This window comes from Bradyrhizobium sp. SZCCHNRI1009, assembly GCF_032487575.1.
In the GTDB taxonomy this organism is placed as follows: domain Bacteria; phylum Pseudomonadota; class Alphaproteobacteria; order Rhizobiales; family Xanthobacteraceae; genus Bradyrhizobium.
Genome location: NZ_JAUEUL010000001.1, coordinates 56,666 through 113,083, shown reverse-complemented (window position 1 = coordinate 113,083; position 56,418 = coordinate 56,666). Strand labels below are relative to the sequence as shown.

The window sequence follows — 56,418 nt, the reverse complement described above, 5'->3', positions numbered from 1 at the left end:
GGTCGCGATGGAGATCTTCGGCCTGCATCAGTACATCAAGGACGTGACGCGCCGTCTCGCCAAGCTCGGCGCGCTCGCCGTGGCGCCGGACTACTACTTCCGCAGCGGGACCGACCTCACCAAGATCACCGAGATCAAGGACCTGCTGCCGATCGTGAATGCCAAGCCCGACGCGGAACTGCTGTCGGACCTCGACGCTACCGTGGCCTGGGCCAAGTCGCAGGGCGGCGACACTTCGCGTCTCGGCATCGTCGGCTTCTGCCGCGGCGGCCGCAGCGTGTGGGAATATGCGGCGCATAGTTCGGCGCTGAAGGCGGGCGTTGCGTTCTACGGCCCGCTGATCGACCCGCCCAATCCCGCCTGGCCGAAGAGCCCGACGCAGCTTGCGCCGGAGATGAAGGCGCCCGTGCTTGGCCTCTACGGCGAAGCCGACACCGGCATTTCCGTCGCCAGCGTCGAGGCCATGAAGGCCGCGCTCGCCGCCAACAAGAAGACCGCCGAGTTCAAGATCTATCCCGGCGCGCCGCATGGCTTCCACGCCGACTATCGCCCCAGCTATCGCAAGGACGCCGCGGAGGACGGCTGGGCGCAGATGCAGGCGTGGTTCAAGAAATATGGCGTGCTGAGCTGACAGCCGCGGCCCGGGGCGAGCGAACACGGAAGACTGCCCCGCGAGACTTCCCGCAAGTCGCTGGCCGGCTGTCGCTTGCGCTCGGGCGCCGGACCGGCGGCTGTTAGCGCGGCCGACGATCGTCGCGACGAATCTTCGCCAGCTGCCTGCCGCCCTGCTCGAGCTCCCAGGCCATCCAGACCAGCGCGGCGCCCAGGCTGACGACGACGCCCATGAAGACAAACGTGAGTTCAGGGGATGTGAGTGTGTTCATCATGCCTGGATCCCATGCAAGCGTTGCGCCAGCTACTTCTCCGTCGCCGCTCCGCCGATCGGAGCGGCAACAAATGGTCACGAGATGTCGTTAAGGCGAAGTGACCGGATCGGCCGGCCGCCTCGCCCAAGCTTCATTCACACACCTCGACGTTGCGATAGCGCCAGCCGTGCGCTGTCCGCACACGCTTGCGCGCGACGTAGCAGCCGCCGAGATCCTCGTAGGTGTACGGGTAGTAGTAGGGATAGCCTCCGTATCCGTAGTAGCCGGGATAGCCAAAACCGAAGCCGAACCCGAGTCCGAAACCCGGGCCAAAGCCATGATGGCCGAAGCCATGATGGAAACCGCCCGGCCCGTGCGCCGACGCCATGCCCGGCATCATTGCCGCCGCAATCACGGCACCCGCCAACAATCCCATCACTCTCTTGCGCATCGATCCGTCTCCAAATTCAACCGGCATGAGAGCGTCAGTGTACTCCGGTGCTCCCAGCCGGAAGTCTCTAAGCCGGATTTGGAACGGCGCGCGGGCAAACCCGCTCACATCTGCGCGATCTCGATGTCGTTGCGTGACGTCTGGAGCGGCGGGCAACATTCAGCAACCGCGACAGATGCTCTTCACCTTCCGGTCGAACGCGTTGTTCTCCTGCTGAATCTGCACATCGGTCGCATCACCGGTACGGTTCGGGCCTGTTGCAGCGGTCCCTCCGTCTCCTCCATGACCCATGCCGATCGTGACAGCGGAATTGCTCGCCCCCGCCCCGCTCGCGCCGGAGCCGGACGATTGCGCCGTGCCCAGGCTGTTAGTCCCGTTGGTACCTGCCGCGCCCGGTTGCGATGACTGTGAGGGATTGCTGCCGCTTCCGGCGGTACCGGTCGTGCCGGCGCCGGCGGCTCCCGCGCTCGGCGCGCCGCCGCCGCTCGCTCCACCGCCAGCGCCGCCCGCACCGCCGCCTTGCGCGAACACCGCAGTGGCCGTGCCGAGGCCTGCAATCACGATCAAAGTGCTCAATGAAAACCTGGCCATGGGACCGTCTCCCTTTACACTTCAACCCGACCGGACGGACCGCGTTCCGGAACGAATGTTGATCGGAGAGGATTGATGGGGCGAGGAGAGCAAGGAGCCGTGCGCAAGCTGATCGCCTTTGACGAGGAAACGTTCGACAAGCTCAAGCAGCTGGGCCGCGATCAGATGCTGAGTCTGCAGGACCTCGCCGACGAGGCGTTCATGGACCTGTTGGAAAAGCACGGCGTGCCGGCGGATCTGAAGGACGCGCTGCGCAAGAGCGCTGCGGAGGATGGCGATGGCGCAGGCAAGCCTGCGCGCAAACGGAAGAACGAGCCGGACGACAAGTCCAGAAACCAGTCGAAGCCCAAACCGAAACAGAGGAGCAGGACATCAGCATGAGCACCGACCCCGATCCGTTTGAACAGGGCGAGCGCGCCGCGCGCGAGAACATTCCGGCCGAGGCCAATCCCTATCAGGACGGCAGCGAACAGCACGCGCTGTGGGCGAGCGGCCACGAACGTGTCGCCAGCGCAGCGGAGGCAGGCGAATCCGAAGGGACGTGAGGAATCTCCGACAGCTCCATCGGCCGTGATGTCAGCCGATCTTCTTCAGACCCTTGGTGTAGCGCGGTCCCTTGGCGACATAGGCCTTGGCCGCGATGCCCATGCGCTCGACCTGCGCCGGCTCCAGCGTGCGAACGACACGCGCGGGCGCACCGATGATCAGCGCGTATTCCGGAAAATCCTTGCCCTCGGTGATGATGGCGCCGGCGCCGACGACGCTGCCGCGGCGGATGTGCGCGCCGTTCATGATGATCGAGCCCATGCCGATCAGGGCGTCATCCTCGACCGTGCAGCCGTGCAGAATGACGTTGTGGCCGACGGTGACGTTGCGGCCGACGCGCAGCGGAAAGCCGGGATCGACGTGACAGGTGGCATTGTCCTGGATGTTGGAGCTCTCGCCAATCTCGATCCAGTCATTGTCGCCGCGGATCACCGCGCCGAACCAGACCGTGACCTCCTTGGCGAGCTTCACCCGGCCGATCACGGTGGCATTGTCGGCAATGTAGTAGTTGCCGTCCGCCGGCAGCTCGGGCGCCTGCCCGTCGAGTTCGTAGATGGCCATCGAGGTCTCCCGTTCGCAGGCGACCTTGGCACAGGCTCCGGAGCGATTTCAAGCAAACGCCGCGGCGGCGCCCGGCACGGGAACTAGGCCAGCACGCCCGCGGCGCGCAGCGTCATCACCACGAAGGTGCCGCACATCATGCTCCAGAAGCCGGCGATCACGGTCGCCAGCATCACGAACTCGAAGCGACGGCGCTCGATGCGGGCACCGCGCAGCGTGTTGCGCATGATGATGAAAGGCGCGGCGAACACCAGGAATGGCACCGCGGCGAACCGCCGGGGCGTGACGCCCTCCTGCAGCAGCTCGAAGCCCGGCGGACGTTCGGCATAGGCCTGGTAGCCGCTCGCCAAGGCGCCGGCCAAGGCGAAACCGATGAGGAGCGAGAACAGGGAATTGAACGCCTCTGCCGACATCGTACGCACTCACACACTTGCAAAACTGCCCGATGCTGGTTTGGCAAAAAGCGACCGCACCCGCCACATTATCCTTAAGGAAGGGTTAATGGCGGCCGCGGCCGGTGCGCGGCTCCCTGCAGGTAAGTTTCTGCAGAATGCCGCATCGCCGTGGCATAGTCGGCGCTGATTCGGTCCTTGAGATCCCCTGCCCGCCATGACGATGTTTTCGGTCCGCAGTGCCCGCCCTTCGAACGGACATGGCCACACCGTGCCGATCATCCTGGGCTGCGTGCTGACGGCGGCCGCAGTCGCCCTCGTCGCCTACCTGCTCTGGCCCACCTGGCGCGCCAGCACCTTCAAGGGGCCCGAACGCCTGCCGGTCAGCATCGGCGGCACCGTGTTCAACGTGCCGGCGGCCGCCATCCGGGTGAAGATCCAGCGCCATACGGGGCCGCAGGAGCGCGTCGATCTCGGCTTCGAATATCCCTCGCTCACCCCGCCCGAGGCGCTGCATCACGTCAGCGCCGACCAGATCGACCAGGCGCCGCACCCGATCGATCGCATCTTCGTCTCGATATCGGCACATCACGACGCGATGTCGCCGGAGACGCGACTGAAGACGATCTATCCGCGCTATCTCAATCCGGCTGCCGTGCCGGTGCAGGACGGATTGAGCATGCGAAGCTTCCGCGCGGGCACAGCGTACGACATGGAGGATCTGTTCACGGCCGAGCAGCCTGTGCTGGTCGCCCGCTGCACGCGTGATGCCGCCACGCCGGGCATGTGCCTCAGCGAACGCCGCGTCGAAGGCGCGGATCTGACCTTCAGGTTTCCGCGCGGCTGGCTGTCACAGTGGCAGGACGTCGCCGCGGCCATGGAGCGGCTGACGGCGCAGATGCATGCGGTGAAGTAGTTGGTCGTAGCCCGGATGAGCGCAGCGACATCCGGGTTCTCCGGCACAACGTGTGACCCCGCATGTCGCTTACGCTCATGCGGGCTACGCGATGCGCGCCGTTCTACTTACTCACACGCTCCCCCCAGGGAGTTGACGGTCGGCGGATGAGCGTCGACACCTTGGCGAGGTTCTCGTGAATGCGCCCTCTCCCCTTGTGGGAGACGGCATGGAGGACCGAGCGGCAAACGCACTTGGGTGAGGGGTATCTCGCGACGAGCTCCGCTGGCGGAGAGAGACCCCTCACCCAAGCGGCCCGTTGATAGGCCGGCGTCGCCCTCTCCCACAAGGGGAGAGGGCGCATTCACTGGCACCGCGCCTGATCGTGCATTCTCAAGCGTGGCGAAAGGATCTACTCTACCAGATCGTCTTCCAGGATCGCCATCTGGAACTGGAACGAGCGGTCGTCGTCCTCGTCGTCGACGAACAGAACGCCGATGAACTCTTCGCCGATATAGACTTCGGCGGAGTCTTCCTTCTTCGGCCGCGGCACCACACGGATCTTGGGATTGCCGAACACGCGCTTCAGATACGCGTCGAGCTTCCTGACTTCCTGAACGTCCACGGTGATCTCCAATCGACAGCGAGGTTTGCAGATGATGCGGACGCTACAGCGCGAACGTCCGTGTCCTTATGACTTCGACATTCCGGCCCAAGGATCGAGGCAAGACGAGCGGCGATGTCGAACGCACTGAAAGGGACGCCGTGGATCTCACATTCATTCCGCCAAGACAAACTCAATACAAACGGCGGATCGTCAAATCCACAGACGCCGATGTGTTGGCACGAATTTCCCTGGATGAGAAGGTCTTGACTTCACTGTCGACGGAGGCGGTCGCGGCTCAGATCCCGATCGCGTTGATCATCTGATCCATGGTGCGCGACGGCTCCGCACAACCGGCCTCGCCGACGATCTTCGCCGGCACGCCTGCGACGGTGACGTTGTTCGGCACCGGCTTCACGACGACCGAGCCGGCAGCAATGCGCGCGCAATGACCGACCTCGATGTTGCCGAGCACCTTGGCGCCGGCGCCGATCAGCACGCCATGACGAATCTTGGGGTGCCGATCCTCGTTCTCCTTGCCGGTGCCACCGAGCGTCACGCCATGCAGAATCGAGACGTTGTCCTCGATGATGGCCGTCTCGCCGCAGACGAAGCCGGTGGCGTGATCGAGGAAGATGCCGCGGCCGATGCGCGCCGCCGGATTGATGTCGGTCTGGAACACGGCCGAGGAGCGGCTCTGCAGATAGAACGCGAAATCCTTGCGGCTGTTGCGATACAGCCAATGCGCCAGCCGGTGCGTCTGCAGGGCGTGGAAGCCCTTGAAGTAGAGCAGCGGATCGATGAAGCGCGAGGTGGCGGGATCGCGATCGTAGACGGCGACGAGATCGGCGCGGAACGCATGGCCGAGGTCCGGCTCGTCGCGCAGCGCGTCATTGAAGGTCTGGCGGATCAGGTCGCCCGACAGCGCGGAATGATCGAGACGGTCGGCGACGCGGTGCACGACCGAATCCTCGAGCCGGCCGTGGTGCAGGACGGTTGAATAGATGAAGGTCGCGAGTTCGGGCTCGCGGCGCACGATCTCTTCTGCCTCGTGGCGGATCCGATCCCAGATCGGATCAAGCGTCGCCAGCTTGCTGCCCTGCTGCGGATTGGTCTGATGCATAGCCATGGCTGCTTCTCGCAGTTTCAGTGGGCGGGACTTATAGCACGGCGCATGGAACGATGTCCTCTGCAGGAGGCGCGAGGCCGGCGATCCATTCCAGCCAGCCTGCCTCCCAGAAAACACGGGATTGAGACATTTTACGTCCCGCCGATGACGTCCCGGTTGCGCCGCCATGCCATTCGGCACCGCGTCGGTTCAAAGTGGGCAGCAGGAACCCGAAATCAAGGTGGGCATCGGGGAAGCAATCGGTTCCGGCACCTGGGCACTCTGCGGGAGGGCGGAAGGGACGGATACCGGCGGCTGCGGCAAAAAGGAACCACCCGGGGACAGAAGGCCGGCCATTCCCCCGTTCGATCACGGGAGCGGCTTTACCATCCATCGCTCTGCGTCTACTAGTGAATATCGCCCTGACCATATTTCGGCCACGGTGCTCCTGATCGGGGGACACGGGTATCAGTAACACTCAGATCCTGGACGAACGCGCAACCGAGGCCGGATTGGCCTGGCTCCCCGTCATCGTCATCCCGCTCTTCCTCGTCGCGCCGGCGCTATGGAACGGCTACCCGCTGCTGCAGTGGGACACCGGCGGCTATCTCGCGCGCTGGTACGAAGGCTATCTGGTGCCGAGCCGCTCGACCGTGTTCGGGCTCTATCTGCATTTTGGCGAAGGCTCGAGCTTCTGGCTCAATCTCGGCCTGCAGGCCCTGGCGACGCTCTGGATCCTGCAGCTCACCTTGCGCGTGCTGGGGCTGGCCCAGCCGCTGCGCCTGCTCTGGATCGGCCTGCTGCTGATCCTGACCACCGCCCTGCCCTGGCTCGCCAGCATGCTGCTGACCGACATCTTCGCCGGCCTGTCGGTGCTGGCGCTCTACATCATGGTCGCGCACACACGCCGGATCTCCATGCTGGAAAGATGCGCGCTGTTTGGCTTCGTGGCCTTCGCCTCCGCCACCCACAGCGCCACGCTCGGCGTGCTGTTCGGCCTGTGCTGCGCCGGCTGGATCGGCTATCCCTGGCTGCGCCGGCAGATCGCGCTCTCCGGCCTGGTCCAGGCCAGCATGACGATCGTCGCGGGTGCGGCGATGCTGCTCGCAGCCAACTTTGCCCTGTCCGGCCAGTTCGCGTGGACGCCGGGCGGCACCGGGGTCGCCTTCGGCCGCATGCTCCAGGACGGCATCGTGGCGCAATATCTGAAGGACCATTGCGCTCGCGAGAAGCTGAAGCTCTGCCCCTATCGCAACGAGCTGCCGCCCACCGCCGACGACTTCCTCTGGGGCAACAGCATGTTCAACAAGCTCGGCCGCTTCGAGGGCATGAACGACGAGATGGGCTTCATCGTGAAGCGGTCGCTCGCGGCCTACCCGCTGTGGCAGGCCAGGGCCGCCGCGGTCGCCACCGCCGAGCAGTTGATGCATGTGGCGACCGGCGAAGGCACCAATGGCTGGCTGCCGCATACCTATGGCATCATCGAGCGCTACGTCCCCTCGCAGCTCAAGAAGATGCGCGCCGCACACCAGCAGCATTGGGACATCAATTTTGCCGACGTCAACTGGCTGCACGTGCCGGTCGCGCTGGCCTCGATGCTGGCGGCGGCGGCGATCGCGGCGCACGCGATCTGGCGCCGGCGGCGCGACGATGTGGCTTTGCTCGCCAGCACCGTGACCCTGGCGCTGCTGGGCAATGCCCTGATCTGCGGTGTCATCTCCGGCCCGCATGACCGCTACGGCGCGCGGATGGTGTGGATCGCCACCTTCACCGCGCTGATCGCCGCGGCAAGGTGGTTCAGCGGCGAGCGCGTGGAATGCTCGGCGGAACGCCTCCCGTAGCCCGCTTGAGCGGCAGCCGAGCCCAGAGGGCGAAGGCGGGAGCGACATGCGGGTTCACACGCGCCGCTCGGACAACCCGGGGTCGCTGCGCTCGCCCGGGCGACGGCTTCAGCGCCGTGACAGAAAGTCGATCACCCCGGCCTTGTAGACCTTGTCGCCGACAGCGCGCATGTGATCGCGATTGGGGATGTCGAGCACTTCGGCACCGGGGATGAGCGCGCCGAGCGCCGGACCCGAGCCCGACACCTCGTCGGTGGTGCCGACCGCCACCAGCACCGGCACCGCGATGCGGCCGGCGTCCTCGCGCGAGATCAGGCCGCGCGAGCCGCGCATGCAGGCGGCCAGCGCCAGGCGGTCGGAGCGGGTCTGGTCGGCGAAGGCGCGGAAGGTGCGGCCCACGGGATCGGTCACGTCGTCGATCGACGGCGCCTCGAGCGCGACGGCGACGTTCTCGCCGGGACCGCCGCCTTCGATCATCGCCATGCCGATGCCACCGAAGATCGCCGAACGCAGCCGCTCGGGCGCGGTCAGCGCGATATGTGCGGTGATGCGGCCGCCGAGCGAGTAGCCCATCACGTCGGCGCTGGCGAGGCCGAGATGATCCATCAGCGCCGTGACGTCGCTCGCCATCGCCGCGATCGAATACAGCGCGGGGTCGTACAGCTTGCCCGAATCGCCATGGCCGCGATTGTCGAGCGCGATCACTCGGCGGCCGTCCTTGCGCAGCTCGGAGGTCCAGGCCGGGTAGACCCAGTTGACGTTCTTGCTCGACGCAAAGCCATGGACGAGCACGATCGGATCGCCCTCCCCCTCATCGATGAAGGCAATTTCAACGGCGCCGTTGTGAAAGCTCGGCATCGGTCGCGAATCCCGGAACGCTGGAGTGAAGCTGGTCGGACGAAGTCTAGATCATGATGCGATTCCACGGAATCGCATCATGATCTTATCCCTTTGTTTGAGCATGATCTTTTCGGGAAACCGGCTTCCACTTTTCCGGATCATGCTCTAGCCGCAGGACGCGGTTGCGGCCAGTTCGGGAGCGGCGGACGCGGCCTGCATCCGGCGCAGGCGGCGCCGCCGGCTCCGGTCGAGCCAGGCCTGGGTGGCCCGCTCGGTCATCGCCTTCAGCGATGCGACGAAGCTGAGCAGCGTCATCAGCGCGCCGAACAGCCAGAGCGCGAGATTGAATGCCCCCGCGGTCAGCAGCAGCGCGCCGCGGCCGAGCAGCTTCAGGATCGCGCGCGTCTGGCCGCCCTTGGCCTCGGCGAGCCGGGCCGCGCGGGCGATGTCCTTCGGCCCTTCGGCGAGCTTGAGCGAATCCAGTGCGCCGCGCGTGCCGGCCTTCTCAGTGATGCGGCCGACATCCTTGGCGAGCCGCACCAGCGCGCCGGCCTTCTCGGCGCGGAACGCCGCCCGGATCGCGGTCGCGGTCTGGCCGGGACGAAGCACCGAGCCCGAGGCCACCGCCTGCTGCAACAGCGGCGCATCGACCACCTCGCGCGCCGAGCGTCCGGCCCAGGCGGCGAGCCCCTCGCCGAGCCGCCCGACCTTTCGCGCATCCTTGACCAGCGTCAGCCCGGCCCGCACCGGCGCAGCGGTGCCGGCCGAGGCATAGGTCGCGGCGGTGACGGCAAGGCCGGCCGTGGCCAGGCCCAGCACCAGGCGGTCGGTCTCCTCGCCCATCACCAGATGCTTGCCTTCGCGCACCGCGTCGCGGATGTCGCCGAACACGAAGAGGTCGCCAGCCACGGTCCCGGACAGGCTCGCGACGTCGTCGGCCTGGCCGGTGACGAGCCCGGTCGCGAACCGCTTGGCGACGCTGGCCGGTGCCTTCTCGGCGGCCGCCGCATCGCTCACGCGCTGCACCAGCGCGTCATCGAGTGCCACCTGATGATCCCGCGCGAGCGCAACGAAGCTCTCGGCGAGATCGGGATCGCCGGCTTCGAGCGCATCCTTGATGCCGCCGGTGATGCGCGCCGGATCGGTCTGCAGCACGGAGGCGACCTGAAGCTCCGACAGCCGCGCCGGATCATCCTGCGCCGCCATGATGGCTCCGGCCCCATAGGCGTGCGGCCACACCGCAGCGCCGACCGCGGCGCTGACGGCAAGCCCGGCCAGCGCCAGACTGAGTCCCAGCTTGATTCGCTTCGAGATCACGCCGCCTTCACGTTTTCGCGGGAACGATGCGAAGAGACATAGTAATTTCCGTGCCTGACACAACGGCCTCGACGAAAGAAGGGCTTCTCGGCGGCCCTGAGTTTGTGTCGAATCCACAGGCCACAACATAACGGCGTGCGTTGCATCAAACGCGGGTTCCCAGCACTAGGAATTGGCATCAAGGCTCAGTATGGTCGCGCCGTTTTCGACGCGTGCGGCCGTGCGACCTCAGTCCCGTCCTGTTCCGTCGTGCTGACCGCATACGCTCCCGTTGCCACGCGAGGTAATACCGATGGCCGATAACATCGTCCCGCATTTCAACAACGATGCCGGTGTCCCCGTCATCGAGATCGGCTCGCATGAGTTCATGTGCGTGGGCGCCAATCCGCCGTTCGATCATCCGCACGTGTTCCTCGATCTCGGCAACGACAAAGAGATCATCTGCCCGTATTGCTCGACGCTCTACCGCTATGCGCCGGACCTCGCCGCCGGCGAGGCGCGGCCGCCGGAATGCGTGCTGAAGGACGTCGCCTGATCGGCGTGTCGTGGCATCGCGTACCGTCTATGTGGCGGGAGCCGGGATCGGCGGCCTGACGGCCGCGCTCGCGCTCGCCACCAAGGGCTTCCGAGTCGTCGTGCTGGAGAAGGCCGAACGGCTCGAGGAAGTCGGCGCCGGCCTGCAGCTCTCACCCAATGCCAGCCGGATCCTGCTCGACCTCGGCCTCGGGCCGCGGCTGACCGCGCGCGCGGTGGTGCCGGACGCCGTCAGCATCATGAGCGCGCGGGCCGGCGGCGAGATCGCCCGCCTGCCGCTCGGCGAGGCCGCGAGCCGGGCAGCGGGCGCACCCTATTGGGTGATCCACCGCGCCGACCTGCAGGCGGCGCTGGCCGCGGAGGTGATGGCGCATCCGGACGTCGAGCTGCGGCTCGGCTGCCAGTTCGAGGACGTCGCCGCCCACGCCAAGGGCCTCACCGTGGTGCATCGCCGCGGCAATGAGCGCCGCCAGGACGTGGCGCTGGCGCTGATCGGCGCCGACGGCGTGTGGTCGACGGTCCGGCACCATCTGTTTCCGCAGGTCCGCGCCGAGTTCTCCGGCCTGATCGCCTGGCGCGGCACGCTCGACGCCCGGCAATTGCCGCGCGAACTGACCGCCGCGCGGGTGCAGCTCTGGATGGGTCCCGCGGCCCATCTCGTCGCCTATCCGATTTCGGCTGGCCGGCAGGTCAATGTGGTTGCGGTGGTACCGGGCACCTGGAACCGGCCGGGCTGGAGCACGGAGGGCGATCCGGGCGAGCTGAAGGCGGCGTTCGCGCCGCCGCGCTGGCCGGCGACGGCGCGGCTGCTGCTCAATGCGGTCGACGGCTGGCGCAAATGGGCGCTGTTCGGCGTCCCCGAAGGCATCGAATGGACCGAGGGCAGCGTCGCGCTGCTCGGCGACGCCGCGCACGCCATGCTGCCGTTTGCGGCGCAAGGCGCGGGAATGGCGATCGAGGATGCGGTGGTGCTGGCCAAGAGCCTGAGCGAGGCGCGCCCGGACGGTCCCGGCGCGATCCCGGCTGCGCTGAAACGCTACGCCAAGCTGCGCCGCCCGCGCGTCGGCCAGGTGCAGCGCACCGCGCGCAACCAGGGCCGGCTCTATCACATGACCGGACCGCTGGCGCTGGCCCGCGATCTCAGCATCAAGGCGCTCGGCCCGCAGCGCCTGTCGGCGCGGCAGAGCTGGATCTACGACTGGCGGCCGTAGGCGGAGAGCGCCGTCTCAGTAGACCGAGCCATCCCGCGGCAGGGTCGACGGCGTGCCCGCACCGGAGGCCATCGGCCGCGCGGGGCGCGCCGCCGGCTTGACCGGCCTCCCAGGCTTGGCGGCCGCCGGCTGCGGCGCCGGAGTTTCCTGGCACTTGTTGCGGCGCCAGGCCTCTTCGGCGAACTGGGTCTGGCCTCGGATCGCGATATAGTCGTTGCGATAGGCGACCTCGGCCACCACCGCGCCGCCGGCTCCGGTCTCCGCCTTGGCCATCAGGCCCTGCAGCTCGGCCGCGCGCCCGGCGAGCGCCTTGCGCTCGGCCTCGAGCTGCTTGCAGTCATAGAGCTCGTACTTGGCCGGATCCGCGAAGGCGGTCGACACACTGTCGCTCATGCCGGCGCAGCCCGACAGCAGCGATCCCACCCCGAGCAGTCCCGCGGCCAGCGCGACGCGAAGCCGATCGCTGGTCATGCAGCCCCGATCGTGCAGCGGCCGCGAGCCATGGGGTCGATCTTGGGCTCGATCTTGGGCCGATCGGTCGCGGACATCGGCCCGAACGGCGGCAGCATTCGCCTCTGCGATGGTCTTCGGATTCGTCACGCTCACCTCGCTCAACGACTGGTCCGCAAGGCACGCGGATCCGAATCGTTTTCTCGTGATGGGTCCGTGCCTTACAACGGCCGCTTCGTCCATGTCTTGCACCAGATGATCCCAGACCTGACAAAGCGCTTCAGCGCGAAGGCAATCTCAAAGCAGCTGGTGACGGCCGGATTGAGGCTTTACCAAGGCGCTCGCGGTGGCTTAAGCAGAGGATGAGCTTTGGAGTCAAAGTGCAACTCGTCCGGCGTCGCCGGATGATGCGTCAGGTCTCCAAGATCAAAGCGCGGACGTGGCGGAATCGGTAGACGCAAGGGACTTAAAATCCCTCGATGGCAACGTCGTGTGGGTTCGAGTCCCACCGTCCGCACCAGCCCTGTGCACGCCTCGCTCGACTGCCCTGCCCGGCTCAGTTCAGCGCCGCCAGCCGCTCCAGCTCGGCGAGATCGGTGACCTCCAGCCTGCCCTCCGCGATCGTCAGGATCTTGCGATCGCGAAACAGCGCGAGCACGCGGCTGACATGGACCGAGGTCACGCCGACGGCGTCGGCGATGTGCTGCTGCTTCAAGGGAAACGGATAGCGGTGGTGCTGGACCACGCCGTCCACCGCGACCCGCCGCATCAGGCTGAGCAGCAGATGCGCGATCCGGCGCTCGGCCGGACGCTGGCCGAGCACGGTGATGAGCTCGTAGGAGGCTCGACCGTTGTCGCCGAGCGAGCGGAACACCTCCATCATGACCAGCTCGTCGGCACGGCACTGCTTGCGGACCTCCTCGCCATCGAGCCGGCTGACCTGGACCTGGGTCAAGGCCTTGGCCGAAAAGCTCATGCCTTTGGCGAAGATCGCCGCCGGCGAGAAGATGTCGCCCGGCAGCAGGAAGCGCAGGATCTGGCGGCCGCCATCCGACAACTGGATGTAACGGAATGCCCAGCCGCTGCAGAGCACGAGCACGTCGTCGCGCGCCTCGCTCTGGCATTTGATCTGCTGGCCGGCCCGGACGCTGAAGAACTGCTGATTGAGCCGCGGCAGCGCCGACTGCGCCCGGCAGGCCCTGAACAGCGCGGCACAGAATCCGGAATCGACGTGGGTGCAGGAGACGCAGCAGCCGGCGAGATCGGGTTCTGATCGCAGCATCAAGGGGTGCGCGCGCTTCCGTCCCGCCGACCCGGATTCGTCATCCGGTCATCGGGACGCTGTGGCGGTCGATCGGGGGCGGCGGATGCCGAAGCCTTCGACCTGCGTCGCAGCTAAAATGGAACCGGTCCGCAGCGATATAACCTGGATTAATCATGCGGCTGAAAGTCGCCCATCCGTCCCGACGGCCGTCGCAGCGCGACACCCGAAGCATGATCGACGCCGCTTGGCCTACGCCGCCTGCACTCGCGCCGTCAGCTCCGCCATGGTGGTGGACTTGAAGCTCGGCCGCGCCTCCAGCCGCTCGATCCACGCGACGAGATTGGGATGGCCGGCGGTCAGCTCCGCCCATTCCGGCGTCAGCGACAGGAAGCTCGCCTGCGGCGCGGCCTGCAGATCGGCCAGCGACAGATGATCGCCGACCATGAACGGCTGCTCGCCGAGCAGCCGCGACAACTCGGCGATGACCGCCCTCGCCTGCGGCATCGCGCGCGCGATCGCAGCTTCGTCGGTGGTCGTGCCGAAGAATTGCGGACCGACGATGCGCTGGAAGAGGATGACGTTGCATACGCCCTGGAACAGGTACCAGTCGCTGATGTTCATCACCTGGTCCATGCGCGCGGCCTTCCGGACATCCACGGGCGTCAGGGCCGGCTCGGGCAGCACGCGGTCGAGATAGCGCAGGATCGCCTGGGTCTCGTACAACACGAAGCCGTCATGCGCGAGCGCCGGCACGCGCCCGAAGGGATGACGCGCCAGATGCGCCGCAGTCTTGGAGTCCCCCGGCGCCATCGCCGCGAGCCGATACGGAACGCCTTTCTCCTCCAGCGCGATCAGCACGCTGCGCCCGAACGGGCTTCCCGGCACGGAATGGACGACGAACTCGGACATCACGATCTCCCCACGCTGATGATGAACTTCTCACGCCGGCGGCCGCTCGGCCTCGGCCACGAAGCACTGCAGCAGCCCCGGCCAGCCGCCGTCGACGTCGCGGCGCATCGATGCGCCGGCCTCGCTGCCCATGGTCTCGAACTTGTGGTGCAGCAGTTCGACCCGGGTCGCGTCTGGGCCCTCGGCCACGAACTGCACGTCGACCTCCGAGCGCATCGCGGCATCCGGCTTCCACTGCGCATCGACCTGCCACAGTATGATGAAGCGATGCGGCGGCTCCCACAGCGTGATCGTCGCGACCGTGGTCGCCGTGCGGTCCTCGGCGATCTCGAGCCAGTGGCCGCCGAGCTTCGGCTCCAGCAGCACCTTCTCGATCGGCTTGCGGCCGACCCCATGCGTATGCGGCCACCAGCGCGTCAGGCCGCGCGTGAACACGTCGAAGGCATGATCGATCGGCGCCCGGACATGGACAAGCTTCCGGTCCGGCGCAATCACGGCACCCTCACTCATCGATCCTCCCTTTCGTCTGCCGATGCGTGCGCTCCGCCTCGATCTTGAAGGCGAGCAGCGCGTCGTCCCAGAAGCTGTCGAGCCAGTCGCGCAGCTCGGCCAACCCCTCACGGCGCAAAGCGTAGATGCGCCGCACCCCCTCGCTGCGTTCCTCGACCAGGCCGGCATCCTTCAGCACCTTCAGATGCTGCGAGACGGCCGGCCGCGACACCGGCATTCCCGCCGCAATCGCGTGGACCGGGCGCGGCCCGCCGCGCAGCCGCTCGAACACCTCCCGCCGCGTCGGGTCCGCCAAAACGTTCAGCGCCATTTCGTAAGTCATGACTTACTGTAAGCCAATACTTACCAAACTGTCAAGGATGCCGGCTCGACGCGGAACACGAGAGTCTGATCCAGCAGATCTCGCCACCGCCGGTTGCAGGGAGAAACCCGCCGTTAACCACAACCGAACCACGGTGGAACCAACGGCTGCCGGCGTTCCGAGTCGATCACCTGCGTGCGACGTTCCGAGGCCAGCCGGGGCTCGCCATCAATGAGAGGCACGATGCTGGGATTCCGCAGCCGAAAGAACGAACCGTCGGATGCCCCGCCCGCCCCCGACACGGACGCACACGACGCCTTCCAGGACACGCTGGCGCGGTGCCTGGGCGACTGGGCGGACGGCAGGCTCAACCGCGATGTCGCTGATGTCGACGCTGCCGCGCTACGTGCCAGGCTCAAGCCGCAACTGATCGAGGCCATCCATCGCCTGGGCATCGCGCTGGCCACCCGCGCCTCCCAGGACCTGGATTCCATCGTCGACCTCTGCATCAACAGCAACGAAGCCTCGATCAGCGCGGCGCGCCTGATCGGCGCCTCCAACAATCAATCCGAGCGCTGCCAGAGCCTCGCTTCGGCCTCGGTGGAGATGCAGGCCTCCGTGCACACCATCCGGGCGACGTCGACCCAGGCTGCAGCCGAGGCCGCCGCGACCCGCCAGGCCGTCGAGGACAGCGTGACCGCGGTGCGGCGGACGTTGCAGACGATGAACGGCATCGCCAGCTCCGTGCGCGACACCTCGGCAAAGATCGCCGATCTCAGCGCCGCCTCCGCCGAGATCGGATCCATCGTCGGCACCATCGACGCGATCGCCAACCAGACCAACCTGCTGGCGCTCAATGCCACCATCGAGGCGGCGCGCGCCGGCGAGTTCGGACGCGGCTTCGCCGTCGTTGCGGCCGAGGTCAAGAACCTGTCGCAGCAGACGACCAAGGCGACGGAGGACATCAAGGGCCGCATCGAGCGGCTGCAGGGCGAGATGAGCGGCATCGTCGAGGCCATGGCCGGCGGCGCCAAGGCGGTCGAGGTCGGCATGTCCGAGATGGACGATCTGGCGCAGGCGGTCGATCAGGCCGGCACCCGGACCGCGGTGGTCAGCACCAAGATGGACGAAATCTCCGGCATTCTCGCCGAGCAGTCCGCCGCGACCGACGAGGTCGCACAGGGCATCACCATCATCGCCGATCTCGCGACCGCCAATGCCAACGAGGTGATGTCGCTCGCGGACACCATGGGCAAGACGGACGCGAAGGTCGGCAAGATGCTGGGCGAGATCGCCAAGCTTTCGCTGGACCACCAGGTGGTGAGACTGGCCAAGGCCGACCACGTGATCTGGAAAAAGCGGCTGGTCGACATGTCGGTCGGCCGGCTGCAACTGCGCGCCGACGAGCTCTCCGATCATCACACGTGCCGGCTCGGCAAATGGTACTATGGCGAAGGCGGTCGGCGTTTGGCCGGGGATCCGGCATTCCGCAACCTCGAGCGCCCGCACGAGGCGGTGCACCGCCACGGCAAGGAAGCGGCGCGGCTGTTCAGCTCAGGGCACATCGAGGAAGCGCTCAATGAGATCGGCCGGGTCGAGGTCGCATCCAGCGAGGTGCTGGCGGCGCTGGACCAGATCAAGGCGTGATTGAAGATCGTCGTTCCGCGTGAGATGCGTAGCCCGGATGAGCGCAGCGACATCCGGGCTACGCATCTCACGCACGGCGGTGGCGAACCCGCATGTCGCTGCGCTCATGCGGGCTACACGACCTCCGCTACTCGCTCTTCTCGACGTTCCAGAACACCGGCACGGCCTGCCCTTCCAGCACGCCGGTGATCGACTTGCGCCAGGCGCTCGGCATGAACCATTGGCCGAGCGGCACGTAGATCACCTGATCGTAGACCTCCTGCTGAATCTGGGCGGCGATCCGCTTCTGGTCCTCCGGCTTGGTGGCCTTGGCGAAGGCGTCGCGCAGCTCCTCCATCTTGGGATCGTCGGGCCAGCCGAACGGGCTCTTCTGGCCGCGCGCGCCGACGAAGGTGCTGCCGATCGGATTGCCGGAGTCGGCGATCACCGAGTTGGTGAAGAACATGTTCCAGCCGCCCTCCTTCGGCGACTTCTGGCTGGCACGCCGCGTCACCACGGTCTGCCAGTCCGTCGTCTGCAGATCGACCTTGAACCCGGCGGCGCGCAGGAGCTGCGCAGCGACCACCGGCTGCGCCTTCAGGGTGATCGCATCGCCCGGCGCGAGGATCACGACGGGCGTGCCGTCATAGCCGGCCTCGGCCAGCAGCTTCTTGGCCTGCTCCATGCCGTTGCCCTTCACCAGCGTCTCCGAGCCGACGTCGGATTCGAGCGGCGTGCCGCAGCCGAACACGGCGCCGCAGATCGTGTAGTACTTGGCGTTGCCGACCAGCGCGTCGAGCACGTCCTTCTGGTTCAGCGCCAGGAAGGCCGCACGGCGGATCTTCACGTTGTCGAACGGCGGAAACAGGAAGTTCATGCGTCCCAGGGTCTGGTAGCCGAACTTGTTCAGCACGTTCATCGACAGATCGGGATTGCCGGCGAGCACCGGCTCGAGGTCGAGCGGCGGGAATTCCATGAAGTCGATGTCGCCGGCCTGAAGCGCGTTGACGGCCGTCTGCGCGTCGGGCATCGAGACCCACTCGACGCGGTCGACCTTCACCACCTTGCCGCCGGCCGTCCAGCTCGGCGGCTCCTTGCGCGGCACGTAGTCGGTGTTCTTCTCATAGACCGCCTTCACGCCCGGCTGGAATTCCGCCTTGACGAACTTGAACGGTCCGGAGCCGATCTGCTCCGAGATCTGCTGGTTCGCGGGCGTCTCGGCGAGACGCTTCGGCATCATGAACGGTACGTAGGACGACGGCTTGCCGATGGACTCCAGCACCAGGCCGTACGGCTGCTTCAGCTTCAAGGTGATGGTCTTGGCGTCGGTGGCCTCGAGCGAGGCGGTCGCCTCCATCAGCTTCTGGCCCATGCTGTCGTTGCGGCTCCAGCGCCTCAGCGAGGCGACGCAGTCCTCGGCGGTGACATCAGTGCCGTCGTGCCACTTCAGGCCGTCGCGCAGGGTGAAGGTGTAGGTCAGCTTGTCGTCGGAGACCTTCCAGTCCGCCATCTGCGGCTGGACCTGAAACTTGGCGTCCGTCCCGAGCAGGGTGTCGTACACCATGTAGCCGTGGTCGCGTGTGATGTAGGCCGGCGTGAACACGGGATCGATCACGCGCAGGTCCGAATGCATCACCGCCGTGATCGTCTTCTTGCCGGCGAAGGCCTCGGTCGTGACGCCCGCCATCGACACGGCCATGACCGAAGCGACGAACCATGAAACGAGCGCGGATGCGGTCCGGCGCGGAGTATGTGACATGCGATCTCTCTTGGCGTGAGCTTCCATCCGGGGGCCCTGACACCGATCAAGGCCTGACGAGGCGTCCTGCGTCGCGTCTGCAAACGCTTCAGCAAACAGTCTCGGCGAGGAGACTTGCAGCAGTTCCCTCGCAGGTCAATCGCCATGGGCGCATGGGTCGCCGCATCACGCGGATGCACATATCGCGATTGCGTCGATCACGTCCCGCCATCTGGAACTCGGCGGCTCCCGGTCTGTTATGCGCAGCAGCAAGGAGCCTGATGATGCCGAATGAAGTCACCAAACCGCGGGACAGCCGACGTCCGGCCATGCCGATCCGCACCGAGAAGAACCCGTCCCAGGATCAGATCAGCCCGCCCTTGATGGTCGAGGGTCTCGAAGCGGTGCGCGATCCGCACTGCTGAGGGGCGCTCACGCACGGGCGAATGCGGGAACAAAAAAGAGACGCGGCGAAGTTTCCACTTCGCCGCGTCTTTGTTTGCATCACGAGTGCGTTCGCCGCCTACTCGCTCTTGTCGACGTTCCAGAACAGCGGCGTCGCCGGGCCGTCGAGCACGCCGCTCAGCGACTTGCGCCAGCCGCTCGGTACCAGATACTGGCCGAGCGGGATGTAGATCACCTTCTCGTAGTTCAGCTTCTGGATCTCGGTGGCGATCTTCTTCTGCTCGTCGAGCGAGGACGATCGCGCATAGGCGTCGCGCAGCTTCTCGATCTCGGCATCCTCGGCCCAGCCGAACCAGCCGCCCTTTGTGCCGCGGCCGCCGACCGAGACGTTCACCACGGGATTGGCGACGTCGGCGCCGACCCAGTTGGTGAAGAACATGTTCCAGCCGCCCTCCTTCACAGGTTTCTGGCTGGCGCGCCGCGTCACCACGGTCTGCCAGTCGGTGGCCTGCAGGTCGACCTTGAAACCGGCCTCGCGCAACAGTTGCGCCGCCACCACGGGCTGCGCCTTCAGGGTGGTGACGTCGCCCGGCGCCATGATCGCGATCGGCGTGCCGTCATAGCCGGACTCGGCAAGCGCCTTCTTGGCTTCCGCCATGCCGTTGCCCTTGATCAGCGTCTCGGCGCCGACGTCGGTCTCGAGCGGCGTGCCGCACACGAACACGGCGCCGCAGATCTTCTGATACTTCTCATTGCCGACCAGCGCGTCGAGCACGTCCTTCTGGTTCAGCGCGAGGAAGGCCGCGCGGCGCACCTTCACGTTGTCGAACGGCGGGTTGAGGAAGTTCATGCGGCCGAGCGTCTGGAAGCCGAACTTGTTCAGCACGTCGATCTTGAGCTCGGAGTTCGCCTCCAGCACCGGCAGCATGTCGTAGGGAAGGTTCTCCATGAAGTCGATGTCGCCTGACTGCAGCGCGTTCACCGCGGTCTGCGCATCCGGCATCGTGATCCACTCGACGCGGTCGACCTTCACCACCTTGCCGCCGGACGTCCAGCTCGCCGGCTCCTTGCGCGGCACGTAGTCGGTGTTCTTCTCGTACACCGCCTTCACGCCCGGCTGGAATTCCGCCTTGACGAATTTGAACGGGCCCGAGCCGATCTGCTCGGGAATCTGCTGGCCCGCCGGCGTCTCGGCGAGACGCTTCGGCATCATGAACGGCACCAGCGAGGACGGCTTGGCGATCGACTCCAGGACGAGTCCATAGGGCTCCTTCAACTTGAGCACGATGGTCTTGGCATCCGCAGCCTCGAGGCTCGCCGTGAAGTCCATCAGCTTCTGGCCCATGCCGTCGTTGCGGCCCCAGCGCTTCAGCGAGGCGACGCAGTCCTCGGCGGTCACCGGCGTGCCGTCATGCCATTTCAGGCCGTCGCGCAGGGTGAAGGTGTAGGTCAGCTTGTCGTCGGAGATCTTCCAATCCGCCATCTGCGGCTGGACCTTGAAATTCGAATCGGTCGCCAGCAGCGTGTCGTAGACCATGTAGCCATGGTCACGGGTGATGTAGGCCGTCGTGAATCCGGGATCGATGACGCGCAGATCCGAATGCATCACCGCCGTGATCGTCTTCTTGCCGGCTGCGATGGCCTGGGTGCTCAGCGCCGTCGAGAGCGAAAGCATGGAAACGGCGAGGCTCGTCGCGAGCGTCAGACGTTTCCAGCGCGGGCTGTGGAACATTACGAGGTCTCCTGAGTGGATGGTTTGACCTGAAACTGATCAGATCCAGACCATTCGTTGGGCGTGCAGATCAATCCTTGTGCGAACTAACATGCTGTAAGTCGCGAGCTTTCGACAGTTGCAGAGGTCGCCTTTCGCGTCAATCCGCATTCAGCGCATGCGGCCCTGGGCTGAGAATGCCGTTAACGTCTGCATAGCTTTCGCTTTACAAGGCGAACGCAACTCCGTCTCGTGTCATGAGATCGCGACAAAGCCTTGAGAGAGCGCAAATGAATCCAGCCCATCTTCCCTTCGATACCGACATCATGCTGCAGGGCTTGCGCGGCTGGGTCGAACGCGAAAGTCCGACCTGGGACGCCGCCGCGGTGGAGCGCATGCTGGATCTTGCCGCGCGCGACATGGCGATCATGGGTGCGACGATCGAGCGCATCGCCGGACGCCAGGGCTTCGCCGGCTGCGTGCGCGCCCGCTTCCCGCACCCGCGGCAGGGTGAGCCGGGCATCCTGATCGCCGGCCACATGGATACCGTTCACCCCGTCGGCACGCTGGCCAAGCTGCCGTGGCGCCGCGAGGGCAACCGATGCTACGGGCCCGGCATCTGCGACATGAAAGGCGGCAACTATCTCTCGCTGGAAGCGATCCGCCAGTTGAGCAAGGCGTCCATCGCCACGCCGCTGCCGATCACCGTCCTGTTCACGCCTGACGAGGAGGTCGGCACGCCCTCGACCCGCGACATCATCGAAGCCGAGGCGCAGCGCAACAAATACGTGCTGGTGCCCGAGCCGGGCCGTCAGGACAATGGCGTGGTGACCGGCCGCTATGCCATCGCCCGCTTCAATCTCGAGGCGATCGGACGTCCGAGCCATGCCGGCGCACGGCTCGGCGCGGGCCGTTCCGCGATCCGGGAAATGGCGCGACAGATCCTCGCCATCGACGGCATGACGACCGAGGACTGCACCTTCTCGGTCGGCATCGTGCATGGCGGTCAGTGGGTCAATTGCGTCGCCACCACCGCCACCGGCGAAGCGCTCAGCATGGCGAAACGGCAGGCCGACCTCGATCGCGGCGTGGAGCGCATGCTGGCCCTGTCCGGCACCACCGACGACGTGACCTTCAAGGTGACGCGCGGCGTGACGCGGCCGGTGTGGGAGCCGGATTCCGGAACCATGGCGCTGTACGACAAGGCGCGCGGAATCGCCGAGCAGCTCGGCCTGTCGCTGCCGCACGGCTCGGCAGGCGGCGGCTCGGATGGCAATTTCACCGGCGCGCTCGGCATTCCAACCCTCGACGGCCTAGGGGTGCGCGGCACCGACATGCACACTCTGAACGAGCACATCGAGATCGACAGCCTCGCCGAGCGCGGCCGCCTGATGGCGGGACTGCTCGCGACGCTCGACTAGATCGCGGCACGCGACGGCGCGCAGCCCGCATGAGCGTCAGCGACATGCGGGTCCCGCTCGTCGGCGCGGTCGCTGCGCTCGCCCGGGCTACGCTGCGCAGCAGCACGGTTTCATTTTCCGGGACCTGCACGGGGCGAGTGGACAATCACTCCGCAGCGCGCGCATGATGGCATGCGGCTTGCAAAGTTTCCGCGAAGGTTCGCCGCAAAAGTGCTGCGACATTGTTCGCAAATGCGATGGTTCGCGCGGATCACGAACACCGTGTCATCCTGCGCGCAGGAGCGGGCGAGCGCACATCGGAGACCTTGAAAGCGATGGACATCGGTGACATGCACACTCTCTCACGACGTTGCGCGCGTCGCCCCAGCACCATGAAGGCGGTTCTCTCAAGATGATCGGTTATCTGCTTCGCCGCATCCTCGCGTCCATCCCCGTGATGGGCGTGGTGGCGCTGTTCGTCTTTCTCCTGCTGCGGCTGACGCCGGGCGATCCCGCCGCGATTCTCGCCGGCGACAACGCGACTCCGGAGCAGCTCGAGCGCATCCGCATCACGCTCGGCTTGCACGAGCCGCTCTACATCCAGTTCTTCACCTGGATCAATCAGCTGCTGCATGGCGATCTCGGCGTCTCGCTGATCTCGAAGGTGCCGGTGCTGCAGATGATCGGCCAGCGCATCGAGCCGTCGATCTCGGTCGCGATCTCGACCATCATCCTGTCGATCCTCGTCGCCGTCCCGCTCGGCGTCATCGCGGCCTGGAAGCACGGCACCTGGATCGATCGCTTCGTGATGGCGCTCTCGGTGATCGGCTTCTCGGTGCCGGTGTTCGTCATCGGCTACATCCTGATCCAGATGTTCGCGATCAACCTGCGCTGGGTCCCCGTTCAGGGCTTCAAGAGTCTCAGCGCCGGCTTCGGCCCGTTCTTCGAGCGCATCATCCTGCCGACCTGCGCCTTGTCCTTCATCTACGTCGCGCTGATCGCGCGCATGACGCGCGCCGCGATGCTCGACGTGCTCGGCGAGGACTTCGTGCGTACCGCGCGCGCCAAGGGCGTCAGCGAGATCGCGGTGCTGCTGCGCCACGCGCTGCGCAATGCGGCGGTGCCCGTCATCACCGTGATCGGCTCCGGCTTCGCGCTGCTGATCTCCGGCGTCGTGGTCACCGAGAGCGTGTTCAACCTGCCGGGCATCGGCCGCCTCACCGTCGACGCCGTGCTGGCGCGCGACTATCCGGTCATCCAGGGCATGATCCTTCTGACCTCCTTCATCTATCTCGCGGTCAATCTCCTGATCGACCTCGCCTATACCCTGCTCGATCCCCGCATCCGCTACTGAGGCCCTGTTCCGATGGCAATCGTCACCACTCCTGAGCCGTCGATCCCGGTCACCACGCGACTCGGGCCGCGGTTCGGCTTTCTGACCTCGACCCCGATCATCGCCGTGGCCACGGTGTGCCTGTCGCTGATCGTGATCATCTCGATCCTGGCCCCGCTGCTGGCGCCGCATGATCCCATCCTGCTGGCGCCGGCGCAGCGGCTCAAGCCGTCGAGCGCGCAATATCTGCTCGGCACCGACGCCTATGGCCGCGACCTGCTGTCGCGCACGATCTATGGCGGCCGCATCTCGCTTCTGGTCGGCGTCGGCGCGGCGATCATCTCGATCGCGATCGGCCTGGTGATCGGCCTCGTCTCCGGCTTCTTCCGCTGGGTCGACGCCATCATGATGCGGGTGATGGACGGCCTGATGGCGATCCCGAGCATCCTGCTCGCCATCGCCGTGGTGTCGCTGTCCGGCGCCAGCGTCGGCACCGTGATGATCGCGATCACCATCGTCGAGATCCCGCGCGTCGCTCGCCTCGTCCGCTCCGTCGTGCTGACCGCGCGCGAGGAGCCCTATGTCGAGGCCGCGATTTCATTGGGCACGTCGATGCCCAAGATCATGTGGCGGCACCTGATGCCGAACACGATCGCGCCGCTGATCGTCCAGGGCACCTACATCTGCGCCGCCGCGATTCTCACCGAGGCGATCCTGTCGTTCCTCGGCGCCGGCATCAGCCCGGAGACGCCGACCTGGGGCAACATCATGGCCGAGGGCCGCTCCTACTTCCAGATCAAGCCGTCGCTGATCTTCTGGCCCGGCCTGCTGCTGTCGATCGCGATCCTGTCGATCAACCTGATCGGCGACGCCGCCCGCGACGCGCTCGACCCGCGCATGAAGCAGCGCGAGGCCGGCAAGTGACGGCACCGCTTAGCCCAGATGATCATCTCACTTTTCGTCATTGCGAGCGAAGCGAAGCAATCCAGGGCCACGCCCGCGACTCTGGATTGCTTCGTCGCTTCGCTCCTCGCAATGACGGCGGAGACCTGACCTAATGACCGACACCATCCTCGACATCGACAATCTCGTCGTCACCGTCGGCAAGACGAAGAACCCGAACGGCCCGCGTATCATCGACGGCGTCTCGATCAAGGTCGAGAAAGGCGAGACGCTCTGCGTCGTCGGCGAGAGCGGCTCCGGCAAATCGGTGACGTCGCTGACCACGATGGGCCTTCTGCCGAAGAACGCGCTGCATGCCGTCGGCGGCAGCGTCAAGCTGGTCGGCGAAGAGCTGCTCACCGCGACCGATCGCCGGCTGCGTGAGCTGCGTGCCACCCGGATGGCGATGATCTTTCAGGAGCCGATGACCGCGCTCAATCCGGTCGTGCCGGTCGGCCGCCAGATCGACGAGGTGCTGCGCGCGCATACGTCGCTCGATGCACGGGCGCGGCGCAAGCGCATCCTCGACATGATGGAGCAGGTCCACCTGCCCGACGTCGAGCGAATCTTCGGCTCCTATCCCCATCGCCTGTCCGGCGGCCAGCGCCAGCGCATCATGATCGCGATGGCGCTGGTGCTCGAGCCGAAGCTGCTGATCGCCGACGAGCCGACCACCGCGCTCGACGTCACCACGCAGAAGCAGATCCTTTCGCTGATCCGCGAGCTGCAGCGCGATCACGGCACGGCGGTGCTGTTCATCACCCACGACATGGGCGTGGTCGCCGAGATCGCCGACCGCGTCGCGGTGATGCGCCAGGGGCGCCTGGTCGAGACCGGCGCGCTCGACAAGATCCTGCGCGCGCCCGAGATGGACTACACGCGCAACCTGCTGGCGTCCGTGCCCAGCCTGATCCCGCGCCCGCCCCGGCCTGAGAGCACCGAGCCGGTGGTGCTGGAGACCAACGAGCTCGGCAAGGTCTATCGCGAGCGCTCGTTCCTCGGCAAAGCGCGCGAGGTCGTCGCCGCGCAGAACGTCACCCTCACCCTGCGCAAGGGCCGCACGCTCGGCATCGTCGGCGAGAGCGGCTCCGGCAAGTCGACGGTGGCCCGCTGCATCGTCCGGCTGATCGATCCGACCTCCGGCGGCGTCCGCCTTGCCGGCCACGAGATCTCGATCCTGACGCGGCGGCTGCTGCAGCCGCACCGCAAGCGCATCCAGATCGTGTTCCAGGATCCCTACCGCTCACTCAACCCGCGCCTCACCGTCGGCGAGAGCATCGCCGAGGGGCCCGTCAATTACGGCACGCCGCACGACAAGGCGATGGCGCGGGCGCGCGAGCTTCTCGAGCTGGTCGGGCTGCCCGCGGACGCGATCTCGCGCTATCCGCACCAGTTCTCCGGCGGCCAGCGCCAGCGCATCGCGATCGCCCGCGCACTCGCGCTCGATCCGGACGTGCTGGTGGCGGACGAAGCCGTCTCTGCACTGGACGTGTCGGTGCAGGCGCAGGTGCTGGAGCTGCTCGACGAGATCCAGCGCCGGCTCGGGATCGCGATCCTGTTCATCACGCATGATCTGCGCGTTGCCGCGCAGATCTGCGACGACGTCGTCGTGATGCAGAAGGGCCGCATCGTCGAACAGGGCCCGGCCGGCGAGATCCTGACGCATCCGAAGGAGGCCTATACCAGGTCCCTGCTCGAAGCGGCCCCCGGACGGAACTGGGACTTTGCCAACTTCCGGCCGGTGGCGGAAGCGGTGGCGTAGCAGCGCTGCCGTAGCCCGCATGAGCGAAAGCCGGCGCGCGGAACGCGCGGCGGCGCCAGCGACATGCGGGATCTCACGAACTGCGGCGATGAACCCGGATGTCGCTCCCGCCTTCGCCCTTCGGGCGCAGGCGTCCGCTCATCCGGGCTACGCGTTAGCGGCATGCAAAACGGCATCGCTCCATCGCTTGCGTGGGCCGCGAACCCGGGTCTAACGTCATCATACGTTCAACGGCCTGAGGCGAAGTAATGACGCGCGTCGCGATCGGCGGCTTCCTGCACGAGACCAATACATTCGCTCCGACGAAAGCGGACTACGACGCGTTCATGCATGGCGGCGGCCGCGGCTCGATCGTTGATGCGACCTCCGTGCTCACGACGATGCGCGGCATCAATGCCGGCCAGGCCGGCTTCATCGCGGTCGCGGAAGCGAACGGCTGGGAGATCGTTCCCACCATCGCCTGTGCGGCGAGCCCCTCCGCACATGTCACCCGGGATGCGTTCGAGCGCATCACGACCACGATGGTCGATCGCATCAGGGCTGCCGGGCCGCTCGACGGCGTCTATCTCGATCTGCACGGCGCGATGGTGACCGAGCATCTCGACGACGGCGAAGGCGAGATCCTCGCCCGCGTCCGCAAGGTGATCGGCCCGCACGTTCCGCTGGTCGCGAGCCTCGACCTGCACGCCAACGTCACGCCCGAGATGATGGCGCATGCGGATGCGCTGATCGCCTATCGCAAATATCCGCACACCGACATGGCCGACACCGGACGCGCGTCGGCGGAGCATCTCGCGCTGCTGCTGCGGACGAAAGAGCCGCTTGCCAAGGCGTTCCGGCAGTTGCCGTTCCTGATCCCGATCAGCTGGCAGTGCACCAACGACCAGCCGACCAAGGGCATCTACGAGAAGCTCGCGGCGCTGCAGAGCGAGGCGGTGCCGACGCTGTCCTTCGCGCCCGGCTTTCCCGCCGCCGATTTCGCCCATTGCGGCCCGAGCGTGTTCGCCTATGGCCGTACGCAGGCCGACGCGGATGCCGCGGCGGATGCGATCGCGGCGATCGTCACCGGCCACGAGGATGATTTCGACGGCCGCATCTACGCGCCCGATGACGGCGTACGCCATGCCATGACGCTGGCGAAGACGGCGACGCGCCCGATCGTGATCGCCGACACCCAGGACAATCCCGGCGCCGGCGGCGACTCCGACACCACCGGCATGCTGCGCGCGCTGGTGCGCAACCGCGCCAGCCGTGCCGCGATCGGCATGATCTACGATCCGCAGGCGGCGCTCGCCGCCCATGCAGCCGGCGAAGGGGCCACCGTGACGCTGTCGCTCGGCGGCAAGAGCGGCATTCCCGGCGATGCGCCGTTCGAGGAAAGCTTCATCGTCGAGAAGATTTCCGACGGCCGTTTCGTCGCGCCCGGCCCATTCTACGGCGGTCGCAAGATGGAGATGGGACCGTCCGCGGCACTGCGCATCGGCGACGTCAGGGTCGTGGTGGCCTCGCACAAGTCCCAGCTCGCCGACCAGGAAATGTATCGCTTCGTCGGCATCGAGCCGACCGAACAGGCCATTCTCGTCAACAAGAGCTCGGTGCATTTCCGCGCCGATTTCGAACCGATCGCCGAACATCTCCTGATCTGCGCCGCGCCCGGCGCGATGCCCGCCGATCCCTCCACCCTGCCCTGGACCAGCTTGCGTCCGGGCATCCGCCTCAAGCCGAACGGCCCGGCGTTCAAAGCATAAACCTCTCAACGGAAACGCACCCATGCCGACCATCGATCGCATCCAAGGTTACGCCGACGAGCTCACCGCCATCCGCCGCGACCTGCACGCCCATCCCGAGATCGGCTTCGAGGAGACGCGCACCTCCGGCATCGTCGCCGAGAAGCTCGCGCAATGGGGCATCGAGGTGCATCGCGGTCTCGGCGGCACCGGGGTGATCGGCGTGCTCAAGGGCAAGGGTGACAGCGGCAGGAAGATCGGCCTGCGCGCCGACATGGATGCGCTGCCGATGGAGGAGAACACCAACCTGCCGTGGCGCTCGACCATCCCCGGCCGCTTCCACGGCTGCGGCCATGACGGCCACACCACGATGCTGCTCGGCACGGCGCGCTATCTCGCCGAGACGCGCAATTTCGACGGCACCGTGCACTTCATCTTCCAGCCGGCGGAGGAAGGACTCGGCGGCGCACGCGCGATGATCAAGGACGGCCTGTTCCAGAAGTTTCCCTGCGACGAACTCTACGGCCTGCACAATGCGCCGGACCTGGAGCACGGCGAGATCGCGATCCTGCCCGGCCCTGCCATGGCCGGCGCCGACTTCTTCGACATCCGGATCTCCGGCTACGGCGCCCACGGCGCGATGCCCGAGCGCTCCAAGGACGCGGTGGTGATTGCCACCAGCGTGGCCCAGGCGATCCAGACCATCGTCAGCCGCAACGTCGAGCCGCTGCAGGCCGCCGTGGTCTCGATCACCCAGATCCATGCCGGCTCGGCCTACAACGTCATTCCCGGGGATGCCTGGCTCTGCGGCACCGTGCGCGCGTTCTCGGACCCCGTGCGTGCGCTGGTGCGCGAGCGCATGCGCGCGATCTGCGCCGGCATGGCGGCGGCGTTCAATTGCGAGATCGATGTCGACATCCGCGACACGTTCAGCGTGCTGGTGAACCAGGAGGAGCAGTCCAAGGTCGTCGAGCAGGTCGCGCGAACCGTGGTCGAGCCGTCCAAGGTGCTGACCCGCTCGACGCCGAAGATGGGCAGCGAGGATTTCGCCGACATGCTGCAGACGATTCCGGGCGCCTATTTCTGGGTCGGCCATGACGGCTCGGTGCCGGTGCACAATCCCGGCTACGTGCTCGACGACAAGATCCTGCCGATCGGCGCCAGCATGTTCGCGCGCATCATCGAAACGCGCCTGCCGGCAGCCTAGCGCGACCGACATACGTCAATGAGCGGGCGGCAGATCGAGATGAACTTCGGCGTGGGAGCACCAGCATGCACAAGCCCGTCTCGGACGACATCACCTCGCTTCACGATCTCTCCGCCGTCGACCTGATCGCCGGCTACCGCGCGCGCCAGTTCTCGCCGTCCGAGGTGATGGACGAGGTGCTGGCGCACGTGGCGGCGTGGGAGCCTGATATCAAGGCGTTGTACCTGCTCGACACCGACGCCGCGCGAGCGGCGGCGAAAGCGTCGACCGAGCGCTGGGCCAATGACGAGCCGGCCGGCGTGCTCGACGGCGTACCGGCGACGGTGAAGGACAATCTCGCCACCAAGGGCCAGCCGATGCCGCTCGGCGCAGCCAGCGTCACGCGCACGCCACTCGCCGCCGATGCGCCGCCGGTGGCCCGGCTGCGCGAGGCCGGCGCGATCATCTTTGCCAAGACGACGATGCCCGACTACGGCATGCTGTCGTCGGGCCTGTCGAGCTTCCATCCGCTGACGCGCAATCCGTGGGATCTCCGCATGAATCCCGGCGGGTCCAGCGCCGGTGCGGGTGCTGCCGCCGCGGCGGGCTACGGTCCGCTGCATGTCGGCACCGACATCGGCGGTTCGATCCGGCTGCCGGCGTCGTGGTGCGGCCTCGTCGGCCTCAAGCCGAGCTTCGGCCGCGTGCCGATCGACCCGCCCTATGTCGGCCGCGTCGCCGGCCCGATGACACGCATCGTCGACGATGCCGCGCTGATGATGAGCGTGCTGTCCAAGCCGGACAGGCGCGACGGCACCAGCCTGCCGCCCTCGGACCTGCACTGGAAGATCGCGGAGAAGCCGGTGCGCAAGCTGCGCATCGGCCTGATGCACGATCTCGGCGGCGTCGGCCAGCCGCTGGAGGAGCCGGTGCGCGCGACGACCCTGGCGGCCGCCAGAGCGTTCGAGGACGCCGGCGCCGTAATCAGCGAGGTCAAGGGCTTCCTGACGCGCGAGATGCTCGACGGTCTTGACAATTTCTGGCGCGCGCGGCTGTGGGACGATCTGGCGCGGCTGGCGCCCGAGGTGCGCGCCAAGACCCTGCCCTACATCCTGCAATGGGCCGAGCGTGGCGCCGCGCTCTCCGGCGTCGAAGTCGTCAGAGGCTTCAACGTCACGATGGCGCTACGCGCCGCCGCAGCAAGACTGTTCTGCGACTACGACTACATCATCTCGCCGGTCTCGCCCGGCGTGAAATTCCCCGCCGAGTTCGCCTCGCCGGTCAACGACCCGCAGGCGCCGTTCGAGCACATCACCTACACCGTACCGTGGAACATGTCGGAGAACCCGGCGATCTCCGTCAATGCCGGCTACGACTCCGACGGCTTCCCGATCGGCCTGCAGATCGTCGGCCGCCGCTTCGACGATGTCGGCGTGCTCGGGATGGCCAAGACGTTCGAGGGATTACGCGGCGAGCAGCGGCCATGGCCAAAGGCTCCGGCTTCACAACCATCCGCCCATTAGACGACGAGCTATCCCCACGCGTGAGCGCGGATTATCACTGCGACGTCGCCCATTGAAACAAGATGACGCTGCGTTATCAGCGAGTCTTGGGTGCAGGAATGGGCGAGTTGCCTTACGCCTTTCCATGCTGCGGAATGATTTATCGGGTCTTTGCCGCCGCGCAACGCTGAACTATTGTGGTCACGTCGCGGGTCTTAGTTTGTGTCGTCACTCCGGGGCGTGCGAAGCACGAACTCGGAATCCATACTCACGATCGTGGTTATGGATTCCGGGCTCACGCCCTTCGGGCGTGCCCCGGAATGACGGCGGGATTTTTGGCTCGCCTAACTAATAACAACAGCGGACCAGGAAACCCCATGGCCTACCAGACCATTCTCTATGACGTCGTCGACAAGATCCTCACCATCACGCTCAACCGCCCGGAGAAGCTCAACGCCTTCACCGGCACCATGATGGAGGAACTGATCGACGCCTTCGACCGCGCCGACAAGGACGACGGCGTCAGGGCGATCATCGTCACCGGGTCGGGCCGCGCGTTCTGCGCCGGTGCAGACCTTTCGTCTGGTGCCGACACCTTCGACCGCGATGCCAAGCGCGGTCCGGTGAAGCGCCATGCCGACGGTCGCGTCGACTATTCCGATCCGCAGGTGCGCGACGGCGGCGGCCAGGTGACGTTGCGGATCTTCAAGTCGCTGAAGCCGGTGATTGCCGCGGTGAACGGTCCCGCCGTCGGCATCGGCGTCACCATGCAGCTTGCGATGGACATCCGCATTGCCTCGGACGCTGCACGGTTCGGCTTCGTGTTCTCCCAGCGCGGCATCGTGCCGGAGGCGGCGTCGAGCTGGTTCCTGCCACGCATCGTCGGCATCTCGCAGGCGCTGGAATGGTGCTACACCGGCCGCGTGTTTCCGGCGCAGGAGGCGCTCGCCGGCCGCCTCGTCAGCAAGGTCGTGCCGCCGGATGATCTGCTGCCGACCGCCCGAGCGCTTGCGCGCGAGATCGCGGAGAAGACCGCGCCGGTGTCGATCGCGCTGATCCGCCAGATGATGTGGCGCATGATGGGCGCCGACGATCCGATGGAGGCGCACAAGGTCGACAGCCGCGGCATCTACGCGCGCGGCCGCTCCGACGACGTCAAGGAAGGCGTGGTGTCCTTCCTGGAGAAGCGCCCGGCGCAGTTCAAGAACACGGTGACGGCTGATATGCCGGATTATTTTCCGTGGTGGGACGAGCGGGAGTACAAGTAGTCGTCCGTCATTGCGAGGAGCAAACGGGTCCGCGCAAAGCGCGGCCCGATGACAGGCTCCACGACGAAACAATCCAGAGTCCCGTCTTAGCCCTGGATTGCTTCGCTTCGCTCGCAATGACGGCGAGCGGTGCCAACCCCACCCTCGGTGTCGTCCCGGACAAGCGCGCGGCACGGCGCGCGCCGATCCGGGACCCATAACCACAGGGCGCTGTTTGGCGAAGAACGACGTTCAGGGTGTCACAAGAGAGATCACGCGGTATGGGTCCCGGCTCAAGGCCGGGACGACACCGGTGGTTTGGCGCCGCTGTGTGCCTCAGTCCATCACCAGCGCGACCCGACCGATCGCCTTGCGATCGATCAGCAGCCGCATCGCCGCGGCGTAGTCCGCGAACGGCACGCGATGGGAGACGTTCGGCCGCAGCTTGCCCTGCTCAGCGAACTCCAGCAGCGCCGCCATGCGGCGCTGGCCCAGCTCGGGATCCTTCCGCACCGCCTCGCCGGCACGGACGCCGAGCACGCTGGCGCCCTTCATCAGGATCAGATTGGTGCGTGCGAGCCCGATGCCGCCGGTGAAGCCGATCACCAGCAGCCGCGCGCCCCAGGCGATGCAGCGCACGCTGTTCTCGAACACCTCGCCGCCGACGGGATCGAACACGACGTCGACGCCGCGGCCATCGGTGATGCGCTTGACGGCATCACGGAACGGCCCCCGTGAATACAGGATGAGATGATCGGCGCCGCGCGCGCGGGCCACCGCGAGCTTCTCCTCCGACGACGCTGCGGCGATCACCGTCGCGCCCAGCAGCTTGCCGATCTCGACGGCGGCGAGGCCGACGCCGCCGCCAGCGCCGTGCACCAGCAGCGTCTCGCCGGGCTTGAGCTGGCCGCGATCGACCAGGGCGTGATGCGCGGTGCCGTGGCCGGCGAGATAGGTCGCGCCTTCCGCGTAGTCGAAAGTCGACGGCAGCGGCGTGAGCTGGCTCTCCGCCACCACCGCCTCCTCGGCATAGGCGCCGAAGCGCATCCGGACGATGACCTTGTCGCCGACGGCACGGCCGGTCACGGCCGCGCCGGTCGCGATGACGTCGCCCGCCGCCTCCACGCCGGGCGTGAACGGCAGCTCCGGCTTGAGCTGATACTCGCCCGCCGCCATCAGGATGTCGGGGAAATTGATGCCGGCGGCGCGGATCTTCACCCGCACCTCGCCGTCAGCCAGCCCACGAGCCGGCAGGCTTTCCAGCCTCAGCTTCTCCGGCGGCCCGAGCTCGCGGCAGACGATCGCCCGCGGCATCAGCTGGCGCGCCCCTTCGCCCTCGCCAGCGCTTCACGGATCAGCGGCAGGCGGTCGTTGCCGAAATACATGTCGTTGACATCGACGAAGATGGTCGGCGAGCCGAAGCCGCCGCGCTTGACGACCTCCTCGGTGTTGATGCGCAGCTGGTCCTTGATGCCCTGCTGCGCGATCCCATCGAAGAACGCCTTCGGATCGATGCCGACGCGCCGGCACACCTCGGTCAGCACCGCATCCTGCGAGATGTCTTGGTCCTCGCCCCAATAGATCTCGAACACGGCCCGCGCGAACGGCACCATGTCCTGGCCGAGCCAGATGCAGCCGCGCATCGCCTTGACGCTGTTCACAGGGAACACCGATGGCGGCATCTTGATCTTGAGCCCGGCCGAGCGGGACCAATCGCCGAGGTCCTTCAGCATGTAGGCCGCCTTGGCCGGCACCGGCTTCTCGCGCTGCGCATAGACGCTGGGATTGACGGTGTTGAAGATGCCGCCGACCAGGATCGGCCGCCAGACGATGTCGACGTCGAATTCCTGCGCGAGCGGCTGGATGTTGTGGAAGGCGAGATAGGTCCAGGGGCTGGAGCAGTCGAAGAAGAATTCGATCATGGATGATTTCCGTTCTGGCTGTTTTTCCTCATCCTGAGGAGCGCGCACTGCGCGCATCTCGAAGGATGAGGCCCGCGTCGTGGCCTCATGGTTCGAGACGCGCCTGCGGCGCTCCTCACCATGAGGGTTTCTTATGAACCTCGTTCGATCATCTCTTTCGCCCGCGCGCCGAACATCACATGACGCGACTGCTCGTCGAACGGCTCCTTGACGAACTTGCCGATCGCCAGCCCCGCCTGCAGCTTCGGCCGCGCGCGCAACACCGCGTACCAGCGCTTGATGCCGGGATAGTCGTCGAGCGTAAACCCCTGGGCCTTGTGCGTCATCATCCACGGAAAGCAGGCGATGTCGGCGATCGAATAGTCGTCGCCGGCGACGTAGGCGCCGGTCTTGCCGAGCTGCACGTCGAGCACGTGGAACAGCCGTGCGACCTCATCACGATAGCGCTGGATCGCATAAGGGATCTTCTCGGCCGCATACAGCGCGAAATGCCCATGCTGCCCCATCATCGGCCCCAGCCCGGCCATCTGCCACATCACCCATTGGATGACACGCGAGCGCGCCCGCATCTCCTGCGGCAGGAAACGGCCGGTCTTGTCGGCAAGATAGATCAGGATCGCGCCGGTCTCGAACACCGGGAACGGCGCGCCGCCATCGGCCGGCGCGTGATCGACGATCGCGGGAATCCGGTTGTTGGGGCTGATCGCCAGGAACTCCGGCTTGAACTGGTCGCCGGCGCGGATGTCGACGGGAATGACGGTATAAGGCAGCCCGAGTTCCTCGAGCGTGATCGAGATCTTCCAGCCGTTCGGCGTCGGCGCGTAGTGGAGATCGATCATCCTTCCCCGATTCCTTCCCCGGACCATTATGCCGCGCTGCGGAACACGCGAGGCGGCTTCGTTCTTCTGTACCTGAAGGGTAAGCCATGGCAGACAGGCGCTCAAGCCTGACCGCCCCCCTATGCCGGAGAGTTCGACCATGCTGTTTCCATCGACCATCGCAGGCTCGCTGCCGAAGCCGGAATGGCTGGCCGAGCCCAACGTGCTGTGGGCGCCGTGGAAGTCGAAGGGCGACGAGCTGGCGCGCGCCAAGCGTGATGCCACCATCCTGGCGCTGAAGCTGCAGGAGGATTCCGGGATCGACATTCTCACCGAGGGCGAGCAGTCGCGGCAGCATTTCGTGCACGGATTCCTGGAACGTGTCGAAGGCATCGACTTCGCCCACAAGGTCGAGATGGGCATCCGCAAGGACCGCTACAAGGCGATGGTGCCGCAGGTGGTGGCGCCGCTCTCGCTGAAGGGCCGCGTCCATGGCGACGAGGCGCGGATCGCACGCACGCACACGACGCGTGCCGTGAAGTTCACCCTGCCCGGCCCGATGACCATCATCGACACCATCGCCGACAGCTACTATGGCGACCGCGTCAAGATGGCGTTCGCCTTCGCCGAGTTGCTGAACCAGGAGGCCAAGGCGCTGCACGACGACGGCATCGACATGATCCAGTTCGACGAGCCCGCCTTCAACGTCTACATGGACGAGGTGCGCGACTGGGGCATCAAGGCGCTGGAGCGCGCCGCCGAAGGCCTGACCTGCCCGACCGCCGTGCACATCTGCTACGGCTACGGCATCAAGGCCAACACCGACTGGAAGGAGACGCTGGGCGGCGAGTGGCGGCAGTATGAGGAGACCTTCCCGGTCATCGACGCCAGCAGCATCCAGCAGGTCGCGGTCGAGTGCCGCAATTCGAAGGTGCCGATCGAGCTGCTCGGCCTGCTCAAGAACAAGATCGTGCAGGCCGGCGTCATCGACGTCGCCAGCGACGCGATCGAGACCGCCGAGGACGTCTGCAAGACGCTCGAGGACGTCATGAAGGTGGTGCCGAAGGAGAACATCATCGCCACGACGAACTGCGGCATGGCGCCGATGCGGCGCGAGATCGCCGAGGCCAAGCTGATGGCGCTCGGCACCGGCGCAAAGCTGGCTCGGCAAAGGTTTGCCTGACTCAGAGGTCAGGTCAGACACGAGGCAAGGGCGTCGACGGCTCGCCGCCCCCCGAGGCATCGCGCTCGGGGCCCTGGCTCAATCGCGATCGCGCCGGGAGGCGATACGCACACGGTCCTGGAATCAAAGTAAGAGCGCATCCGAGGTGAGCACGGTCTCACCACGCGCGATTCGCCGCAACAGCACGGCCGCGCCTGTGCCGCCCCTGCACGACCGCCGCGATGGCCACGTCAGCCTTTCATATGCACTGCTCTGTGTTTTGCGGCAGATCGCAGCGATCATCGATCACGGTCGCCGGATGGAAAAAATCTATCCTTGGTAGCAAAATACCAGATGCACAACATTCCCGACGCTGTGTGTCTTTGCTGCGCTTGACAGTATGTGTCCTAACATTTCATTTCTTGGCCACAAGTGTGGCGTGAATTTTTTGCTGCTTAATCCAGTTCGTATCTGACCTCCGCCTTCATTATTGGGGAATGCAATGGCTTGCCTTGCGAGAACGATGTTTGCTGCGCCGAAGTCGCGGCGCTGGCTGACCGTCTCGGTTCTTCTTGCGGGCACCATGTTGAGCACCCAGGCCCTGGCGATCGACGTCGCCAACCAGACCGACTGGAATACGGCGGTGGCAGCGGTCGCGGCCGCCGGCGCCAACTCGACCGTCACCATCAACATCACCAGCGGCTTCACGCTGTCGAGCTCGCTTGCGCAACTGCAGGCCGCCAACAGCAACGTCACGGTGAACATCACCGGCAACGGCCAGACGATCAACGGCGCCTCCTCGTTTCAGGGCATCGTCGTCAACGGTGCCAACGCGCCGACCGTGAACATCTCCAGCCTGGCGATCACCAACACGGCCGCGATCGGCGGCAACGGCCAGAACGGCCAGAACGGCTATTATAGCGGCGGCCTGGCCTATGGCTCCGGCGGCGGCGGCGGTGGCGGTCTCGGTGCCGGCGGCGGCCTGCTGGTCGGCAGCGGCGCCAACGTCACGATCGCCGCGGTAACCTTCACCAGCAACAGCGCCACCGGCGGCAGTGGCGGCAACGGCGGCAGCGCACAGAACGCGGCAGCCGACCCGGTGAACGGCGGCAATGGCGGCGCGGGCGGCGCCGCGAACAACGGCGGCGCCAGCGGCGGCGGCGGTGCGGGCGGCACCGGCGGACATACCGGCACGCAAGGCACGGCCGGCACCGCGGGCGCCGCGCTCGGCGACGGCGGCGGTGGCGGCGGCGGCTCAGGCACCACCAACAGCAACACCTACACCAACAACAATCCGGGCGGCACCGGCAACGCCAATGGCGGCAACGGCGGCACCGGCGGCGACGGCGCGACGAATGCCAGCGGCTCGGGCGGGCCCGGGCCCGGCTCCGACGGCGGCGCCGGCGGCAATGGCGGCGCAGCCAATGGCGGCGCCATCTATGTCGCCACCGGCGGCACGCTGACGATTCTCGACTCGCCGATTTCGGGCAACACCGTCACCGGTGGCGCCGCCGGCACCCCCGGCATCGGCATCGGGCCAAGCGCCATCAACGGGTTTTCGGCGGCGGCCGGCGCAGCGCAGGGCGCCGGCATCTTCCTGAGCGGCGTGACGGCCAATATCAGCGTGTCCGGTGGCGCCGTGACCTACGGCGACTCCATCGGCGGCACCGGACTGACGACCGGCGGCGTCAACACGGCGATCAACAAGACCGGCATCGGCACGTTGGTGCTGTCGGCGACCAATACGTTCACCGGCAACGTCAACATCAACGCCGGCACGCTCTCGGTCGGCGCCACCGCCAATCTCGGCAACGTCGCCAACGACGTGATCATTTCCAACGGCGGCACATTGGCGGTCACCGGCACGACGACGTTCGCCAACGGCCGCGACTTCAAGATTGCCGGGCTGTCGACGATCGACATAGCCAGCGCGACCACGACCACGTTGCAAGGCATCGTCGGCGACGGCGCCTCCGCCGGCACCCTGGTGAAGGCGGGCGGCGGCATCCTGCTTCTCTCGGGCACCAACACCTACACCGGCGCGACCAATGTCGACGCCGGTACGCTGCGCGCGGGTTCGGCCGGCGCGTTCGGTGCCAGCACGGTCTTCAGCGTGCTGTCCGGCGCCACGCTGGATCTCAACGGCTTCAACAAGACGTTCGGCACGCTGAGCGGAGATGGCACCGTCACCGGCGCCAACGCGACGATCTCAGGTTCGTTCGCGCCAGGCAACGGCACGCCGGCGTCCTCCATGGCTGTCGTCGGCAACCTCGCCTTCCAGTCGGGCGCGCAATACCTGGTGCAGGTGAATCCGACCACGGCGTCGTTCGCCACCGTCACCGGCACTGCGACGCTCGGGGGCGCCGCCGTCACCGCAACCTTCGCAAACGGCAGCTACATCTCCAAGCAATACACCATTCTCACCGCCACCGGCGGCGTCAGCGGCACGTTCAGCGGCATCACCAACACCAACCTCCCAGCCGGGTTCACCTCGACGTTGAGCTATGGCAGCAACGATGTCTTCCTCAACCTCTCGATGGGCACGTCGTCGGCGAGCATCAACCAGCAGAACGTCAGCAACGCGCTCAGCAACTACTTCAACACGAACGGCAGCATTCCCGTCGTCTTCACCGGCTTGACGCCAGCGGGGCTGACGCAGATCTCGGGCGAGACCGCGACCGGCTCGCAGCAGACGACGTTCAATGCGATGACGCAGTTCATGGGCGTCATGACGGATCCGTTCGTCGGCGGCCGCGGCGACCAGGGCTCTGCGCCCAGCGGCGCGATCGGCTACGCGGAGGAGACGCTCGCTTTTGCGTCCAAGCGCAATCCGAACGACGCGCTGGCCGCGATCTACACCAAGGCGCCGGCCGCGCCCGTGGCCAGGCCGGGCTGGAGCGTGTGGGCAGCCGGCTTCGGCGGCTCGCAGACCACCGATGGCAACACCGCGCTCGGGTCCAACAATACCACCAGCAACATCTACGGCACGGCCGTCGGCGCCGACTACCGCTTCTCGCCGTCCACGATCGCCGGGTTCTCGATGGCCGGCGGCGGCACCACGTTCAGCGTCGCCAATGGCGGCAGCGGCCGGTCCGACCTGTTCCAGGCCGGCGCCTTCGTCAGGCACAATATCGGCGCAGGCTATATCTCGGGGGCACTGGCTTATGGCTGGCAGAACATCACCACCAACCGCACCGTGACCGTGGCCGGCGTCGACCAGCTGCGCGCCAATTTCGACGCCAACACCTTTGCCGGCCGGGTCGAAGGCGGCTATCGCTTCGTGTCGCCCTGGATGGGGTTCGGGATCACGCCTTACGCCGCAGCGCAGTTCACGACGTTCAGCCTGCCGGGCTACGCGGAGAATGCGGTCTCCGGCGCCAACACGTTCGCGCTGCGCTTTGGATCGCAGAACGTCACCGATACGCGGTCGGAGCTGGGCCTGCGCACCGACAAGGCCTATGCGCTGGCCGATGGCGTTTTCACGCTGCGCAGCCGCTTCGCCTGGGCCTATGACTTCAACCCCAGCCGGTCGGCTGGGGCCACGTTCCAGACCCTTCCGGGCGCATCCTTCGTCGTCAACGGCGCGCGGCAGGCGCAGAATTCAGCGCTGACCACGGTCTCCGCTGAAATGAAGTGGCGGAATGGCTGGTCGGCCGCCGCGAGCTTCGAGGGCGAGTTCTCGGATGTGACCCGCAGCTACGCCGGCAAGGGCATCGTGCGCTACGCGTGGTGACGCGCGGAGCTCCGCGCGGCACATCCGTACGGCGCCCCGATCACCCGACGGTCAGGTCATCGCGCTCGGATGCAGCACCGGCGCGTAGCCCGCCTTGATCGCGCGCAGCGTCGAGGGCGGGGTCAGCAGCAACGCGTCGGTGATCCCTGCGCGTGGCGCGTCATAGCCCGCCGCCGACCAGGGCAGCGCCCTGCCTTTTCGGATCAGAAAGCTCTCCTCGCCTGCCTGCACCATGGCCCCGTCAGGCAAGGCGGCGAGCGGCGTCGGCAGCGGATGCAGGCGCTTGCGACCGCGATCGAGGCGCTCGCGATGGAGCACGCGATCAATCTCGGAGATGCGCAGAGCCTCGACGCCGTTGCCCTCCTCCCACGCCGCACGAAACCTCTTGGCGTCGTCGCGGCGGCAGTAGAAGCAGGGGCGATGACCGGCGGCGAAGGCGGTCGCCTCGTCGAGGAAGAACAGCTCGGTCCAGCTTTGCGTTGCCATCACCTCGCGGCGGCGGACGCGGAAGTCGCACCGGCAGACCAGCCAGGCGGGGCTCGACCAGCGCTTCCGCAACAGCGTCTTCGTCGCGGGATCATGGATGATGCCGCGATTGCCGGTGAACAGCCCGCGCTGCGGCGTCGCGACGATGTCGCCCAGCGGGGTCACACGGTTCTGCAGCGGCATGGCGAGCCTTCAGCTGGCGAATGGCGTTGAAGGGCGAATGGCGAGTAGGGAGTAGCGAATAGCGAACGCCTCGCCCACCCGAATCCCCTATTCGCTACTCCCTATTCGCCACTCGCCGAGCTCACGCCGCCCCGTCGCGCAGCGGCGGCGCGAACGACAGCGCGGTGTCCCAGGGGAAGAAGATCCAGGTGTCCTGCGACACCTCGGTGATGAAGGTGTCGACCAGCGGCCGACCCTTCGGCTTGGCATAGACGGTGGCGAAATGCGCGTCGGGGAGGATCTCGCGGACCATGCGTCCGGTCTTGCCGGTGTCGACGAGATCGTCGACGATCAGGAGCCCCTTGCCGGTACCGCCGCCGAGTTGCGCCGTGTCAGCCGAGATGCCCTTCAGGACCTGCAGCTCGCCCTGCTTGGTGTGGTCATAGCTCGCGATGCAGATCGTATCGATGACGCGCACGCCAAGCTCGCGCGCCACGATCGCCGCCGGCACCAGTCCGCCGCGGGTGATGGCCACCACGGCATGAAACGGCCCGATCTCGTTCAGCCGCCAAGTCAGCGCCCGGCAATCCCTGTGAAACTGGTCCCAGGACACCGGGAAGGCCCGGCCCGCGCGCTCCTCTGCACTCAAAGTCTTGTCTGGCATCTCATCTCGTCCGTGAGTTCTCGACAGCTGAACCTGCTTTAGCGCGTCACGTTGAGCCCGGCGAGCATCTCCTTCACGGCCGCCATCGCGGCCGACAGCTTGTCCTGGTCGCGCGAGCGCACGACGAGATGCGTGTTCGGCTTCTGGTCCTCGTCGATGAAGGGATAGCTGCCGATGATGGTGTCCGGGTGCGCCTTGGCGATCTCGCGGAGGGGACCGCCGATGTCGCCCTCGCGGGCATTGGCGCGGACGGTCTCCGACAGCATGCGCACGCCGGACTTCAGCTTCGGCGCGACGATGTCCATCATCGCCTGCATGATCGACGGCACGCCGGCCATGACGATGACGTTGCCGAGCTTGAAGCCGGGCGCCAGGATGGTGGCGCTCTGGATCAGCTCGGCGCCATCGGGGATGCGCGCCATGCGCAACCGGGCCTCGTTGAGCTCCTGCTCGCTCCAGCGCTCGCGGAAGCGCGCCACGACCTCGGGATGGTGGTCGATGCCGACGCCGAACGCCTTGGCGATCGCATCCGCGGTGATGTCGTCATGGGTCGGGCCGATGCCCCCGGTGGTGAACACATAGGTGTAGCGATGCCGCAGCGCATCGAGCGCGGCGACGATGTCCGGCTCGTCGTCGGAGACCACCCGGACCTCCTTGAGGTCGATGCCCAGATTGGTGAGGTATTCGGCGATGAAGCCGATGTTCTTGTCCTTGGTCCGGCCGGACAGGATCTCGTCGCCGATGACCAGCAACCCCGCGGTGACGATCTCGCTCATGGTTTCTCCTCGCATCTGCCGTCTCTTTTGGCCCGCCACGGCGCCAATGTCATCCGGAACGTCGCAGTCTATGCCGCGGATTTGAGCACCACGCAGCCGGTTTTTCGGGCACGGCTTTCGCAACCCCCACGAAATGCCGCAGGAGAATGCATATCGCGCTGGCCCGCCCCTTGCTACCATCCCAAGGAGTCATGCAGTGTATGGCGAGGCTGGGACACACGGGCATCTATGGCAGTTGCGTTCGACGAAATGAACGAGCCGGGCGGCGACGTCCGTCAGGCTTATCAGGAGCTGTCGCGGTGGCTGAAGGAAACGCCGCCGGAGGCGCTGGAGTATCGCCGCCACGAGGCGGAGCTGCTGTTCCGGCGAATCGGCATCACCTTCGCGGTCTATGGCGAGGCGGAGGCGCAGGAGCGGCTGATCCCGTTCGACGTCATCCCGCGCATCCTCTCGGGCAAGGAATGGACCCTGCTGGAGAAGGGTCTGAAGCAGCGCGTCAAGGCGCTGAACATGTTCCTGCGCGACATCTATCACGGCCGCGACATCCTCCGCGCCAACGTCGTGCCGGATGACCTGATCTTCCAGAACCCGGTGTTCCGCCCGGAGATGAACGGCCAGGACGTGCCGCACGACGTCTACGTCCACATCGCCGGGATCGACATCGTCCGCGTCGACGCCAACGACTTCATCGTGCTCGAGGACAATGCGCGCACGCCGTCGGGCGTGTCCTACATGCTGGAAAACCGCGAGATCATGATGCGGCTGTTTCCGGACCTGTTCGCGCGCCACCGCGTCGCGCCGGTCGAGCGCTATCCGGACGAATTGCTGTCGTGCTTGCGCTCGGTCGCGCCGCTCAGCGCCTCGGCCGAGCCGACCGTGGCGCTGATGACGCCCGGCATCTACAATTCCGCCTATTACGAGCACTCGTTCCTGGCCGACAAGCTCGGCATCGAGCTGGTCGAGGGCCGCGACCTCATCGTCAAGAACGACGAGGTGTTCATGCGCACGACCGAAGGCCTGAAGCGGGTCGACGTGATCTACCGCCGCGTCGACGACGACTTCCTCGATCCCCTCACCTTCCGTCCCGATTCGGCGCTCGGCGTGCCCGGCCTGATGTCGGCCTACATGGCCGGTAACGTCACGCTCGCCAACGCCGTCGGCACCGGCATCGCCGACGACAAGGCGATCTATTCCTACATGCCCGACGTCGTGAAGTTCTATCTCGGCGAGGAGCCGATCCTGAAGAACGTGCAGACCTGGCGCTGCCGCGAGCCGGCCGATCTGTCCTACGTGCTCGACCATCTCGGCGAGCTCGTCGTCAAGGAGGTGCACGGCTCCGGCGGCTACGGCATGCTGATCGGCCCGGCCGCCACCAAGGCGACCATCGAGGCGTTCCGCGACAAGCTGAAGCGCGAGCCGGAGGGTTTTATCGCCCAGCCGACACTCGCGCTGTCGACCTGCCCGACCTGCGTCGCGTCCGGCCTGGCGCCACGCCATGTCGATCTCAGGCCGTTCGTGCTGACGGGACGCGACCGCACCACCATCGTGCCCGGCGGCCTCACCCGCGTGGCGCTGAAGGAGGGATCGCTGGTGGTGAATTCCAGCCAGGGCGGCGGCACCAAGGACACATGGGTGCTGGATGAGTAAGAGTTGGTTTGCACAGGGTTCTGAGCTTGCTCGCTGCAACCTCTCCCCGCCTGCGGGGGCGCGACGAGCTTCGCTCGCGCTGAGAGGTCGGATTGCATCGAAAGATGAAATCCGGGTGAGGGGGTACAGGTCCATCAACTCGCACCACCCGTGCGGCTGCCCCTCACCCCAGCCCTCTCCCCGTGAAGAACGGGGAGAGGGAGCGCACCGTCTCCTCCGCACCTCATAGATTGCCCATGCTGTCGCGCACCGCCGAAAACCTGTACTGGCTGGCCCGCTACGTCGAGCGCGCCGAGTACCTTGCCCGCACCATCGACGCCACCCTGCGCGTCACGGCGCTTCCCGCGGCCTATATCGGCAAGACCAATGAATGGGAATCGGCGCTGATGACCGCCGGCGTCAATGTCAGCTTCTACGAGCACTACTCCGAGGCCAACGAGCAGAACGTCGTCGAATATCTCTCGTTCAACCAGTCGAACCCGTCCTCGATCAAGAACTGCATCGAGGCCGCCCGTCTCAACGCCCGCTCGGTGCGAACCGCGTTGACGTCGGAGATGTGGGACACCCTCAACGGATCCTGGATCGAGCTGCAGGAAGTCTGGAGCAAGGGCGCCAAGACGCGCGAGGAGCTGGCGCGCTTCCTGCGCTTCGTGCAGGAGACCTCGCTGCGCTTCGACGGCTCGGCCTACCGGACCATGCTGCGCAACGACGCCTACTGGTTCTCGCGGCTCGGCCTGCATCTCGAGCGCGCCGACAACACCGCCCGCATCCTCGACGTCAAATATCACGTGCTGCTGCCCGAGGAGGAGCACGTCGGCGGCCCGCTGGACTACTATCAGTGGACCTCGATCCTGCGCTCGGTGTCGGCGCTCACGGCCTATCACTGGGTCTATCGCGAGACGCTGAAGCCCTGGCTGATCGCGGACCTCCTGATCCTCAACGACACGCTGCCGCGCTCGCTGGCGAGCTGCTACGGCAACCTCGTCCGCAATCTCGACCAGATCGGCGTCGCCTATGGCCGCCAGGGGGCGGCGCAGCGCCATGCCCGCGGCGTCCGCAACCGGCTCGACCACTCCAACATGGACGACATCTTCCAGCATGGCGTGCACGAGTTCATCCAGGAGTTCATCGCCGACAATTCGCGGCTCGGAGAGATCATCACCAAGCAGTACCTGATCTGAGCGCAGTGGAGACAGCGATCGCGGCCCGCTGGACTGTGTCTGCGAGACCACGTCCGGCACCCGGCGCCCTGCCCTCCGCCCGAGGGATCCTCCTCCCCCCTTTCAGGGAGAGGTGAAACGAGCTACCGCGGACAGCACATCTGACGAAGACTGGTCGACCGCCATGCGCCTGCGTATCTCCCATTCCACCACCTACCGCTACGAGCCGGCGGCGACTGGCGTCATCCAGATCATCCGCATGACGCCCGGCAGCAATGACGGCCAATATGTGGCGGAGTGGCAGATCGACGTGTCGACCGATTCCCGCCTCGACATGCATGAGGACGCATTCGGCAACGTCACCCATGTGATCACGCACGGCGCGCTCGAGGATCTCACAATCACGGCCGAGGGTCTGGTCGAGACCCACGACACCGGCGGCGTGCTGAAGGGAGCGGACGAGCGCTTCCCGCCCAGCTTCTTCCTCCGGCAGACGCCGCTTACGGCCGCCAATGCCGCCATGGCCGCAGTCGTGCGCGATCTGCGCGCGGAGTCCGAGAGCGACGTGCTCGGTCTTCTGCACACGCTGATGACGCAGGTCTACGAGCACATGACCTTCGACGAGGATCCGACCCACAGCGGCACCTCGGCGGCGGAAGCCTTCGGGCTGAAGCGCGGTGTCTGCCAGGACTATGCGCACATCTTCATTGCCTGCGCGCGCGCCGCCGGCATCCCCGCGCGTTTCGTGTCCGGCCACTTCCTGCGCTCCGATGGTGCGGTGCACCAGGAGGCCGGCCATGCCTGGGCGGAAGCCTATGTGCCGGATCTGGGCTGGGTCGGCTTCGACGCCGCCAACTGCATCTGCACCACCGACGCCCATGTCCGGGTCGCGATCGGGCTCGATTATCTCGGCGCGGCGCCGGTGCGCGGCACCCGCTATGGCGGCGGCACCGAGACGCTCACCGTCAAGGTGAAGGTCGAGCAGGTCGGCCGCGGCGGCCAGTCGCAATCGCAGTCGCAGCGCCAGTCCTGAATTCCGGAACGCGCGCCCGTAGCCCCGTAGCCCGCATGAGCGAAGCGACATGCGGGTTCTCCGAGAAAGCGCGTGAGATCCCGGATATCGCTCCCACCAGCGCCCTACGGGCGCCGGCTGCCGCTCATCCGGGCTACAGCACTGCGGGGTTGGAGGGACCGTCGATTTTCGCTAGTAATTCGCGCAATGGCTCGAGGGGACTGAGATGACCTATTGCTGCGGAATTCTGGTGCGTGACGGCCTCGTCATGATCGCGGACACCCGAACCAATGCCGGTCTCGACAACGTCTCGACCTTCCGCAAGCTGCACATCTTCTCCAATCCGGGCGAGCGCATCGTGGCGGTCGCCAGCGCCGGCAATCTCGCCATCAGCCAGTCCGTGCTGTCGACCTTGACCGAAGGAATGGAAGACCCCGACACCGGCGAGGTGGAGACGCTGATGAACGCGCCGACCATGTTCCAGGCGGCGCAGCGGATCGGCAAGGCGATCCGCATGGTGCACGCCACCGAAGGGCCGGCGCTGAAGGCCGAGGATATCTCGTTCGACGTCTCGTTCCTGTTCGGCGGCCAGATCAAGGGCTCGCGGATGCGGCTGTTCATGGTCTACACCGCCGGCAACTTCATCGAATGCACCACCGACACGCCCTATCTGCAGATCGGCGAGCACAAATACGGCAAGCCGGTGCTCGACCGCGCCATGCACTACGACGTCGAGCTCTACGAGGCGCTGAAGACGGGCCTGATCTCGATGGACTCGACGATGCGCTCGAATCTCGGCGTCGGCCTGCCGATCGACGTCCTGGTGGTGCGCGCGGAGGCCTGCGAGGCCGACCTCAATCATCGCATCGAGGCCGGCGAGCCCTATTTCCACGATCTCCGCTCGCGCTGGTCGGCGGCCCTGCGCGCGGCGCATAACAACATCCCGCGGCCGCCCTATAAGACTCAGAGCGAGTCAAAACACTGAAACTGCAAAACGCTTGAATTGAAGGTGAGGAAACATGGCTGAAGCGGCAAAGAAGATCGCGCTGGTGACGGGCGCAGGCACAGGGGTCGGCCGCGCCGCATCGCTGGCGTTGATGAACTCCGGCTTCACCGTGGTGCTGGCAGGGCGCCGCAAGGAGATGCTGGAGGAAACCGCCAAGCTCGGTCCGTCCGGCATGAGCCTCGCCGTGCCGGCTGACATGACGGACCCCGCCTCGATCGCGGCGCTGTTCGATACCGTGAAGTCGACCTACGGCCGGCTCGACGTGCTGTTCAACAATGCCGGCATGGGCGCGCCGCCGGTGCCGCTCGAAGACCTGACGCTGCAGCAATGGCAGCAGGTGGTGGCCACCAATCTCACCGCGCCGTTCCTGTGCACGCAGCACGCGTTCCGCATCATGAAGGGCCAGTCGCCACGCGGCGGCCGCATCATCAACAACGGCTCGATCTCGGCGCATGCGCCACGTCCGTTCTCGTCGCCCTACACCTCGACCAAGCATGCGATCACGGGCCTGACCAAGGCCTCGAATCTCGACGGCCGCGCCTATGACATCGCGGTCGGCCAGGTCGACATCGGCAATGCCGAGACGCCGATGACCGAGCGCATGGTCGGCGGCGTGCTGCAGCCCGACGGCCGCATGATGCCGGAGCCGCGGATGGACGTGAAGGCCGTCGGCGACGCCGTCGCCTACATGGCCGGCCTGCCGCTCGACGCCAACGTCCTGTTCATCACGGTGATGGCGACGAAGATGCCGTTCGTCGGACGCGGCTGATCGCCGTTTCCGATCACGGCCCCCGCTCTCTCCTCACGTCATTCCGGGGCGCGCGAAGCGCGAGCCCGGAATCCATAGCCACGAGCGGTTATTTGGTGCGAGATGGATGTGGCGCTCTTCTCCGCCACACGACGTGTCGCGATTATGGATTCCGGGCTCATCGCTGCGCGATGCCCCGGAATGACGGAGAAACCGTCGTCACAACCCGTTCTCTCCCCCGACGCGAGCCGATGCTGGCCCGCTACTCCAACCGCTCGACCTTCCTCAGCTCGGGAAACAGCTTCATCCACGCCAGCGCGATCGCGATCGTGCCGAGGCCGCCGAGGATGGCGGCCGGCATGGCGCCGAACAGCGCGGCGGTGACGCCGCTCTCGAACTGGCCGAGCTGGTTGGAGGCGTTGATGAACAGGAAGTTCACCGCGCCGACGCGGCCGCGCATCTCGTTGGGCGTGGCGAGCTGGACGAGGGAGAAACGGATCACGACGCTGATCGTATCGGCGGCGCCGAGAATGGCGAGCGCTGCGACCGAAATCCACATCACCTGCGAGACGGCGAACACGACCGTCGCCGCACCGAACACGATGACCGCCTGGAACATGCGCAGGCCAACGCGCCGCCGAATGGTGTAGCGCGCCAGTACCGCCGTCATCGCCAGCGCGCCGACCGCGGGCGCGGCGCGCAGCACGCCGAGCCCGAACGGCCCGGTGTCGAGGATATCGCGCGCATAGATCGGCAGCAGCGCAGTGACGCCGCCGAGCAGCACGGCGAACAGATCGAGCGAGATGGTGCCGAGGATCGCCGGATTGGCGCGGATGAAGCGGACGCCGTCGAACAGATCGTCCTTGCTGCCCTCGAGCCGCTCGGCCGGCACGTCATCAGGCACCTGCATCAGGCCGGTCAGGGCCATGCCTCCGATCCAGAACAGCATCATGATGCCGTAGGGCACACCGGGCGCGACGGCATAGGCGAAGCCGCCGATCGCAGGCCCCGCGATGGTCGCGAGCTGCGCGGCACCGCTCGACAGCGCGCTCGCCCGCTGTAACGTGCCGGCCGGCGCGATCAGCGGCAGCAGCGCCGCGGTCGCGGGGCTCTCGAACGCGCCGGCAATGCCGAGCACGAAGACCGCCGCGAACAGCTGGAATTCGCCGAGCTGGCCGGTAGTGGCGCCCCAGCACAGATAGAGCGCGGTCAGCGCCTCGACGAGCTGACAGAGCTGCACGACGCGCTTGCGCTGGAATCGGTCAGCGGCGCTGCCGGCGACGAACACCAGCAGGGCCGTTGGCAGGAACTGGATCAGCCCGACCATGCCGAGATCGAAGGCGCGCCCGGTCAGATCGTAGATCTGCCAGCCGATCGCCACCGCCGCGATCTGGCTCGCAAAGCGCGACAGGCTGCGGGACGACAGGAAGAACAGGAACGCGCTCTGCTTCAGGAGATCGCGCGCGCCGATCGGGACGGTGGACGACATAATGCGCCTGCGTGACGCAGCCCTCATGGCTTGTCAATCGCGGGCCCCGCATGGCCGCGCGGCATTGCACGCGGCAGTTCCCTGCGCTCATAATGAAACGGGGTTCGGGGGATCTGATGCTTCAGCTGCAATCGGGGTTCGGGATCGTCGCGCTGCTGGCGATCGCATGGGCGCTCGGCGAAAACCGGCGCGCGGTGTCGTTGAAACAGGCCGGGCTCGGGCTGGTGGTGACGCTCGTGACGGCCATCGTCCTGCTCAAGGTCCCCGCCGTCGCCCGCGCGTTCGGCGCCATCAACGATGTCGTGGGCGCCATCTCGTCGGCCTCCCGGGCCGGCACCTCGTTCGTCTTCGGCTATGTCGGCGGCGGCCCCCTGCCCTTCGACCTCAAGGCGCCCGGTGCCGATTTCGTGCTCGCCTTCCAGGCGCTGCCGATCGTGCTGGTCATGAGCGTGCTCACGACGCTCTTGTTCTACTGGCGAGTTCTGCCGCCCTTGGTGCGCGGCATGGCCTGGCTGCTGGAGCGCACCCTCGGCGTCGGCGGCGCGGTCGGCCTGTCGACGGCCGCGAATGTCTTCCTGGGCATGGTGGAAGCGCCGCTGTTCATCCGGCCATATCTCGCGCAGATGACACGCAGCGAATTGTTTCTCGTTATGACCGGCGGCATGGCCGGCATCGCCGGCACCGTGCTGGTGCTCTACGCCACGCTGCTGGCGCCGCTGATCCCCGACGCTGCCGCGCATTTCGTCATCGCCTCGGTGCTCGGCGCGCCGGCGTCGATCCTGATCAGCCTGATCATGGTGCCAGAGACCTCGAAGCAGCTCACCGGCGGCGCGCTCGCAGATCCCGGGACCGAGGCCACCTCGACCATGGACGCGATCGTCAAGGGCACCAGCGCCGGGCTCGAGCTCTTGATGAACATCGTGGCGCTGCTGCTGGTGCTCGTCGCGCTGGTGCATCTCGCCAACGCGATCCTGTCGCTGCTGCCCGCCATCGGCGGCGCCGACGTCTCGCTGCAGCGGCTGCTCGGCCTCGTGATGGCGCCGGTGTGCTGGCTGATGGGCCTGCCATGGCCGGAGGCCGTCACCGCCGGCAGCCTGATGGGCACCAAGACGGTGCTGAACGAGCTGATCGCCTATGTCGAGCTGGCGAAGCTCGATGCGGGCGCGCTCGATCCGCGCGCGCGGCTGATCATGCTCTATGCGATGTGCGGCTTCGCCAACTTCGCGAGCCTCGGCATCATGATCGGAGGGCTCGGCACCATGGCGCCGACGCGGCGCGACGAGATCAACGCGCTCGGCCTCAAGTCAATCGTCTCGGGCACCCTCACCACCTGTCTGATGGGTGCGATCGTCGGCCTGCTGACGTAAGCTGAGCTCCGTCGCCTGCGGGAGAAGCAGCGGCGCGATCCGGGCCATCACATGGCGCGAGCCCGCCGCGGTGAGATGCGCGTGGTCGAAGGACAGCGGGACGTCGCCGGCGGTGAGCGGGCAGCGGCCGTTCTCGCAGACCGCCGACAGGATCGAGACGTAGGAAAAGCCCTCGCCACTCGGCAGCGCAGCCTGCATCGCGGCATCCAGCGCAAAGATGTCCGAGCGGACGAATGCCGCGGGATCGGGCGTCACGCCGCGCAGGGTGGCGCGTGCCAGCATCGACGGCAGCCGCGCGCGGAACTGCACGGAGGGACCGAGCAGGACCACCGGAATGCCGGCCTCCTGCAGCCGTTGCAGCGTCTGCTTGAGGTCGCGCACCATGCCGGCGAACCGCGGCGGGCGCGCGTTCTCCAGCCAGTCCGCCGACATCACCACGAGGTCGGGCCGCGCTTGCGCGAAATAGTCGCGCATCTGGCTCGCCAGGGCGCGGCAGGCCGCGACGCCCTGCGTCTCCGCGCTGAAGGTCGGCATGCAGGTGGGCTGGCTCGCCTGCATGATGTTGACGGTGTCCGGATCGAGCTGGGCCTTGAGGCCGTGATAGTAGTGGGCCGCAAAACTGTCGCCCCACAGCAGCACATTGGTCTTGCCGGCCACCGCCTGCAGACAATCCTCGGCGACCCGGCCGTCCGGTGTCGTGAAGCAGGTGCCGTAGCGATAGACCGGCTTCATGTCGTAGGCATTGTAGGCGTCCAGCCGCTGCGCCGCGCGGTCGTTGTCAGACACCGCGCCGGCGCGCAGCAGGCCGACGCCGCTGCCGGCCAGCAGCAGCAGGCTCGCCAGCGCCGCAAGACCGAACGCGGCGCGCGGAGTCGCCGCGAGCCGGCGGTTGCGGAACGGCTGCTCGATGAAGCGCCAGGACAGCGTGGCGACCGCGACCGTGAGGACGAACAGGGCCGCCCGCTCCCAGCCGTCGAGCGCGAGACCGGGCTTGGCGAAGCGCGCGAAGGCGAACAGCGGCCAGTGCCAGAGATACAGCGAATAGGAGATGCGGCCGAAGAACGCCGCCACGCCGAGCGGCGACAGCGGGCTGCGCGGCACATTGGCCACGCCGGCGCCGCTCCACAGGAACAGCGCCGCGCCGAGGCATGGCGCCAGCGCGTCGACGCCGGGGAAGCCCGGTCCGGGGCGCAGCGCCAGGATCGGCACCGCCATCAGCAGCAGCGACAGCGCGCGGGCGCCGCGCTGAACGAGACCCGGCCGCGGCGCGGGAAGGCCGGATATCGCGACCAGGCTGCCGAGCAGGAATTCCCAGGCGCGCGGCGGGCTGAGGAAGAACGCGCTCGCGGACGCGCCGCCGCGCATCAGCATCAGGCCGAGCGCGAACGAGCCTGTGGCAAGCAGCGCGAGAGTGACCGGCAGCGCGAGCCTGTGGCCGCGCGCCAGCCGCAGCACGGCCCAGACCACCACGGGCAGCACCAGATAGAACTGCTCTTCGACCGCCAGCGACCAGGTATGCAGCAGCGGCTTCTCGACCGCCGCGTGGTCAAAATAGCCGGACTGCAGCCAGAAGAAGATGTTCGAGGTGAAGGTGACGACGGCGGCCGCGGAACGGAGGAACTCGGCGCGCTCGGAGCCCAGCATGTCCTGCGACGCCGGGAGCGCCGCGAACGCCACCATGGCGTAGAGCGCCGGCAGCAGCCGCCGCACCCTCCGCTCGTAGAATTGTGCGAACGAGAAGCGGCCCTGCGCCATCTCTGCCGCGATGATGCCGGTGATCAGGTATCCTGAGATGACGAAGAAGATGTCGACGCCGACGAAGCCACCGAAGATCGCCGGCGCCTCGAAATGGAATGCGACGACGGAGAGCACCGCAATGGCGCGCAGCCAGTCGATGTCCTCGCGATGGCCTGCACCTGAAGCCGAGCCGGCGCCCGCGTTGGCGATGCGAGGCTGCATCGATGCACGCGTGCGAGGCGCGCACGCAATGGTCGGAGCGAACTGGACGACGAAGCGCGGCAACGGGACGGGTACGCCTTTACGCAAGCCCGCGACGAACACGTCTGACGGATTCGTCGCCGGCCCATCCGTCCCAATGACGCGAGACCGGATGTCAACACACACGCGCGATGGGACCGCCGTCCACCGCGTCGCGGATGTTTCCATCCATTTCTGTCGGCTTTACGTCGACAGTTCGACGGTTTTGAAGTCGGCCGGCAGGATCACCTCGAGCAGCTCGACGTCGTCGGAATAGTCGAGGATCATGTGGCGGATCTTCGGCGGCTGGGTCCAGCAGCTGCCCTCCTTCATCAGCGTCTCGCCGACGCCTTCGAGGTAGCTCTTCACCCAGCCCTTGAGCACATAGACCATCTGGAAGTCGATCGCATGGGTGTGCAGCTTGGAGACTTCCTGCGGATTGCACGGTGGCAGCATGCGGATGACATGCGCGCGCGCCAGGCCGTGCGTCGCGTCGGCGATGCCGAGGTCGCGATAATGCGCATAGGCGCGCAGGCCGTCGGCCCTGAAATCCTCCTCGCGGTGATGGCTGATCGCGACCTTCTGCTTGCGCCGGCGCGGCGCCGGCGCTGGCCGCCCCTTGCTCACGAGCGCCTTGCGCGCGGACGGTGCAGCCGCCCTGCCTGGCTTGGCGGCTGTTTTGGCGGCAGTCTTCGCCGTCGGCCTTGTCTTTGCGACCTTACGCGGCGCAGCCTTCGCGGCGGCGCGTGATGATGATGTGGTGCTGCGGCTCTTCTTGGCCATGGCGCTCTCCCTGCGAGTCCTCGGGTCAGAGGCTATCACAATTGGGGGGACTCGGCAGAGCTCCAACAAAGGTCGTCATTCCGGGGCGTGCGCAGCACGAGCCCGGAATGACACCGATGGCGGGGTTGTCAGCTCAATGCAGCACGAACACGCCGTCGACGGCGCGCAGCTCGGCGGGCTTGATCAGCTTGGAATGCGCCACGGTGACCGAGTACAGCGGGCCCTCGATCTTCTCCTCCCAGAACGCCAGGAAGTCCTGCAGCGCAGGGAATTTCGGAAACAGGTCGTAGTTCTGCCAGACATAGGTCTGCAGCAGCGAGCGATGGTCCGGCATCCGATACAGGATCTGCGCGGTCGTCAGCCCGTAACCCAGCACCTGTTTCCGAAAGTCCTCGGAAACCTCAACCCTCGACACCATGCCAACCTCCGTTTCTGGAGCGCATGTCCGTGTGGCCGACCGGGGATGGAGCCACCCGGCAACGATGCGCTCACTGCCTAGAAATGTGACGCATGTCCTCAACCCATCTCAAGCTTAAATGTTTAACGACATGTTGAAAAATGCTGCATTAGCAGCCACTTAGCCCAGGTGCTAATACGGGGTTTCGCGGTTCGTTCCGCCTCCGTTAACGCTGTCGGAACGCTTTGGCAGAGCCCGCGATCGACTGCTAATTTTTCTGCTACAAGGCCTTGCCCGGCATAAAACTCTCCCCTAAATCCAGCCCGCGTGCTGGCACTCGCCGGCGCCGACTGCCAAATCTCCAGAAACTGACAATCGCTTCAATACCTTAGGAGGACTGTATGGCTTTCCGTCCGCTTCACGACCGCGTCGTGGTCAAGCGCATCGACGCCGAAGAGAAGACCGCTGGCGGCATCATCATCCCCGACTCGGCCAAGGAAAAGCCCTCGCAGGGCGAAGTGATCGCGGTGGGCCCCGGCGCCCGCGACGAGAGCGGCAAGCTCGTCCCGCTCGACGTTCAGGTCGGTGACCGCGTGCTGTTCGGCAAGTGGTCGGGCACCGAGGTCAAGATCGACGGCCAGGAGCTGCTCATCATGAAGGAGAGCGACATCATGGGCGTGCTCACCGACACCGCGGCCAAGAAGAAGGCCGCCTAAGCGCCGTTGCCCCTCATCCTGAGGAGCCGGCTTGAGCCGGCGTCTCGAAGGATGAGGCCCCAACCACCTCCTCATCTCGTCCTTCGAGACGCCCGCTGCGCGGGCTCCTCAGGACGAGGATCTCGATCAAAACCAGGGAAACCCAATATGTCAGCGAAAGACGTAAAGTTCGGCGTCGAAGCCCGCGACCGCATGCTGCGCGGCGTGGACATTCTCGCCAATGCCGTGAAGGTCACGCTCGGTCCGAAGGGCCGCAACGTCGTCCTCGACAAGTCGTTCGGCGCGCCGCGCATCACCAAGGACGGCGTCACCGTCGCCAAGGAGATCGAGCTCGACGACAAGTTCGAGAACATGGGCGCGCAGATGGTGCGCGAAGTCGCCTCGAAGTCCGCTGACGCGGCCGGCGACGGCACCACCACCGCGACCGTGCTGGCCCAGGCCATCGTCCGCGAAGGCGCCAAGGCGGTTGCCGCCGGCATGAACCCGATGGATCTGAAGCGCGGCATCGACCTCGCGGTCGAGGCGGTCGTCGCCGATCTCGTCAAGAACTCCAAGAAGGTCACGTCGAACGACGAGATCGCCCAGGTCGGCACCATCTCCGCCAACGGCGACTCCGAGATCGGCAAGTTCCTCGCCGACGCCATGAAGAAGGTCGGCAACGAGGGCGTGATCACCGTCGAGGAAGCCAAGTCGCTCGAGACCGAGCTCGACGTCGTCGAGGGCATGCAGTTCGATCGCGGCTACATCTCGCCCTACTTCGTCACCAACGCCGACAAGATGCGCGTCGAGATGGACGACGCCTACATCCTCATCAACGAGAAGAAGCTGTCGTCGCTGAACGAGCTGCTGCCGCTGCTCGAGGCCGTGGTGCAGACCGGCAAGCCGCTGGTCATCGTCGCCGAGGACGTCGAGGGCGAGGCTCTGGCCACGCTCGTCGTCAACCGTCTGCGTGGCGGCCTGAAGGTCGCTGCCGTCAAGGCGCCGGGCTTCGGCGATCGCCGCAAGGCCATGCTGCAGGACATCGCGATCCTGACCGGCGGCCAGGCGATCTCGGAAGACCTCGGCATCAAGCTCGAGAACGTCAACCTCTCCATGCTCGGCCGCGCCAAGAAGGTGATGATCGACAAGGAGAACACCACGATCGTCAACGGCGCCGGCAAGAAGGCCGACATCGAGGCGCGCGTTCAGCAGATCAAGGCGCAGATCGAGGAGACCACCTCGGACTACGACCGTGAGAAGCTGCAGGAGCGTCTGGCCAAGCTCGCGGGCGGCGTCGCGGTGATCCGCGTCGGCGGCGCGACCGAGGTCGAGGTGAAGGAGCGCAAGGATCGCGTGGATGACGCGATGCATGCGACCCGCGCGGCTGTCGAGGAAGGCATCCTGCCGGGCGGCGGCGTCGCCCTGCTCCGTGCCTCCGAGCAGCTCAAGGGCGTCCGCGCCAAGAACGAGGACCAGAAGACCGGCATCGAGATCGTCCGCAAGGCGCTCTCCGCCCCGGCCCGCCAGATCGCCATCAACGCGGGCGAGGACGGCTCGGTCATCGTCGGCAAGATCCTCGAGAAGGAGCAGTATGCGTACGGCTTCGACTCGCAGTCGGGCGACTACGTGAACATGGTCTCCAAGGGCATCATCGATCCGACCAAGGTCGTGCGCGCCGCGATCCAGAACGCAGCGTCCGTGGCCGGCCTGCTGATCACCACCGAGGCGATGGTCGCCGAGCTGCCGAAGAAGAACGCCGGCGGCCCCGCGATGCCTCCGGGCGGCGGCATGGGCGGCATGGACTTCTAAGTCCGGCCTCCTCGCGAAGATACCAAGGGCGCGGCGAAAGCCGCGCCCTTTTCTTTGCTCAGAGCGTAGCCCGCATGAGCGAAGCGATATCCGGGGTCTCGAGAACCAGAGTCGGCAGTGCCGCTCGTCGCTTCGCTCGTGCGGGCTACGACATCCGCGACCGGCCTACCTCACCATCGTCCCGATCCGCTCGAAGCGGATGCGGCCGGGCCTGCCTTTGCCGGCACCGGCGGCCGAAAAGAAGATCATGGCGGCGCGGCCGATGACGTTCTCGATCGGCACATAGCCGATCTGGGACAGCACGCGGCTGTCGGTCGAGTTGTCACGGTTGTCGCCGAGCATGAACAGCCGGCCGGGCGGCACGACGAAGACATTGGTATTGTCGAAGAAGCCGTTGCTGACGCAATCCAGCGTCTCGTAGCTCACGCCATTCGGCAAGGTCTCGCGCCAGCGCTTGACGCGCTCGGTCGCCTCGCCCCCGCAGGCCGCCTCTCCGGTCAGATCCTCGACCCGCTCGCGCGCGACGGCCGTATCGTTGATGTAGAGCACTCCGTCCTTCATCTGGACGCGATCGCCGGGCAGTCCGACGACGCGCTTGATATAGACGGTCGCATTGTCTTTCGGCAGGAAGAACGCGACGACATCGCCGCGCGCAGGCGTCGCACCCCAGATCCGCGCCGACGGCGGCAGCGACGAAGGCCATGACAACGGCCAAGTGAAGCGGCTGTAGCCATAGGGATATTTCGACACGAAGAAGATATCGCCGACGAGAAGCGTTGGAATGTTCGAGGATGAAGGAATGTTGAACGGCTGAAACAGAAAGGTGCGGATCAGC

The 56,418-nt window shown here is 66.5% G+C and carries 54 protein-coding genes and 1 tRNA gene (2 of these 55 only partly in view); 28 read left to right on the top strand and 27 right to left on the bottom strand.

Annotation, left to right across the window (positions count from 1 at the left end; genetic code table 11):
* Positions 1-631: the 3' portion of a dienelactone hydrolase family protein gene (locus QX010_RS00555; protein ID WP_410051915.1), read on the top strand. It extends 182 nt beyond the left edge of the window; the window shows 631 of its 813 coding nt (coding positions 183-813); its start codon lies beyond the left edge, outside the window; it ends in the stop codon at positions 629-631.
* 103 nt (positions 632-734) lie between these two features.
* Here QX010_RS00555 and QX010_RS00550 read toward each other — a convergent pair whose 3' ends face one another.
* The 3 genes from QX010_RS00550 to QX010_RS00540 all read right to left on the bottom strand — a co-directional run bounded on the left by QX010_RS00550 (position 735) and on the right by QX010_RS00540 (position 1,908).
* Positions 735-887, bottom strand: coding sequence for a hypothetical protein (locus QX010_RS00550; protein ID WP_315801393.1), 153 nt, complete (start codon positions 885-887; stop codon positions 735-737).
* A gap of 130 nt (positions 888-1,017) precedes the next feature.
* Positions 1,018-1,317, bottom strand: coding sequence for a hypothetical protein (locus QX010_RS00545; protein ID WP_316176987.1), 300 nt, complete (start codon positions 1,315-1,317; stop codon positions 1,018-1,020).
* A gap of 159 nt (positions 1,318-1,476) precedes the next feature.
* Positions 1,477-1,908 carry a hypothetical protein gene (locus QX010_RS00540; protein WP_316176986.1) on the bottom strand — a complete coding sequence of 144 codons (432 nt, stop codon included), beginning with the start codon at positions 1,906-1,908 and terminating at the stop codon, positions 1,477-1,479.
* A 75-nt stretch (positions 1,909-1,983) separates the two neighbouring features.
* Here QX010_RS00540 and QX010_RS00535 point away from each other — a divergent pair, with 75 nt between their 5' ends.
* Both QX010_RS00535 and QX010_RS00530 read left to right on the top strand, forming a co-directional pair.
* Positions 1,984-2,289, top strand: coding sequence for a hypothetical protein (locus QX010_RS00535; RefSeq protein ID WP_316176984.1), 306 nt, complete (start codon positions 1,984-1,986; stop codon positions 2,287-2,289).
* Entirely contained in the window at positions 2,286-2,453 is a 168-nt protein-coding gene (locus QX010_RS00530) for a hypothetical protein (RefSeq protein WP_315801071.1), read from the top strand. The genes QX010_RS00535 and QX010_RS00530 overlap by 4 nt, the downstream gene beginning before the upstream one ends.
* 31 nt (positions 2,454-2,484) lie before the next feature.
* Here the strand turns inward: QX010_RS00530 and QX010_RS00525 are convergent, their stop codons facing one another.
* Together QX010_RS00525 and QX010_RS00520 are read right to left on the bottom strand one after the other, a co-directional pair.
* Positions 2,485-3,015, bottom strand: a complete 531-nt coding sequence (locus QX010_RS00525; protein ID WP_315801072.1) for a gamma carbonic anhydrase family protein — start codon at positions 3,013-3,015, stop codon at positions 2,485-2,487.
* An 83-nt stretch (positions 3,016-3,098) separates the two neighbouring features.
* Complete coding sequence (locus QX010_RS00520; protein WP_009027540.1) at positions 3,099-3,428, bottom strand: DUF6949 family protein; 330 nt, start codon at positions 3,426-3,428, stop codon at positions 3,099-3,101.
* 196 nt (positions 3,429-3,624) lie between these two features.
* Here QX010_RS00520 and QX010_RS00515 point away from each other — a divergent pair, with 196 nt between their 5' ends.
* Positions 3,625-4,323 carry a hypothetical protein gene (locus QX010_RS00515; RefSeq protein ID WP_316176983.1) on the top strand — a complete coding sequence of 233 codons (699 nt, stop codon included), beginning with the start codon at positions 3,625-3,627 and terminating at the stop codon, positions 4,321-4,323.
* 391 nt (positions 4,324-4,714) lie between these two features.
* Here the strand turns inward: QX010_RS00515 and QX010_RS00510 are convergent, their stop codons facing one another.
* Together QX010_RS00510 and cysE are read right to left on the bottom strand one after the other, a co-directional pair.
* Positions 4,715-4,927: a DUF3126 family protein gene (locus QX010_RS00510; protein ID WP_006611186.1), complete on the bottom strand. Its 213-nt coding sequence runs from the start codon at positions 4,925-4,927 to the stop codon at positions 4,715-4,717.
* A gap of 277 nt (positions 4,928-5,204) precedes the next feature.
* A complete protein-coding gene (gene cysE / locus QX010_RS00505) occupies positions 5,205-6,035 on the bottom strand; it encodes a serine O-acetyltransferase (RefSeq protein ID WP_316176981.1) in 831 nt (276 codons plus the stop codon).
* Between the two features lie 491 nt (positions 6,036-6,526).
* On the opposite strand from cysE, the gene QX010_RS00500 reads away from it, so the two are divergent.
* Positions 6,527-7,855, top strand: a complete 1,329-nt coding sequence (locus QX010_RS00500) for a hypothetical protein (protein WP_410051911.1) — start codon at positions 6,527-6,529, stop codon at positions 7,853-7,855.
* A 108-nt stretch (positions 7,856-7,963) separates the two neighbouring features.
* Here QX010_RS00500 and QX010_RS00495 read toward each other — a convergent pair whose 3' ends face one another.
* A complete protein-coding gene (locus tag QX010_RS00495) occupies positions 7,964-8,713 on the bottom strand; it encodes an alpha/beta hydrolase (RefSeq protein ID WP_316176980.1) in 750 nt (249 codons plus the stop codon).
* A gap of 147 nt (positions 8,714-8,860) precedes the next feature.
* Positions 8,861-10,012, bottom strand: coding sequence for a hypothetical protein (locus QX010_RS00490; protein WP_410051910.1), 1,152 nt, complete (start codon positions 10,010-10,012; stop codon positions 8,861-8,863).
* A gap of 292 nt (positions 10,013-10,304) precedes the next feature.
* Between QX010_RS00490 and QX010_RS00485 the strand changes: the two genes are divergently transcribed.
* Together QX010_RS00485 and QX010_RS00480 are read left to right on the top strand one after the other, a co-directional pair.
* A complete protein-coding gene (locus QX010_RS00485) occupies positions 10,305-10,547 on the top strand; it encodes a zinc-finger domain-containing protein (RefSeq protein WP_315714692.1) in 243 nt (80 codons plus the stop codon).
* Between the two features lie 10 nt (positions 10,548-10,557).
* Positions 10,558-11,757, top strand: a complete 1,200-nt coding sequence (locus tag QX010_RS00480) for an FAD-dependent monooxygenase (protein WP_316176978.1) — start codon at positions 10,558-10,560, stop codon at positions 11,755-11,757.
* 15 nt (positions 11,758-11,772) lie between these two features.
* Here the strand turns inward: QX010_RS00480 and QX010_RS00475 are convergent, their stop codons facing one another.
* Entirely contained in the window at positions 11,773-12,228 is a 456-nt protein-coding gene (locus tag QX010_RS00475; protein ID WP_315801077.1) for a hypothetical protein, read from the bottom strand.
* Positions 12,229-12,640: 412 nt separating this feature from the next.
* Here QX010_RS00475 and QX010_RS00470 point away from each other — a divergent pair.
* A tRNA-Leu gene (locus QX010_RS00470) sits at positions 12,641-12,727 on the top strand.
* Between the two features lie 36 nt (positions 12,728-12,763).
* Here the strand turns inward: QX010_RS00470 and QX010_RS00465 are convergent.
* The 4 genes from QX010_RS00465 to QX010_RS00450 all read right to left on the bottom strand — a co-directional run bounded on the left by QX010_RS00465 (position 12,764) and on the right by QX010_RS00450 (position 15,212).
* Positions 12,764-13,489 (bottom strand): Crp/Fnr family transcriptional regulator, encoded by a 726-nt coding sequence (locus tag QX010_RS00465; protein WP_315801078.1) that lies wholly within the window; start codon positions 13,487-13,489, stop codon positions 12,764-12,766.
* A gap of 231 nt (positions 13,490-13,720) precedes the next feature.
* On the bottom strand, positions 13,721-14,380 hold the full coding sequence (locus QX010_RS00460) for a glutathione S-transferase family protein (RefSeq protein WP_316176975.1): 660 nt from the start codon (positions 14,378-14,380) through the stop codon (positions 13,721-13,723).
* Positions 14,381-14,410: 30 nt separating this feature from the next.
* Positions 14,411-14,890 carry an SRPBCC family protein gene (locus tag QX010_RS00455; RefSeq protein WP_316176973.1) on the bottom strand — a complete coding sequence of 160 codons (480 nt, stop codon included), beginning with the start codon at positions 14,888-14,890 and terminating at the stop codon, positions 14,411-14,413.
* Positions 14,883-15,212 carry a metalloregulator ArsR/SmtB family transcription factor gene (locus QX010_RS00450; RefSeq protein ID WP_316176972.1) on the bottom strand — a complete coding sequence of 110 codons (330 nt, stop codon included), beginning with the start codon at positions 15,210-15,212 and terminating at the stop codon, positions 14,883-14,885. Before QX010_RS00450 ends, QX010_RS00455 begins: the two co-directional genes overlap by 8 nt.
* A gap of 222 nt (positions 15,213-15,434) precedes the next feature.
* On the opposite strand from QX010_RS00450, the gene QX010_RS00445 reads away from it, so the two are divergent.
* Positions 15,435-16,838: a methyl-accepting chemotaxis protein gene (locus QX010_RS00445; protein ID WP_316176970.1), complete on the top strand. Its 1,404-nt coding sequence runs from the start codon at positions 15,435-15,437 to the stop codon at positions 16,836-16,838.
* 127 nt (positions 16,839-16,965) lie between these two features.
* On the opposite strand, the gene QX010_RS00440 is transcribed toward QX010_RS00445, so the two are convergent.
* Positions 16,966-18,576 carry an ABC transporter substrate-binding protein gene (locus QX010_RS00440; protein ID WP_316176968.1) on the bottom strand — a complete coding sequence of 537 codons (1,611 nt, stop codon included), beginning with the start codon at positions 18,574-18,576 and terminating at the stop codon, positions 16,966-16,968.
* 263 nt (positions 18,577-18,839) lie between these two features.
* Between QX010_RS00440 and QX010_RS00435 the strand changes: the two genes are divergently transcribed.
* Positions 18,840-18,980, top strand: coding sequence for a hypothetical protein (locus QX010_RS00435; RefSeq protein WP_315801084.1), 141 nt, complete (start codon positions 18,840-18,842; stop codon positions 18,978-18,980).
* Positions 18,981-19,078: 98 nt separating this feature from the next.
* Here the strand turns inward: QX010_RS00435 and QX010_RS00430 are convergent, their stop codons facing one another.
* Positions 19,079-20,692, bottom strand: a complete 1,614-nt coding sequence (locus tag QX010_RS00430; protein ID WP_315801085.1) for an ABC transporter substrate-binding protein — start codon at positions 20,690-20,692, stop codon at positions 19,079-19,081.
* 269 nt (positions 20,693-20,961) lie between these two features.
* On the opposite strand from QX010_RS00430, the gene QX010_RS00425 reads away from it, so the two are divergent.
* The 8 genes from QX010_RS00425 to QX010_RS00390 all read left to right on the top strand — a co-directional run bounded on the left by QX010_RS00425 (position 20,962) and on the right by QX010_RS00390 (position 31,791).
* Positions 20,962-22,092, top strand: a complete 1,131-nt coding sequence (locus QX010_RS00425) for a M20/M25/M40 family metallo-hydrolase (RefSeq protein ID WP_316176966.1) — start codon at positions 20,962-20,964, stop codon at positions 22,090-22,092.
* Between the two features lie 391 nt (positions 22,093-22,483).
* Positions 22,484-23,425 (top strand): ABC transporter permease, encoded by a 942-nt coding sequence (locus QX010_RS00420; RefSeq protein WP_316176965.1) that lies wholly within the window; start codon positions 22,484-22,486, stop codon positions 23,423-23,425.
* Positions 23,426-23,437: 12 nt separating this feature from the next.
* Positions 23,438-24,328: an ABC transporter permease gene (locus QX010_RS00415; RefSeq protein ID WP_316176963.1), complete on the top strand. Its 891-nt coding sequence runs from the start codon at positions 23,438-23,440 to the stop codon at positions 24,326-24,328.
* Between the two features lie 133 nt (positions 24,329-24,461).
* The gene (locus QX010_RS00410; protein ID WP_316176962.1) at positions 24,462-26,108 is read left to right on the top strand and encodes an ABC transporter ATP-binding protein; all 1,647 of its coding nucleotides are present in this window, start codon (positions 24,462-24,464) and stop codon (positions 26,106-26,108) included.
* A gap of 248 nt (positions 26,109-26,356) precedes the next feature.
* Positions 26,357-27,856 carry a M81 family metallopeptidase gene (locus QX010_RS00405; protein WP_316176960.1) on the top strand — a complete coding sequence of 500 codons (1,500 nt, stop codon included), beginning with the start codon at positions 26,357-26,359 and terminating at the stop codon, positions 27,854-27,856.
* A gap of 22 nt (positions 27,857-27,878) precedes the next feature.
* On the top strand, positions 27,879-29,042 hold the full coding sequence (locus QX010_RS00400) for a M20 aminoacylase family protein (RefSeq protein WP_316176957.1): 1,164 nt from the start codon (positions 27,879-27,881) through the stop codon (positions 29,040-29,042).
* 65 nt (positions 29,043-29,107) lie between these two features.
* Entirely contained in the window at positions 29,108-30,544 is a 1,437-nt protein-coding gene (locus QX010_RS00395) for an amidase (RefSeq protein WP_316176955.1), read from the top strand.
* A gap of 356 nt (positions 30,545-30,900) precedes the next feature.
* Entirely contained in the window at positions 30,901-31,791 is an 891-nt protein-coding gene (locus tag QX010_RS00390) for a crotonase/enoyl-CoA hydratase family protein (protein WP_315801093.1), read from the top strand.
* Between the two features lie 315 nt (positions 31,792-32,106).
* Here the strand turns inward: QX010_RS00390 and QX010_RS00385 are convergent, their stop codons facing one another.
* The 3 genes from QX010_RS00385 to QX010_RS00375 all read right to left on the bottom strand — a co-directional run bounded on the left by QX010_RS00385 (position 32,107) and on the right by QX010_RS00375 (position 34,531).
* Positions 32,107-33,084 (bottom strand): NADPH:quinone oxidoreductase family protein, encoded by a 978-nt coding sequence (locus tag QX010_RS00385; RefSeq protein ID WP_316176953.1) that lies wholly within the window; start codon positions 33,082-33,084, stop codon positions 32,107-32,109.
* Complete coding sequence (locus tag QX010_RS00380; RefSeq protein WP_316176952.1) at positions 33,084-33,692, bottom strand: 2-hydroxychromene-2-carboxylate isomerase; 609 nt, start codon at positions 33,690-33,692, stop codon at positions 33,084-33,086. The genes QX010_RS00385 and QX010_RS00380 overlap by 1 nt, the downstream gene beginning before the upstream one ends.
* A 131-nt stretch (positions 33,693-33,823) precedes the next feature.
* Positions 33,824-34,531 carry a glutathione binding-like protein gene (locus tag QX010_RS00375; protein ID WP_316176950.1) on the bottom strand — a complete coding sequence of 236 codons (708 nt, stop codon included), beginning with the start codon at positions 34,529-34,531 and terminating at the stop codon, positions 33,824-33,826.
* 139 nt (positions 34,532-34,670) lie between these two features.
* On the opposite strand from QX010_RS00375, the gene QX010_RS00370 reads away from it, so the two are divergent.
* The gene (locus tag QX010_RS00370; protein WP_316176948.1) at positions 34,671-35,693 is read left to right on the top strand and encodes a methionine synthase; all 1,023 of its coding nucleotides are present in this window, start codon (positions 34,671-34,673) and stop codon (positions 35,691-35,693) included.
* 502 nt (positions 35,694-36,195) lie between these two features.
* Positions 36,196-39,405, top strand: coding sequence for an autotransporter domain-containing protein (locus QX010_RS00365; RefSeq protein ID WP_316176946.1), 3,210 nt, complete (start codon positions 36,196-36,198; stop codon positions 39,403-39,405).
* A gap of 51 nt (positions 39,406-39,456) precedes the next feature.
* On the opposite strand, the gene QX010_RS00360 is transcribed toward QX010_RS00365, so the two are convergent.
* The 3 genes from QX010_RS00360 to QX010_RS00350 form a co-directional block, all read right to left on the bottom strand.
* The gene (locus QX010_RS00360; RefSeq protein ID WP_316176944.1) at positions 39,457-40,074 is read right to left on the bottom strand and encodes a hypothetical protein; all 618 of its coding nucleotides are present in this window, start codon (positions 40,072-40,074) and stop codon (positions 39,457-39,459) included.
* A gap of 121 nt (positions 40,075-40,195) precedes the next feature.
* Positions 40,196-40,717, bottom strand: a complete 522-nt coding sequence (gene gpt / locus QX010_RS00355) for a xanthine phosphoribosyltransferase (RefSeq protein WP_315714724.1) — start codon at positions 40,715-40,717, stop codon at positions 40,196-40,198.
* Positions 40,718-40,755: 38 nt separating this feature from the next.
* Entirely contained in the window at positions 40,756-41,493 is a 738-nt protein-coding gene (locus QX010_RS00350) for a competence/damage-inducible protein A (protein WP_316176942.1), read from the bottom strand.
* Between the two features lie 228 nt (positions 41,494-41,721).
* Between QX010_RS00350 and QX010_RS00345 the strand changes: the two genes are divergently transcribed.
* From QX010_RS00345 to QX010_RS00325, 5 genes are all read left to right on the top strand, one after another.
* Entirely contained in the window at positions 41,722-43,140 is a 1,419-nt protein-coding gene (locus QX010_RS00345; protein ID WP_316176940.1) for a circularly permuted type 2 ATP-grasp protein, read from the top strand.
* Between the two features lie 236 nt (positions 43,141-43,376).
* Complete coding sequence (locus QX010_RS00340) at positions 43,377-44,321, top strand: alpha-E domain-containing protein (protein ID WP_315801100.1); 945 nt, start codon at positions 43,377-43,379, stop codon at positions 44,319-44,321.
* Positions 44,322-44,484: 163 nt separating this feature from the next.
* Positions 44,485-45,333, top strand: a complete 849-nt coding sequence (locus QX010_RS00335) for a transglutaminase family protein (protein ID WP_315801101.1) — start codon at positions 44,485-44,487, stop codon at positions 45,331-45,333.
* Between the two features lie 205 nt (positions 45,334-45,538).
* Positions 45,539-46,297: a peptidase gene (locus QX010_RS00330; protein WP_315714729.1), complete on the top strand. Its 759-nt coding sequence runs from the start codon at positions 45,539-45,541 to the stop codon at positions 46,295-46,297.
* A 34-nt stretch (positions 46,298-46,331) separates the two neighbouring features.
* Entirely contained in the window at positions 46,332-47,087 is a 756-nt protein-coding gene (locus tag QX010_RS00325) for an SDR family oxidoreductase (RefSeq protein WP_315801102.1), read from the top strand.
* Between the two features lie 241 nt (positions 47,088-47,328).
* Here the strand turns inward: QX010_RS00325 and QX010_RS00320 are convergent, their stop codons facing one another.
* Positions 47,329-48,555, bottom strand: coding sequence for an MFS transporter (locus tag QX010_RS00320; protein WP_316176937.1), 1,227 nt, complete (start codon positions 48,553-48,555; stop codon positions 47,329-47,331).
* Positions 48,556-48,671: 116 nt separating this feature from the next.
* Here QX010_RS00320 and QX010_RS00315 point away from each other — a divergent pair, with 116 nt between their 5' ends.
* Positions 48,672-49,922, top strand: a complete 1,251-nt coding sequence (locus tag QX010_RS00315) for a NupC/NupG family nucleoside CNT transporter (RefSeq protein WP_316176935.1) — start codon at positions 48,672-48,674, stop codon at positions 49,920-49,922.
* Here the strand turns inward: QX010_RS00315 and QX010_RS00310 are convergent.
* From QX010_RS00310 to QX010_RS00300, 3 genes are all read right to left on the bottom strand, one after another.
* On the bottom strand, positions 49,860-51,881 hold the full coding sequence (locus tag QX010_RS00310) for an acyltransferase family protein (protein WP_316176933.1): 2,022 nt from the start codon (positions 51,879-51,881) through the stop codon (positions 49,860-49,862). The two genes, QX010_RS00315 and QX010_RS00310, sit on opposite strands and share 63 nt — an antisense overlap.
* A 222-nt stretch (positions 51,882-52,103) precedes the next feature.
* The gene (locus tag QX010_RS00305) at positions 52,104-52,682 is read right to left on the bottom strand and encodes a cupin domain-containing protein (protein WP_316176931.1); all 579 of its coding nucleotides are present in this window, start codon (positions 52,680-52,682) and stop codon (positions 52,104-52,106) included.
* A 133-nt stretch (positions 52,683-52,815) separates the two neighbouring features.
* Positions 52,816-53,100 (bottom strand): usg protein, encoded by a 285-nt coding sequence (locus QX010_RS00300; protein WP_315801107.1) that lies wholly within the window; start codon positions 53,098-53,100, stop codon positions 52,816-52,818.
* A gap of 380 nt (positions 53,101-53,480) precedes the next feature.
* Between QX010_RS00300 and groES the strand changes: the two genes are divergently transcribed.
* Together groES and groL are read left to right on the top strand one after the other, a co-directional pair.
* Complete coding sequence (gene groES, locus QX010_RS00295) at positions 53,481-53,795, top strand: co-chaperone GroES (RefSeq protein WP_315801108.1); 315 nt, start codon at positions 53,481-53,483, stop codon at positions 53,793-53,795.
* Between the two features lie 147 nt (positions 53,796-53,942).
* Entirely contained in the window at positions 53,943-55,583 is a 1,641-nt protein-coding gene (gene groL, locus QX010_RS00290; protein WP_315719441.1) for a chaperonin GroEL, read from the top strand.
* A 165-nt stretch (positions 55,584-55,748) separates the two neighbouring features.
* Here groL and lepB read toward each other — a convergent pair whose 3' ends face one another.
* Positions 55,749-56,418: the 3' portion of a signal peptidase I gene (lepB, locus tag QX010_RS00285; RefSeq protein WP_316176930.1), read on the bottom strand. 113 nt of this gene lie beyond the right edge of the window; only the last 670 of its 783 coding nucleotides appear in the window; its start codon lies beyond the right edge, outside the window; its stop codon occupies positions 55,749-55,751.

Coding starts and splice junctions, on each gene's coding strand:
- QX010_RS00550 (WP_315801393.1), bottom strand. CDS start 887: ATGATGAACACACTCACATCCCCTGAACTCACGTTTGTCTTCATGGGC.
- QX010_RS00545 (WP_316176987.1), bottom strand. CDS start 1,317: ATGCGCAAGAGAGTGATGGGATTGTTGGCGGGTGCCGTGATTGCGGCG.
- QX010_RS00540 (WP_316176986.1), bottom strand. CDS start 1,908: ATGGCCAGGTTTTCATTGAGCACTTTGATCGTGATTGCAGGCCTCGGC.
- QX010_RS00535 (WP_316176984.1), top strand. CDS start 1,984: ATGGGGCGAGGAGAGCAAGGAGCCGTGCGCAAGCTGATCGCCTTTGAC.
- QX010_RS00530 (WP_315801071.1), top strand. CDS start 2,286: ATGAGCACCGACCCCGATCCGTTTGAACAGGGCGAGCGCGCCGCGCGC.
- QX010_RS00525 (WP_315801072.1), bottom strand. CDS start 3,015: ATGGCCATCTACGAACTCGACGGGCAGGCGCCCGAGCTGCCGGCGGAC.
- QX010_RS00520 (WP_009027540.1), bottom strand. CDS start 3,428: ATGTCGGCAGAGGCGTTCAATTCCCTGTTCTCGCTCCTCATCGGTTTC.
- QX010_RS00515 (WP_316176983.1), top strand. CDS start 3,625: ATGACGATGTTTTCGGTCCGCAGTGCCCGCCCTTCGAACGGACATGGC.
- cysE (WP_316176981.1), bottom strand. CDS start 6,035: ATGGCTATGCATCAGACCAATCCGCAGCAGGGCAGCAAGCTGGCGACG.
- QX010_RS00495 (WP_316176980.1), bottom strand. CDS start 8,713: ATGCCGAGCTTTCACAACGGCGCCGTTGAAATTGCCTTCATCGATGAG.
- QX010_RS00485 (WP_315714692.1), top strand. CDS start 10,305: ATGGCCGATAACATCGTCCCGCATTTCAACAACGATGCCGGTGTCCCC.
- QX010_RS00475 (WP_315801077.1), bottom strand. CDS start 12,228: ATGACCAGCGATCGGCTTCGCGTCGCGCTGGCCGCGGGACTGCTCGGG.
- QX010_RS00465 (WP_315801078.1), bottom strand. CDS start 13,489: ATGCTGCGATCAGAACCCGATCTCGCCGGCTGCTGCGTCTCCTGCACC.
- QX010_RS00460 (WP_316176975.1), bottom strand. CDS start 14,380: ATGTCCGAGTTCGTCGTCCATTCCGTGCCGGGAAGCCCGTTCGGGCGC.
- QX010_RS00455 (WP_316176973.1), bottom strand. CDS start 14,890: ATGAGTGAGGGTGCCGTGATTGCGCCGGACCGGAAGCTTGTCCATGTC.
- QX010_RS00450 (WP_316176972.1), bottom strand. CDS start 15,212: ATGACTTACGAAATGGCGCTGAACGTTTTGGCGGACCCGACGCGGCGG.
- QX010_RS00445 (WP_316176970.1), top strand. CDS start 15,435: ATGCTGGGATTCCGCAGCCGAAAGAACGAACCGTCGGATGCCCCGCCC.
- QX010_RS00440 (WP_316176968.1), bottom strand. CDS start 18,576: ATGTCACATACTCCGCGCCGGACCGCATCCGCGCTCGTTTCATGGTTC.
- QX010_RS00435 (WP_315801084.1), top strand. CDS start 18,840: ATGCCGAATGAAGTCACCAAACCGCGGGACAGCCGACGTCCGGCCATG.
- QX010_RS00430 (WP_315801085.1), bottom strand. CDS start 20,692: ATGTTCCACAGCCCGCGCTGGAAACGTCTGACGCTCGCGACGAGCCTC.
- QX010_RS00425 (WP_316176966.1), top strand. CDS start 20,962: ATGAATCCAGCCCATCTTCCCTTCGATACCGACATCATGCTGCAGGGC.
- QX010_RS00420 (WP_316176965.1), top strand. CDS start 22,484: ATGATCGGTTATCTGCTTCGCCGCATCCTCGCGTCCATCCCCGTGATG.
- QX010_RS00415 (WP_316176963.1), top strand. CDS start 23,438: ATGGCAATCGTCACCACTCCTGAGCCGTCGATCCCGGTCACCACGCGA.
- QX010_RS00410 (WP_316176962.1), top strand. CDS start 24,462: ATGACCGACACCATCCTCGACATCGACAATCTCGTCGTCACCGTCGGC.
- QX010_RS00405 (WP_316176960.1), top strand. CDS start 26,357: ATGACGCGCGTCGCGATCGGCGGCTTCCTGCACGAGACCAATACATTC.
- QX010_RS00400 (WP_316176957.1), top strand. CDS start 27,879: ATGCCGACCATCGATCGCATCCAAGGTTACGCCGACGAGCTCACCGCC.
- QX010_RS00395 (WP_316176955.1), top strand. CDS start 29,108: ATGCACAAGCCCGTCTCGGACGACATCACCTCGCTTCACGATCTCTCC.
- QX010_RS00390 (WP_315801093.1), top strand. CDS start 30,901: ATGGCCTACCAGACCATTCTCTATGACGTCGTCGACAAGATCCTCACC.
- QX010_RS00385 (WP_316176953.1), bottom strand. CDS start 33,084: ATGCCGCGGGCGATCGTCTGCCGCGAGCTCGGGCCGCCGGAGAAGCTG.
- QX010_RS00380 (WP_316176952.1), bottom strand. CDS start 33,692: ATGATCGAATTCTTCTTCGACTGCTCCAGCCCCTGGACCTATCTCGCC.
- QX010_RS00375 (WP_316176950.1), bottom strand. CDS start 34,531: ATGATCGATCTCCACTACGCGCCGACGCCGAACGGCTGGAAGATCTCG.
- QX010_RS00370 (WP_316176948.1), top strand. CDS start 34,671: ATGCTGTTTCCATCGACCATCGCAGGCTCGCTGCCGAAGCCGGAATGG.
- QX010_RS00365 (WP_316176946.1), top strand. CDS start 36,196: ATGTTTGCTGCGCCGAAGTCGCGGCGCTGGCTGACCGTCTCGGTTCTT.
- QX010_RS00360 (WP_316176944.1), bottom strand. CDS start 40,074: ATGCCGCTGCAGAACCGTGTGACCCCGCTGGGCGACATCGTCGCGACG.
- gpt (WP_315714724.1), bottom strand. CDS start 40,717: ATGCCAGACAAGACTTTGAGTGCAGAGGAGCGCGCGGGCCGGGCCTTC.
- QX010_RS00350 (WP_316176942.1), bottom strand. CDS start 41,493: ATGAGCGAGATCGTCACCGCGGGGTTGCTGGTCATCGGCGACGAGATC.
- QX010_RS00345 (WP_316176940.1), top strand. CDS start 41,722: ATGGCAGTTGCGTTCGACGAAATGAACGAGCCGGGCGGCGACGTCCGT.
- QX010_RS00340 (WP_315801100.1), top strand. CDS start 43,377: ATGCTGTCGCGCACCGCCGAAAACCTGTACTGGCTGGCCCGCTACGTC.
- QX010_RS00335 (WP_315801101.1), top strand. CDS start 44,485: ATGCGCCTGCGTATCTCCCATTCCACCACCTACCGCTACGAGCCGGCG.
- QX010_RS00330 (WP_315714729.1), top strand. CDS start 45,539: ATGACCTATTGCTGCGGAATTCTGGTGCGTGACGGCCTCGTCATGATC.
- QX010_RS00325 (WP_315801102.1), top strand. CDS start 46,332: ATGGCTGAAGCGGCAAAGAAGATCGCGCTGGTGACGGGCGCAGGCACA.
- QX010_RS00320 (WP_316176937.1), bottom strand. CDS start 48,555: ATGTCGTCCACCGTCCCGATCGGCGCGCGCGATCTCCTGAAGCAGAGC.
- QX010_RS00315 (WP_316176935.1), top strand. CDS start 48,672: ATGCTTCAGCTGCAATCGGGGTTCGGGATCGTCGCGCTGCTGGCGATC.
- QX010_RS00310 (WP_316176933.1), bottom strand. CDS start 51,881: ATGCAGCCTCGCATCGCCAACGCGGGCGCCGGCTCGGCTTCAGGTGCA.
- QX010_RS00305 (WP_316176931.1), bottom strand. CDS start 52,682: ATGGCCAAGAAGAGCCGCAGCACCACATCATCATCACGCGCCGCCGCG.
- QX010_RS00300 (WP_315801107.1), bottom strand. CDS start 53,100: ATGGTGTCGAGGGTTGAGGTTTCCGAGGACTTTCGGAAACAGGTGCTG.
- groES (WP_315801108.1), top strand. CDS start 53,481: ATGGCTTTCCGTCCGCTTCACGACCGCGTCGTGGTCAAGCGCATCGAC.
- groL (WP_315719441.1), top strand. CDS start 53,943: ATGTCAGCGAAAGACGTAAAGTTCGGCGTCGAAGCCCGCGACCGCATG.